This is a genomic window from Lysobacter sp. 05T417, from assembly GCF_056396405.1.
Window position 1 is genome coordinate 226,509 of sequence record NZ_JBFTLK010000005.1, and the last position, 56,985, is coordinate 283,493.

The following is a 56,985-nucleotide window of genomic DNA, read 5'->3' on the forward strand; positions in this document are numbered from 1 at the left end:
GCCACGCAACTGGCGCAGTGGCCGCGGCTGCGCCTGGCGATGGGTCTGGATGACGCGGTCAAGGTCGTCTGCTTCGCGACCTGGGCGCTGTGCGCGCTGTGGGCTGCGCTGCGACCACCCGTGCGGGCGGCACAGGAGTTGCTGTGGGCCGCGGCGGTCACCACCGCACTGGTGCCGTTGGCGCATGGCGCGGTTACCGGATCCTGGTTGTGGGTGACGGCGCTGCAGGGGCAGTGGCCACTGTTCGCCATCGATGCCGGCGCGCTGGCGATGGCGTTCGGGTTCGGCTGGCTGGCACGCGCCACCGCGCGCCGCGCCCGTGACGGTGAACCCAACAGCGTCTGGGCGGACCCGCGCGGACGCGCTGCGCAGGCGGCCTCGGGACTGGTCACCGACTAGTTCGCTCGCCGCCGCTTCGCCTTGAGCGGACACCTCGCATACCATGGCGGGAAGCCGTGGCTCACGCGCGTTGGAAGGGGTTTTCATTTGATCACGGGACGCGCGGCGGGACAGGCGCTGCTGAAACTTGCGCTGGCACTCGCCGCCGTGGTGGGGTGCATGACGCTGTACCGGTCCGTGCTGCTGCCGGCGCAGGTGGCGCTGTTCCAACCTGCGGAGGCCACGACCGGCGTTCTTCGGCGTGCCGGCATCCTGCTGTCCGCCCTGCTGGGGTATTGGGCGTACGTCCGCTTCCACGAAAAGCGTGCCGCCAGCGAATTGCGTTTTGCGCCGGCCGGTATCGCGCTGGGTGCGGTGACGGGCGCGCTGCTGATCTCGGTCACCACGCTCTCGCTGTTCGCGCTGGGCAACTACGAAGTCGTCTCGGTCCGCGGGATGCAGGGCGTGCCTGCGATCGCCGGCGCGATCCTGGTGGCGGCAATGATCGAGGAGATCGTGTTCCGCGGCATCGTGTTCCGCACGCTGGAAGGGGCGGTCGGGACGGTCGCCGCGGTGCTGCTGCAATCTCTGATATTCGCGGCGATGCACTGGTTCAATGCAGGAGCCGGCCTGGCAATGGTGCTGGCACTCACCCTGATCGGCGCGTTCTGGACCTGCATCTACATCGCCTCGCGCAACCTGTGGGTGGTCGGCGTGCACCACGCCGCATGGAACCTCGCGATCTTCGCCACCGGCATCCCGTTGTCGGGCATGGAAGACTGGCGCGCCCGGGCGCCGCTGCAGAGCATCTATCGCGGGCCCGAGTGGCTGACGGGCGGCGAATTCGGTCCGGAAACCTCGATCATCACCGCGATCGTGGTCACGGCGAGCATCGCGTTGCTGGTGCGCTGGATCCGCAACAGGCCAGCCGTCGCCGCGCGCGCAGCACGCTAGGAGTACTTCAGGCGCAGCTCGGCCACTTTCGGTTGCAGGGCGTAGAACAGTTCCTGGAACTCTTCCTCGGTCAGTTCGTCCGGCGCATAGACGGCCACCGGTTCGAACTCGTGATCGGTCGCCACCGGTACCCGCGGGCCGGCCCGCAGCGAGAAGGGTCGGCCCTTGTAGTCGATGACGTCCGGCGCCTCCGGCCAGTGCTCGATGGCGTAGTCGTCGCTGCCCAGCAGCAGGATGATTTCGATCATGGCGCTCTCCGGACTCTCGAAGTCTGTTGTTGCGAAGTCTGTTCTGCGAAGCCTGTTGTTGCGAAGTCTGTACTTGTCAGCTGGCTTTCGGGCCGCGCAGCGAACGGAACACCTTTGCGATCGCCGCCGCGCTGCGGCCGGCGTCGTCTTCGGTCGTGGCCCAGTTCGAAACCGAGATGCGCATCGCCGCCTTGCCCTGCCAGTTGGTGCCGCCGAGCCAGCACGTGCCGTCCTGCTGCACGCCGCTGATGACCGCGCGGGTGACATCGTCATCGTCGTCGAAGCGGACCAGCACCTGGTTGAGCACGACATCGTTGAGGATGCTGACGCCTGGCTCGCTGGCGAGCAGCCCGGCCATCTGCCGGGCACGCGCGCAGTTGCGCTCGATGAGGTCGGCGACGCCGTCGCGCCCGAGCGCGCGCAACGTCGCATAGACCGGCACGCCGCGTGCGCGGCGCGAGAACTCGGGCACCCAGTCGACGGCGTCGCGTTCGGCGCCCTGGGTCTGGATCAGGTAGGCGGCCGCGGACGTCATCGCGGCACGATGATCCTGGGCATGGCGCACCATGGCCACGCCGCAGTCGTAAGGCACGTTCAGCCACTTGTGCGCATCGGTCGCCCACGAGTCGGCCAGTTCGATGCCGTCGGCCAGGCCGCGGTGCGCCTGGCTGGCGCGGGCCCACAGCCCGAACGCGCCATCGACGTGCAACCACGCACCGGCTTCGTTGGCGATGGCGCCGATCTCGCGCAACGGGTCGAAGGCGCCGGTGTTCACGTTGCCAGCCTGCGCGCAGATGATGGTCGGGCCCTGCAGCGAGGCCATCTTCTCGCGCAGCGCATCGACGCGCATGCGGCCCTGATCGTCGGTCTCGACCCGCTGCAACGCGCGCGTGCCCAGGCCGAGGTAGCGCATCGCCACATCGATGGTGATGTGCGACTCGGCCGAGGCGATGACATTGATGCGCGGCGCGCCGGCCAGGCCATCGGTCTCCACGTCCCAGCCCACGCGCCGCAGCACGCCGTGGCGGGCCGCGGCCAGGCAGGTGAAGTTGGCCATCTGGCAGCCGGTGACGAAGCCGACACCGGACTCGGGCGGCAGGCCGAACAGATCCAGCAACCACTGCGCGGCAACTTCCTCGACCACCGCCACCAGCGGCGAGATGGCGTAGATGCCGGCATTCTGGTCCCAGGTCGAGACCAGGCAGTCGGCGGCCAGCGCGACGGGGTAGGCGCCGCCAATCACGAATCCGAAGTAGCGCGGCGAGTTGCAGGCGACCGCGCCGCGGTCGACCTGCGACGCGAGCAGGTCGATCACTTCACCGCCTTCGTCGCCCTGCACGGGCAGCGGTATGCGCAGCACTTCCAGCAGTTCGTCACGGCTGGCGCGCGCACCGACGTGCCGGTCCGGGAGCGTGCGCAGGTAATCGGAGGCGTGCGCTACCGCCTTCTCCAGGTACTCGTCGAACACGGCGGACGCGAAGCGATCGGTGGCCATGGCGCTGGGATCCCGTGGGAACGGGCACAGCATACGGGAGGCCTCGTCACCAGGCGGAGAACGCAGTGTTCCCGCGCCGACGCGTTCACCTGAAGAGCAGGATCAAATGCGTCACTCGCCAGAACAGCACCACGTAGGCGACGATCAGCAATGCCCGTAGAGGCCCGATAGAGGTAATGAAGCCGCGCCTTCGCCAGCCGGTGCAGACCCTCGGCGCGCGGACGCCGTGGATTGCAGGTGATGGTGCGGGCGGTTCACCCCACGCGCGTGAAGTCGCTGATCCAGTTGCTCTCCCACGTCGCGCCGCCGTCGCCGGAGCTCGATTGCTCCCAGCGCGCCGAACGCGGCGTGATCCGCGACCATTGCACGCGCGTCTTCACCGCGCGTCCGGCAAGCGTGTCATCGCCCATGAACGTGCCGACGCCATCGGCGAAGCGGCCGCGCAACGGCGCGCCGATGGCGGCCGGGTCGCGACCGTCGAGCCACCAGCTCGACCACTGCCCGCTGGCCGGATCGAACGCGCGCAGGCCCACTCCGCGCACCGTGCCATCCGGGAATTCCATGACGTTGTCGCCGACGTTGCCCTTGCCGCCGAGCACGGGCCAGTTGACCAGCGTGCCGCCGAACTCGTCCCACTGGTCGCTGCCGACCAGCCGTTGCCGCAGGCGGCGATGGCTCACCTTCCAGCGACCGACCAGGAAATCCCAGTCTTTCGGTGCATCGGCGAGCTTCGGCAGCGCACCGGGCTGCGACGAAGTGCGCGTGAAGTAGTTGCGCCAGTTGACCTCCCAGCTCTTGCCATCGTCGGGCGAGAACGCCTGCTCCCACCACGGGCGCGCGCCGTGGACGTCGCTCCAGCGAAAGCGCATGACGATCGGGCGGTCCTTGAACGTGTCGCGGCCTGTGAACGTGCCGGTGTCGCCGTCGAAGCCGCCGCGCACCGGTGGCTCGATGCGGGTCGGGTCGCGACCGTCCAGCCACCAGATCGCCCAGGTGCCCGTGTGCGCATCGAATGCGCGGACGGTCAGGCCGCGGTAGCTGCCTGAAGGAATGTCGATGACGTTGTCGTCGATATTGCCCAGCCCGCCCATCGTCAGCCAGAACACGCTTTTGCCGGGAAACTCCTCCCAGTCGTCGCTGCCTGCCAGGCGATCCTTCAGGCGCCGGTGCCAGACGTCCCAATTGCCCAGCAGCCATTCCCAGTCGTGCGTGTGCGCGGCGGCGACGGCTGCGCCGGGCGTCGCGGCGAAGACTGGCAGGACCAGCGAGGCCGTAGCCGCGGCGGCGAGGCCGGCGATGAACTGGCGGCGGGCGTGACAGCAGGCCTGGGGGTCGAAGCCTGCGTGATCCAGACCCAAGTGATCCAGACCCAAGTGATTCAGAGACGGTCCTGGCATGGGGCGCTCCTTTCCGGCACGGAATTCGTGGCCCGATCATGGCCAGGCCGGCGCCACGTTGACCACCCGAAATGCGGCCCGCACACTCAGCCAGACTTATGGTCAGCGACCGCCGATTCCCTTCGCTTCCGGCTATCCGGGCCTTCGAGGCCGCCGCCCGGCTGGGCAGCTTCGCCCGGGCCGCTCAGGAGCTGGACACCACCGCGGCCTCGGTGAGCTACCACGTCCGCCGCCTGGAACAGCAGATCGGTGTCTGCCTGTTCGTGCGCCACCCCAACCACGTGATCCTGACCCGCTCCGGCGACATCGTTGCGCGCGAGGCCATCAATGCCTTCGCCGCACTGCGCGCGAGCTTCGTGCAGGCGGCCGAAGTCGACGAGACCCACCTGTCGCTGACCACGCTGCCGTCGCTGGGCACGAGCTGGCTGACACCAAAGCTGGGGCGCTTCCGCTCGCGCCATCCCGACATCGCCTTCGAGCTGGACCTGTCGGCGACCGCCGAAGACCTCAGCGGCGGCCGCTACGATGCGGCGATCCGCAACGGCCACGGAAACTGGCCGGGCCTGCGCACGGTCGAGCTGCTGCCGAGTGTGTTCATGCCGATGTGCGCGCCTTCGCTGCGCGAGTCGGTGGCCGACATTGGCGGCGATCCGAAGCGACCCTTGCCGGTTCCGCTGCTGGGCCGGCCGGACTGGTGGTCGCTGTGGTATCGCGCCCTCGGGTTCGACGGTGCGATCCCGCCGGGCCGGTTCGGCACGCAATTGTCCGCCGAGTACCTCGACATCGCCGCGGCCATCGCCGGGCAGGGCGTCGCGATCGGGTCGCCGATCCTGTTCCGCGGCGAGCTCGATGCAGGCCGGCTGGTGCCGGCGCACGACCTGGTCGTCAGCGACGGCCGCGCGTTCTGGTTCACCTATCCGGCGGCCCGGCATGACAGCCGCAAGATCGCCAGCTTCCGTGAATGGTTGTCGGCGGAGGCCGCGCGCGATCGCGATGCCGCCCGCGCGATGATCCGCAGCGCGGTGGTCGTCGAGCCTCGAGTGCAAGGATCACATTGATGACCGGGCGCAGGGTGGCTAAGCTCGGGCTTCTGGGACAAGGGGGAATCATGCGGACACTGACCGTACTTCTGGCGAGCGCGACGCTGGCCACATTCTTCGCCAACCCGGTCCACGCCGGCGACCATGGCCACGAACGGACCATTGACCAGGCATCCGATCTGGTTCCGTGGTGCCGCTCCGAGGCGGAGTCGCGCTACATCGCCAGGAACATCACCCCCTACCAGTGGGCGGCTTCGTACCACGACAGCAGCAACGTCCTGTACGTGGAAGGAAGGCTGCGCGTTCACGGTGACGACGTGGCGGTCCGTTGCCGCATCGCCCGGGGTGCGCGCGAGGACTACGCGATCATCGAGATCGACGACCCCAAGCCGTAGCGCGCCGGCCGCCGGCAAGTCCCGTTGCGCTCAACGCTGCCGGTGCTAATCTCGGGGCTGGGCCGGGGGGTCGGCCATCCGTCACTGACGCCTCGGGGGGAGCGGCATGCGGAAGCAGGCAGTGCTTTTCTTGCTACTGGCTTGGCTCGGCGGCACAGCCGCTGCGGCCGATCTGGACGTGCGCGTAACCGACACCGGCGGCCGCGCCGTCACCGACGCGGTGGTGACCCTGGTCGTGCGCGGCGCCGCCTCGGGTGATGCGCGCAGGACGCCCGCCCGTGGCCCGGCATCGGTGCGCGTGATCGACCAGAAGGCGCTTGCTTTCACCCCCTATGTCGAAGTATTCCGACCCGGCGACGAGGTCGTTTACCGCAACAGCGATCGCACCCGCCATCACGTCTATTCGTTCTCGCCGATCAAGGCATTCGAGTTCGTGCTCGCGCCCGGCGAACAATCGGCGCCGCTGAAGCTTGAACGTTCCGGGGTCATTGCCGTTGGCTGCAACATCCACGACGGCATGATCAATTACCTGTACGTCTCCGATGCGCCGTGGCTGGCGCACACCGATGCCGGCGGCATGGCGAGGTTCCAGGGCCTGCCCGCGGGCGAGTTCGATGTGCGCGTGTGGCACCCGCGGTTGCCGCCCAAGCGTCCTGACCTCATGCAGTCCGGCATCGCCCTGCGCCTGGACGAACATCGCAGCCTGGATTTCGCCGTGACGCTGCTTCCGGACTCGCGGCGACAGTTCGACCGCGAGCACACGCGGTACTAACGGCGAACGCGCCGGGAACATGGGCTTCCGCTTCCGACTGGCGTCGTTCTTCGTGGTCGCCCTGGTGGTCGTGCAGGGGCTCACCGGTCTGCTCGTCTACCAGGTCACGCGCAACGAACTGATCGGCGAGGGCAAGCGCCAGCTGCAGGTGGCCACGCAGTCGTTCGCGCACCAGTTCCAGGACATGTCCGACGGTACCGCCGCCAGCGTGGAGGTGCTCGCGCAGGATTTCGCGTTGCGCTCCGCCGTGGCGCAGGGCGACGAGGAAACGCTGCTGTCGGCGCTGGGTAACCACGGCCGTCGTGTCGGCGCCACGCAGATGCTGCTGGTGGGCGTGGACGGCCGCATCCAGGCCGACACCACCGGGCAGTCGCCCGTCGGCACGCCATTTCCCTATGCGGACCTGGTCGAGCACGCACTGCAGGAACCGGTCGCGGGAATCGTGGCGTTGAAACAGCGCGCCTGCTGGATGGTGGTCGTGCCGGTGTTCGCACCAGACCTGGTCGGCTACATCGGTGCCGCCGTCCCCGTGGACGACCGGGTCGTGCGGCGGCTGCAGCAGCAGTCGACGTTGCCCAAGAGCATCGAGTTGGCCGCCGCCGACGCCGCGGGCGGCTTCACCGTGCTGGCGCGGGGCAGCGATCCAAGCCGGCTCGCCGTGCCGCTGGCCGCGCGCGGTCGCCTGCCCACGTCGCCGATCGTGGTCAACGTGGGTGGCCGCGAATACGTATCGCAGGCCGTGTGGCTGCGAGGCTCGGGCCAGAGCCCGCGCGTGGCCGCGGTGCTCGGGTTCTCCGTCGACGATGCGCTCAAGCCCTACCGGTCGGTGGCCCTGGCATGGGCCGGCCTGCTGGCTTTCGGCCTGGTCGTGGGCCTGGTCTGTGCGTGGGTCATCGCCCGCAGCGTGTCGCGGCCGGTGGAGGCGCTGGCGGCCCTGGCCAGGCGCATCGCCTCGGGCGACTACAGCCCACCGGACACGCCGGCACGCCGCGATGAGCTGGGTCAACTCGCCGATGCGTTCGGCAACATGGCCGGCGCCATCAGCGAGCGCGAGGCGCGCATCCTCTACCAGGCCGGTCACGACCAGGTCACCGGGCTGCCAAACCGGGCCTTCACCGAAACCGCGATCCAGGACGCGCTGGCCGCGCGCCCCGATGCTCCTGCGGCGCTGCTGATGGTGGGGCTGGAACGCTTGCCGGAGATCATCAAGACACTCGGCCATGTGGTGTCGGACCGGCTGATGCGCGAAGCCGGCACGCGCGTGCAAGTGGCGGCCGGCGATGCGTTGGTGGCGCGCGCCACCGATACGCAGCTGTCGGTCTTCCTTCCGGGATCCGTACGCGGTGACGCGCGCACGCTCGCGCAGTCCATTGTCGATGCGCTGACCGAACCCTACCGGGAGGCGGATCTCACGCTCGACTTCGCACCCGCCGTCGGCATCGCGATGGCGCCTGAACATGGCGCCGATGCGGGCGTTCTGCTGCGCCGCGCGGAGGTGGCGATGATCCGCGCGCTGCGCGCGGTCGATCCGATCGCCATCTACGACCCGGTGACCGACCCGCACCGGCCCGAGCGTCTGTCGCTGATGGGCGACCTGCGCCACGCGCTCGAGTTCGGCGCCATCCAGCTGCATTACCAGGCCAAGCTCAACCTGCGCGAGGACCGCATCGACAGCGCCGAAGGCCTCGCGCGCTGGACGCACCCCGTCGTCGGTCCGGTGGCGCCGGATGCGTTCATCGCGCTTGCCGAGGAAACCGGCAACATCCACCGCGTCACGCGCTGGGCGCTGGACGCGGGCATCGCGCAGGCCAGTCGCTGGAAGGCCGAGGGCCGGCATATCCGGGTCGCGATCAACATTTCAGCGCGTGACCTGGAGGACGCCGATCTCCCACGCCGGATCGCTGGCCTGCTCCGCGCTCACGGCGTTGCGCCCACGCAGATCGTGCTGGAGATCACCGAGAGCGCCATCATGCGGACTCCGGATGCGGCCATCGCGGTGCTGCGCCGTCTCGCCGACCAGGGCATCGACCTGGCGATCGACGACTTCGGCGTCGGCCAGTCGTCATTTGCCTACCTGCGTCGGTTACCGGTGCGCGAGTTGAAGATCGACAAGACATTCATCACCAACCTGGCGCACTCGCGCGAAGACCGGATCATCGTCAGCTCGATCGTCGAGCTCGGCCACCAGCTTGGCTATCGACTGACGGCCGAGGGCGTGGACGACGCCAAGGCGCTGGCCTGGTTGCGCGACATCGGCTGCGACCACGCGCAGGGTTTCCTGATCTCCCCGGCGATGCCAGCCGACGAGCTCGGCCGGTTGGCCAACACCGAACGCTGGCGGCAGCCGGCGGGCATGGAGGGCTGATGCGAAGAGCAATCGCAGCGGTCGCCATGACCTGTCTGCTGGCGCAGCCAGCGCTGGCGCAGTCGGTGAGCGTCGAAGGCTACCTGGACCTGCGCCTGGCAGCCCCGGCCGACGAGACCAGCTGGCTCGACGGCGGCCTGGGCAAGACGCGCTTTGGCGGCAACGATGACGCGCTGTCGGGTGGGGCCGCATTGAATGTGGCGTTCCAGGCCACGCCATCGCTGCTGGCCAGCGCGACTGCGCAATACCAGCCCGAGCTGCCCAACTCGCTCGACCTGACCGAGGCCTGGCTGCGCTATCGCCCCGTATCGACCACGCCGTGGCGCTGGTCGATCCAGGCCGGCGCATTCTTCCCGCCGATCTCGCTCGAACACGACGGCGTTGCCTGGAGCACGACGCGGACGCTCACGCCTTCGGCGATCAACAGCTGGGTGGGCGAGGAGCTGCGGACGATCGGAGCGGAGTTGCATGTCGAGCACCGCGGACAGGGCGGCACCCTCGATGCGCGCGTGGCCATGTTCTTCAAGAACGATCCGGCCGGTGAACTGCTCGCTTCGCGCGGCTGGGGCATGGGCGACATCACCACTGGCATCGATGGCAGCCTGCGCCAGCCGGACGTATACGCGCCCGCCGCCTACGCTCCCGTGCCAATGGAGTATCGCCCGTTCGTGGAGATGGACGATCGCCCGGGCTTCTACGGCGCGCTCGGCTGGGAGCCGTCCTCGCAACGGCGCTTCACCGCGCTGTACTACGACAACCACGCCGACCTCTCGGAGTCCGTGCGCTACGCCGATCGCACGGTGTTTGCCTGGCGCACGCACTTCTGGAGCGCAGGGGCGGAGCAGCGGTTCGGCGAATGGGCGCTGATGAGCCAGCTCATGCACGGCGCCACGATCTTCGAGCCGGTTCCGGGCGTGCTGGTGCTCAACACGGAATTCAACGCCGGTTACCTGATGCTCGCGCGCGAGTACGGCACCTGGCAGCCGGCGGTGCGCATGGACATGTTCCAGACCCGGCAGCGGCCAGGCGAACCATCGTCGCCGCTGAGCGAGCACGGCAACGCCTTCACGTTGGCGATGAACTGGCGCCCGGACGAGCGCCTGCGTGTCACCGCGGAGGTGCTGCGCGTGGACAGCAGCCGCAACCAGCGGCGCGACGAAGGTCTTGATGCCACGCAGTCCGACGTGCAGGTGCAGGTCGCCGTGCGGGCGTTCTTCTGAAGCGGGAAGCGGGTGGGTCTTAGCTCCTGAGACCATGCAATGCTTCAGTTGAAAGCCCCCCGGACGATCCCCCATGACCCCATCTCCCGTCGATCCAGACCTCGTTTTCGCCTGGCAGGCTGCGCATTCGATCGCGCGTGGCGCGCCGGCTCCTGTCCATGACCGCGGAGGCTTCCGGGTCGATACCCACTCGGAAAAGGAAGTGAAGCGCTGGGTATTCCCGCGGTCATGCGATGGCTTGCGCGAAATCGCGCACGAGATCACGGCGCCGCGCCATTACCTGAAGTTGTGCGGCAGCGACGAGGAGTTGTGCAGCGCACTGCCGGCCCGGTGGGAGGTTCAGCCTGCGAACTATTTCATGATGGCGGCAGCGCAGACGTTCGCTGAAAAGCCGCTGCCGAGTGGATACAGGATGGAGGTTCAACAGGCAGGGCCTGTCACGCGGGCTTGCGTCATCGCGCCCGATGGCGGTCTGGCCGCGAGCGGAAGCGCGGCAGAAGCCGCGGAAGTCTTCATCTTCGACCGGATCGAAACCGCACTGGATCACCGGCGGAAAGGACTGGGTATTGCAGTGATGGCCGCACTTGGCGCTGCGAGGAAGGCCGTGGCGAGTCCGCAGCTTCTCGTCGCCACGGCAGACGGCCGCGGCCTGTATGAGAACCTCGGCTGGGCAGTGCTTGCGCCGTTTGCTGCTGCGACAATTCCGGAGTCATGAGGCCCGGGCCACGCTGCTGCCGAATCCCCAAGGCAATACGCGCATCACACCGCCAGTCCCGCATCGCCTTCCAGGATGGTCTGCCGCATCCGTGGCCGTTCGCCTGACCGCCACAGCGACACTTCGTGGCGGACGCGATACCGCAGGGGCCCGCCGTCCGCGCCGGCGCTGCGTTCGATGGGCCGCGGGATGCAGACGAAGTCGGTTGCCATCGTACTGGCATCGACACGCACGGTGGCGTAGCCGTGGCCGCCCATGTCGACGAAGGACAGGTGAGGGGCCACATCGGGATTGCTCACCGCGTGCGCCTTCTGCAGGTCGCCGCTGCTGGCGAACTCCAGCGCCGAACGCACGCCGTGGTGCAACAGCAGGTTGACCGTAGGCTGCGGTGATCCGCCACCCGGGTTGGCGACGTACAGCGGGCGCAACGGACTTTCCTCTTTCTGGTTGTGCTCGTTGGCTTCGGCCATGCCCGGGGCAGAGATCGAGCCGGTCACGAAGGTGACACCCACCGGTTCGAACGCCGCAGGCGGCAATGCCTTGGCTGCGTAACCCGCCCAGAAGCTGTGGCGATCGCCGGACACGATGGCGAAACCGGTGATGCCGGCATCGCGCACGGCGTCGAAGATCTCGGCGCGTTCGTGGTAGGTGCAACCCCAGTCGCCGGTGGCCAGGACGGCAAAGCCTGCGCCCTCGGGATATTTGCCCAGCGCGGTCGGGAGATTCTGCGGATCGACGCGCCAGTCGGGGGTTCCCAGCGAATTGCCCCAGATCTTCCAGGTGGCCGTCGCGCCGCGCAGGCGTTCGAGGAGCCAGGTTTTCTGCTTCGCCCCCAGCATGGTCTGTGCGGCGTCGCCGACGCGGTAGTTGGCAATGCTCCTGGCGCCGAAGGACAGCTTCGCCGGCGGATGCCCGTTGCCATAGTCGCGGCCGCCGTCGAGTTGCCGCATCAATTCCTCGGGTACGAATCCCAGCGTGTCGCCCTCGAACAGCGTGCTGATTTCGTCGTGATTGACGGGGTCGCGCGAGCGGAAGCTGCGCTGGTCGGTGATGATCAGGTCGATGTGCCGGCCCCAGCGCAAGGCGCGATACGCGATCAGGCTGTCGATCGCGGCGAGGTTGTTGGCTTCGGTTCCCAGTCCGTCGTCGTCGAAATCCTTGACCAGCGTGTCGACGACGTGCGGTGCATTGAAGGCGTCCAGCCTGGACCCCGGCGGCAAGACCCGCGCCGGCTGATACTCGAACCAGGCCTGGTTCGCCGCGACCTTGAGCGTCTGCGCGGGCACCCAGCCCTCGGTGCCAGGGAACTCCTGGATCGACTGCCAGCCCTGCCAGGAGAATTCGTGGTTGTCCCACATCGCCACGAACGGCCAGCGCGCACGCGCATCCTGGATGTCCGGGTCCTGCAGGTAGGCGTGGTAGAGGACGCGATAGTCCTCCAGCGAGTCCGGTGCCCAGAAGCGGTTCTTGGCGACCGTCTTGCCCTTCGGAAACTTGACCGGAAACCTGATGAGGCGGTCGTAGCGATGGCCGTCCTTGACCTGGTCCGGGTACTGCACGACTTCGTAGACGAAATCCCCCAGGTGCAACACGAAGCCGAGCCGTTCCTCGGGCGCGGCGCGCTCGTCTTCCCAGATCATTCGCCGATAGGCGTTCTGCGCACCCTCGCAAATGGTCTGGCAACTGACGAAAGCGAAGCGCGCCGGGCGCGAATCGCCGGGCGCAGGCGCCGTCAGCGTTCGACCGATCCTGCTGCCGTTGCCTTCCTCGTCGATGAAGCGGTACCAGTATTCGCCCGCCGGCGGCAGGTCGCCGACCAGCACGCGACAGGTCCAGTCGGCCTCGGCCAGGATCGGCGCCGCCGTGGTCGCGATCACGCGCGTGAAGGCCGGGTCTTGTGCCACTTCCACCAACACCGTGGCGCGCTCACGGCCATCGCCATAGGGGCGCCGCGTCCAGAGCATGACGCTGTGGGCATCGGGATCACCCGAGGCGACGCCTTGCGGAAACAGGTCACGACGCTCGCGCCAGCCACTGGCGGAAGGACGCACCGTCGCGCAGCTCCACGCCAGGGTCGCGCCCAACGCGGCGGCGAGCTTCAGAAACGTGCGACGGCTGAGTGTCGGCATGTCGGCCCACCATTTGCGGTGTCGAATCGCCGCAACGCTAGACCTGGAACATGAGCCGGTGAACGTGCCGAAAGTACCGCGGTGAAACCATTGGATCCATGGGCGGCATGCGACCGCCTCCGGATCAGCCGCGCCAGGCGCTGGCGCGAGCAACGTGGGCCTTGCGGCCCTTCATCTGGAGGCGTAGAAGATTGGTAGCGAGCAACAGACGTTGCCTCGCGGCCGGCTACAGCCGGTACCAGCAAAGGCAGTAGCCCTGGAATCACGCGGTCCCTCCCGGTCAATCCACGCCGTGGCGCTTACGGAGTAGGCGCACCTCGACGAACCCCAACCAATCGCTGTGGGCAGCCTGCCCCGGCTGATCGACGTTCGTGCTTTCTCGACACAAGGCAGTAACCCGTTCGCGAACGATCTCCCACATGGCAATCGCCGCGTGGCCGGGGGTTGCTGCGCCCGGATTCTGCTGTCGACTTCCAACGCTCTCTCGTCAGGACGTCTCATAAGGACACGATGATGGACAATCTGCTCAGAGCAGTTCTCGATGCTCACGGCGACCTCGAACAATGGGCCGCGCTCAAACAGATCACGGTTGAAATGTCCTTGGGAGGTCCCTTCTGGGCCGCCAGAGGATGGCCCGATGTCTACGCGGACCAGACCGTCACTCTCGATCCGCACAATCAGCACATCCGTTTCTTCCCTTTCGCGGGAGCTGACCGGACCTCGGTTCTGGATGTAGATCCCGAGCGTATCGCCCTGACCTCGAATGATGGCGGGGTCGTTGAAGAACGCCTGCATCCGCGCGGCTCGTTCCCGCTGCCGTTCGATCCCATGACTACTCCGTGGGATGCCATTCAAGTGGCCTACTTCACCAGCGCAGCGGTCTGGAACTACCTGACGGCCCCCTTCGTCTTCGCGCAGTCGGGCGTTGAGGCCAGGGAGATCGAGCCGTGGACCGAGGGCGACGAAACCTGGCGGCGGCTGGCCGTGACATTCCCAAGGTCCAATGCCAACCACAATGCCGAGCAGGTCTTCTATTTCGACGATGCGCTCATGCAAAGGCGCATGGATTACTCGCCCGACGTCACCGGAAGCCCTCCGGTAGCGCACTACAGCGACGATCACAGGACCTTCGACGGCTTCGTCTTCCCCACTCGTCGACGTGTCTACCTGCACGACGCCAATGGTGTTGCCGACCAGAGTTTCGCGCCCATCACGATGGACGTCAGGTCCGTCGTTCTCGAACGCGCCTAGACCACGGAGAACGGCATGAACGTTTTCACCAGGGTTCTCGCGGCAACTGCGGCGGGCTTCTGCTCGCGGCAGCCGGACGCTGACGTCAAGGATCAATCATGAATCGCAAGACCAAACTCCGGATTGCCACGGCTGCGGCTGCGCTTGTTGCCATTGCCGGTGCGGCTGTCGGCGCGCAGGACAAATACGCGCTCGTATCGCCCAGCGGAGTCGCGTTCGCCGACTTCAAGGGTTACGAAGACTGGTCGGTAGTTTCTTCTGCCAAGACCGATGTGCTGAAAGTGATCGTCGCAAACCCGATCATGATCAAGGCGTACAAGTCCGGCATTCCGGGCAACGGCCAGCCGTTCCCCGATGGCGCCAAGATCGCCAAACTTCAGTGGAAGCCGAAGAAGAGCACGGATGCGCCGTTCGATGTCGACGTGCCCGACGTCTTCACACAGGCCTTTCTGATGGAGAAGGACAGCAAGCGGTTCCCGAAGAGCGGAGGATGGGGGTATGCGCTCTTCAACTACACCGCAGCCACCGACTCAATGACGGTCGACCCAACGGGCGTCTCGGATTGCGGGCATGCGTGCCACGTGAAGGTCGCGGACAAGAACTACATATTCCACCCGTACCAGAAGCGATGACGCCTCCGCGGAGATCATGCGAGATCACGCAAGGGAGATCATGCGAGGTCGCCGACCGCGTGCCCGGAGGTCACTCCGGGCCATGCTGGATCGTCACGACCTTGACGTCGAACTGCTCGCAGCTGCGGCTGTTCTTCGTGCAGATGCCGTTGATCCATACCTGGCCCCTGCCGAACATGATCCCCTTGTAGTTCACGAACAGGTCGGCGTACTGCTGGTCCTTGACGACCTGGACGATGTCCGGGGTGAAGACCTTGTCGTACTGCGCGACGAACGCGGCCGGGTCCTTGATGACATGGTTCCTGCCGTCGATGGTGGCGCCGAACGGGTAGTGCACCATGGCGGCAACCGTGGCCTTGTCACTGTTGGCCACGGCCGTCTGGAAGGTGTGGATGAACGGTTCGTAGCGCGTGTGGTCGCCGAGGCTGCTGTCGATCGAATCGTTCACCTGCTTGATGCCGGCGACGGTAACTGCAGTGGCAGTCGCAGGGGCGGGTTCCGACGGCGCGGGCGAGGCTGGCGTGTCTGCAGCGGTCGCAGCCGGTGCCGTCGCAGCCGGCGCGGGAGCAGCGGGGGCCGTAGCAGCGGGAGCCGTAGCAGCCGCATCTGCGGCGGCGGCAGGCTTCGCCTGTTCGACAGCAGCAGGTTCTGCAGGCGCAGCAGGCTCGGCAGGACGACTGCACGCACTGAGCACTGCACCCGCCATCACGACAGCGCAAACAACAACCCTGGCCAGTCTCATGGGAGCTCCCGCGTGGGCATGGAGGTGATGGAACGCGCCTACTTCTTGCCGCCCTCGCGCAGCGTGCGATTGAACAGCAGCAGCGTCCGCGCCCAGGCCTCCTTCGCCGCGGCCTCGTCGTAGCGCGGCGTGGTGTCGTTGTTGAAGCCGTGCTGCGTTCCTGGCGGCTGGAACAGCGTGTAATGCACGTTCGCCGCTTTCAACGCGGTCTCGTAGGCCGGCCAGCCGGCATTGATGCGTTCGTCGTTGCCGGCGAGCACGACCAGCAGCTCCGCCTTGATCTTCGGCACGTCCTCCAGCACCGGCGGGGCGCCGTAGAACGGTGCGGCCGCGGCCAGGTTGGGCAGGCGTGTGGCGAGGAAGTTGGCGATGCCGCCGCCGTAGCAGAAGCCGACCGCACCCAGGCGGCCGTTGCCGCCTTCGATGCCCGCCAGCAGGCCCGCTGCCGCGACGAAGTCTTCGCGTGTCTTGGCCTGGTCGAGCTGGGCGAACAGCGTGCGCGCCGCGTCCTCGTCGCCGGGATAGCCGCCGAGCGGAAACAGGGCGTCGGGAGCGAAGGCGATGAAGTCCGCCAGCGCCAGGCGCCGGGCAATGTCTTCGATGTGCGGATTGAGGCCGCGGTTCTCGTGCGCCACCAGCACCAGCGGCAGCGGGCGATCAGCTTTTGCCGGCCGCGCCAGGTAGCCGCGGGCCTTGCCATAGCCGTGCGGTGAGTCGAACTCGACGTACTTCGCCGACAGCCGCTTGTCGTCGGGCTTGATCTGTTGCGCGGCCGCGAACTGCGGGCTCAGTGCCGCCAGCAGTCCCGCCGCACCGGCAGCACCGGCAGCGAAGCGCGCCGCACCAGCGAGGAAGCCCCTGCGGTCGATGGCGCCGTGCACGTACTGGTCGAACAGGCGCAGCACTTCCGGATCGAAGTCGTCCGCGGTGAGGCGACTGGTCCTGGAGCGGGGAGGATTCGACACGACGGTCTCCGCGGTTGTGGGCCATCAGCATCCACGACGCTGGCGCCCGGTTGGCCGAGCATACCTTCCTGGCGTTGCGGCAACGACGCCGGGTCCCCGCATTCGCGGGATGACGGACGCTTGCGGCTAGCCCGGGGGTTCCGGTGTCGACAGCACCGGCAGTTCCAGATACGACGCGGTGTTGCCGCCCACGTGCACCCGGTTCAGTGCCTGCGCCGGGACGGTCTCGTCGTAGTTGCGGCCGCCGGTGTTGAGATTGCGCTCCAGCCGCGGAAAGCTGCTGCTGGTGACGTCGAGGCGGATGCGGTGGCCGCGCGGCACCAGGTAGGCGATCGAGCGCATGTCGACCGTCAGTTCGTAGGTCTCGCCGGGCTTCATGCGCGTCGGGCAGAAGATGCCGTCGCGGTAGCGCGAGCGCAGGGCGCCTTCCTGGATGTTGGTGGCGCGACCGTCGGGCCAGACGTGGACCAGGCGCGCGACGAAATCCGTGTCCGGTGCCGACGACGACACCACCAGGTGCGCGCGCAGCGGGCCGACGATGCGCATCGGTGCTTCCAGCGGCTGCGAGGTGTAGACCAGCACGTCGTCGCGGATTTCGACATCGCGCTGGTCGACCGGGCCGGACACGGCATGCGGATCGGCGCTGCAGCACAGCGGGCCGCCGCGCGAGGGCACCGGGTCGAGCGGGTCGTAGAGGTAGCCGTCGACGTGTTCGTTCTCGTCCGGTTGCGGGCCGAGCGTGCCGTCGCCATCGCGGCCATTGGCCTTGCCGCCGCTGCGCAGGTACCAGCGCTGGTGGCGGGCCTGTGTCGGTGGCCAGGCGGTGGAAGTCAGCCAGCGCTGCTCGTTGAGCACGAAGAACAGGTACGGCGGCAGTTTGGCCAGGCCGTCGCCGCGGCCGCGCAGCCAGTAGTCGAACCACTGCAGGTACCACTCGCGATAGGGCTGCCCGGCGTTGCTCACCGGCAGCTCGCCGAAGCGGCCCATGTCGGCGATCTGTTCGTGTTCGCAATGGTTGCCCGGGGCGATGACGACATGCTGGTACATCGCCGCTTCGGGCGAATGCCGGCGCACGGCCTCGCTGATCGCCAGCGTGCCATCGATGGTCTGGTCGCCCCAGGTGTTGATCACCAGCGCCGGGGTGGTGATGCGGTCGGCATCGGTGACGTAGTCCAGATCGTTCCAGCCCGGGCCGCCGAGCGGCGTCAGCAGGAAGTCCTCGTAGGCGTTGGGGCCGGGACGCGCGCGCTGCACGAGGTCCAGCACCGGCAACTGCGGCAGCAGCGCGGCCATGCCCGGGACCGCGGGCGAGCCGGAGTGCGCCAGCTTGCCGCCATGCCGGGAGAACCAGCCCGTCGTCCCCGACAGCTGCATCACGCCGCCTTCGAAGGAGCCGAAGTAGTCGGCATTGCCGGCGAGTGCGCCGGCCGCGCCGCCGGCCGCGCTCGGGATCATCGCCGCGTGCGCGGGATGGTTGGCCCGGGCCAGGGCGTACTGCAGCTCGCCCAGCGCCGAACAGCCGATCGTGCCGACCTTGCCGTTCGACCAGGGTTGCCGGGTGATCCAGTCCAGCGTCGCGACACCGTCGCCGGTGCCATGGCGCCACGGCACGAAGCCGTCGCCTTCCGACTCGAACTTGCCGCGAACGTCCTGCACCAGCACGGCGTAACCGTGGCGCGCGAAGAACATCGCCTCACCCAGCGCCTCGCCGTAATGCCGGCGGTCGTAGGGCAGGCGGACGTAGACCGTCGCCAGCGGATCGCGCGCCGCGCGAGGCCGGTACAGCGTGCCGGCCAGGCGCACGCCATCGGGCATCGTTATCCAGACATCGTCGTCGATGCGCACGTTGAACAGCAGCGCCCGCGCCGGCACCTGCCAATGGGCGGGAATGCGATTGCGCAGGGCGTATAGCAGGCCCGCGGCGATGACCACGGTCAGCGTGGCGCCGATCAGCAGCATCCACCAGAAGGAAGCGGGTCGCACCGCGGACAAGTCCATCTCCAAGTTGGCGTCCCTTGCGGCGCACGCATCAGTCGAAACCGCCGCCGGCACGTGCCTGCGACGCTTCCACTAACGGCGTCAACGGCGCGTGTCGGCCAGCGTGGCGGCCATTCAGGGCTTGGCGCAGCTGCTCGCGGCGATGATTCCGCGCAGGCGGCTGGCCTCGGCCTGCGCATATGCGCGGTTGTCGCCACCGCCGACGGACTGCGATTCGACATCGTCCAGGCGCCGGCTCCAGCCTTCGCACAGCATCGTGTCCGGCACTGGCTGGCAGTCGTCATGGACCATCTGGCATGCCGAGGCGCCGCCGGTCGCAACGGTTCCATCCAGGCCGGAGACCGCCAGCGGTACGCAGCGCGGCGGTGGCGCGGCCTCGTCGCCGAGGTAGCGGTGGCCTTCCCAGGTGCGGCATTCGAACAGCGCTGGCGGGCCTGCGGGACCGGCCTGTGCGGGCGTGGCGGTGGCTTCCGCGGCGGGCACGGGTGCTGGCGCCGCCGTGGGTGCTGGCGCGACCGGCGCGGTCATGCCCGCAGGGGCTGCTTGCGCCGCAGGCGCGCTTGCGGGAGCCGGTGCGACAGCGCCACCGGCGATGAACTGCGCGCGTGATTGCTGCGGCGCCGGCTCGACCACGCGCTTCACTTCCTTGCTGCCCTTGGGGCAGGGCGTGCCGTTCTGCAGCGTCACTGCGCCGGTTGCATCAGTGCAGCGATAGATCACCACCTGCGCCTGCGCCGCCGGCACCAGGGCCAGCAACGACAGGGCAAGCAACATCAGCAACCACCACGCGCGTCGCAACGCGCTCCCGCGCCCCGCAGCCACCGGCATCAGGCGTCACCGCAATCATTGGCCAGGCGTGCATCGATGCCGCGCTGTTCCAGGTCGATCTGCTGGCGCTCGCTCTGCAGCGCGCTGTTGTAGGAACGACCCAGTTCCCAGCGACGATCGCGCAGGCGCGCGCAGACTTCCTGCTGCGGCAGCGCATTGCAGGTATCGCGGACCCAGGAGCCGGGCCCATACGGGTCATAGACGAACTGTCCGCCCATCGGCGGCCCGGGTTGCGTACCTGACGGACGGCCAGGCCGGCCGCCGACGTTGTCGCCCAGCGACGTGCGCGAGTCCACGACCGGATAGCCCAGCGCCCACAGCGGCATCCAGCGTGGATTGCCCTCGCTGGTATCGCTCAGGTAACTGGTGCCGTCGGGAGTGGTGCATTCGTACATGGGCTTGGGCGGGGTCATCACGATGTAGCGGGTGGTGGCGGGTGCCGAAACGGGAACCGCCGCCGTGGCGACGGTGCGGGTCGGTTTGCCCTTGCTTGCAGGCTTTGCCCTGGCTTGCCTCGGCGGATCCTTGGGCCGCTGCATTTCCTTGGCCTGCTGGGTCTCGCCCTTGTGGCACGGAGTATCGCGCAACGTGAGCTTGCCCTTGCCGTCGGTGCAGCGGTAGATGGTGATGTCGCCCGCGCTCGCAACGGCCGATGCCAGCACAAGCGGCAGGAAGGCAAGCAGCACCAGGCGAAGCGACGACATGCGTGGAGCATGCGCCGCCGGCGACGCCGGCGATAGCAGTGATTGCGTGGTCATGGCGGTGGCGTCCTCATTTCTGCCGCGTGTACTCGATCTGCATCGTCCTGGATTCCTTTCCGCCGCGCGTTTCGTACATCTCGAACACCTCGTGGTCGTTGTCGACCATGCGCACGACCTGGCGGACCGGGACCTTCGCGCCTTTGGCGCTCGGGTCGGCCATCTCGCCGACGAAGGTGTAGGTGCGGGTCGCCGCGTCGTAGTCGCCGTTGGAGACGAATACGCCGGTCGAACCGCTGTCCATCCAGGAGCTGTAGTACTTGCCGGTGACGTTGTCGTAGCCGGTGTAGCCCACGCCTTCGAACGGCTGGCCCATCCACGAGCTGCGGAAGTCCTGGCGGATGTGGCGGCCGCCCAGCACCAGGGTATTGGTGGCCGAGCCGGTCTCGGTCATGGGGGGCGTGTCGGGACCCATCCACATCGTCTGTTTGGTGGTCCACTTGCCGACCATCGCGGCCAGCTGCTTGTGCTGCTCACCGGGCTGCGAGGCCTTTTCCCAGGCCCGCATCATGGCCTGCTGGTCGGCGGTGAGCTGCGGCGCGCTGCCCGCCTTTTCCTTCGCCACCAGTGGCACGGCGCCCATCAAAGCCAGCGTCAGCAGCGACACCTGCGCGATCTTCATGGCGGCCTCCTGGTGGGCCCGGTCCGTGGCGTAGCCGATCAACGCCGGCGCCGGGACGCTACGACTTGTGCCGTTAAGCCGGTGTGCCGGGCCCGCGCTCAGGCGCGCAATTGCGCCCCGCTGAGGGCGTCACGGATGGTCGTGGGGGCGGCCAGGCCGCCGGTTTCGCCGTCGGTCACGCCGTCCAGCAGCGCAAGCAACCGCTCGTCGAGTCCATCGCGAAGGTGGGCTGGCGGCTCGCCGCTGAGGTTGGCGCTGGTCGACACCAGCGGCCCGCCAAAGGCGGCGCACAGGGCGATGACGGCGGGATGGTCGCTGACGCGCACGGCGACGCCGCGGTGCGCGCCGGTGATCCAGCGCGGCACGCGCGCGGTGGTCGGGACGATCCAGGTGTTCGGGCCTGGCCAGCTCGCCAGCACCGCGTCGCGGCGCGGGGGCGGCAGTGCCTGCCAGTCAAGCAGTCCGTCGAGCTGGTCCAGGGCGCCGGCGATCAGGATCAGGCCCTTGTCGACCGGGCGCTGCTTGATCGCCAGCAGGCGCATGACCGCCACTTCATCGAAGGGATCGCAGCCCAAGCCCCAGACGGCTTCGGTCGGGTAGGCGATGACACTGCCCTGGTGCAGGGCGGTGGCGGCGTCGGAGGCGGTGAGGGACCGGTGCATGCAGGAAGGATAGCGGGCAAAGCTGCCCTCATCCGCCCTGCGGGCAGCTTCTCCCGCGCGCGGGAGAAGGGAGCTGCGACTGGAGCCCCTCTCCCGCTTGCGGGAGAGAGGTCGGGGTGTGGGCAGGCCGACGCCTCAGGCCTTGGCCTTGACGGCCTTCTTCACCGCTTTCTTCGCAGGCGCCTTGGCGACGGCTTTCCTGGCCGCAGCCTTCTTCGCCGGCGCCTTTTTGGCCGCCGTCTTCTTCGCTGCCTTCTTGGCCGGTGCTTTCTTCGCCACGGCCTTCTTCACGGTCGCCTTCTTGGCAACCTTGACCGCCGGTTCCTTCTTCGCCGCCGCCTTCTTCTTGCCGAAGCGACCGCGCACCGGCTTGCCGGTATCGGCCAGCAGCTGGGTGACTTCTTCCAGCGTCAGCGAGGCTGGCTCACGATCCTTCGGGATCTTGCCGTTGAGCTTGCCGTCGCTGATGTACGGGCCGAAGCGTCCATTGAGCACCTGGATGTCGCTCTCGTCCCACTGCTTGATGATGCGGTTGCGGGCGATCTCTTCCTTCTCTTCGATCAGGAACACCGCGCGCGCCAGTTCGATGGTGTGCGGGTCGTCTTCCTTCGGCAGCGAGGCGTACGTGGTGCCGCGCTTGGCGAACGGACCGAAGCGGCCGATGCCGACACTGACCTCGTGGCCGTCGCTCTGGCCCAGCTTGCGCGGCAGCTTGAACAGCTCCAGCGCGTTGGCCAGTTCGATCGTGTGCATGCTCTGGCCGGGTCGCAGCGATGCGAACACCGGCTTCTCCTCGTCCTCGACCGTGCCGATCTGCGCGTACGGCCCATAACGGCCCAGGCGCACGCTGACCGGCTTGCCGCTCTTGGGGTCGGTGCCGAGCTCGCGCGCGCCGGTGGCTTCGCTGCGGTCGACCGACTCGGTCTTGTCGAGCACCAGTTCCTTGAACGGTCCCCAGAACTTCTCCATCAGCGGCACCCACTCCTCTTCGCCGCGCGACACCGCATCGAGCTCGTCCTCGAGCTTGGCGGTGAAGTCGTAGTCGACGTACCGGGTGAAGTGGCTGGAAAGGAACTTGCTGACCGCACGGCCGACGTCGGACGGGCGGAAGCTGCGGCCTTCCATCTCGACGTACTTGCGGAACAGTAGCGTCTGGATGATCGAGGCGTAAGTCGAGGGACGGCCGATGCCGTATTCCTCGAGCGCCTTCACCAGCGCCGCTTCGGTGAAGCGCGGCGGCGGCTGGGTGAAGTGCTGGTCGGCGTGGATGCGATCGAGCGGCACGCGGTCGCCGATCTTCATCGCCGGCAGCTTGCGGCCTTCGTCTTCGTCGTCACTGTTCTTGGTGTCCTTGCCTTCTTCGTAAACGGCGAGGAAGCCCGGGTCGACCACGGTCGTGCCCGACGCGCGGAAGCTGTGCTCGGCACCGGCGGCAAGATCCACCGACACGGTGTTGAGCGTGGCCGGCACCATCTGCGAAGCGACTGCGCGCTTCCAGATCAGCTCGTACAGGCGGCGCTCGTCGTCGCTGAGGAAGCGCGAGACCTGTGCCGGCGTACGCAGCGCGGAAGTCGGGCGGACCGCTTCGTGCGCTTCCTGCGCGTTCTTGGACTTGGTCTGGTAGGTGTTGGGCTTGTCCGGCAGCGCGCGCGTGCCGTAGTCGCGCGCGATCACGTCGCGGATCTCGCCCAGCGCTTCTTCCGACAGGCTGACCGAGTCGGTACGCATGTAGCTGATCAGGCCGACAGTGCCTTCCTCATCGCCCAGCGACACGCCTTCGTACAGCTTCTGCGCGACCTGCATGGTCTTGCGCGTGGTGAAGCCGAGCTTGCGCGAGCCTTCCTGCTGCAGCGTGGAAGTGGTGAACGGCGGCGACGGGCGACGCTTGCGCTCCTTGCTGGCCACGTCGGTGACATGCAGGGCGCCATTGGCGGCCTTGACGATGCGCTGGCGCGCGGCCTCGGCGGTGTCGCCGTCGGTGACGGTGAACTGTTCGAACTTCTTGCCGTCGAGCTTGTTGAGCTTGGCGGTGAACGTCTGGGTCGCGTGCGCGCACTCGGCCTCGATGCTCCAGTATTCGCGGGCGATGAAGGCTTCGATCTCTTCCTCGCGCTCGACGATCATGCGCAGCGCCGGCGATTGCACGCGGCCGGCGGACAGGCCGCGCTGCACCTTGCGCCACAACACCGGCGACAGGTTGAAGCCCACCAGGTAGTCGAGCGCGCGGCGTGCCTGCTGCGCATCGACCAGGTCGGTGGCGATCTGCCGCGGCTGGGTCATCGCTTCCTTGATGGCGCGCGGCGTGATCTCGGTGAAGACCACGCGCTGCAGCGTCTTGCCCTCGAGCAGGCCGCGCTCGCGCAGGATCTCGGCGATGTGCCAGCTGATCGCCTCGCCCTCGCGGTCCGGGTCGGTCGCCAGATACAGCGCATCGGCGCTCTTGGCGGCCTTGGCGATGGCCTCGACGTGCTTTTCGTTCTTCTCGATCAGGTCGTAGCGCATCGCGAAGCCACGGTCGGGGTCGACCGCACCTTCCTTGGGCACCAGATCGCGGACGTGGCCATAGGAGGCCAGGACGGTGAAGTCCTTGCCTAGGTACTTGTTGATCGTCTTGGCCTTGGCAGGCGACTCGACGATTAGGAGATTCTTGGCCATGGGGGCTCCGCAGGACCTGTTCCGGTGCTGCTGGCGGTTGTTACGGTTGAGGTCTGTGGAAGGCTGGGCCCGGCATCGTGGCGGGGCGCAGGGGGGCTTCCTTTTTTTATTGAGGGCACGCGCCGGCCACGGCTGTCAAGCGCGGCTGCGTGAAGTCGGGACCTGCAGCGCATGCGCCGCAGCGCTGTTCAGCTCGGCTGCGGTAAACGAAGGCAGGTCGAAATCGCGCGCGAACTGCGCAAGCGCCGGCAAGCGCAGATGGCGCCAGAACGGCCCCGGAGGCCCGGGACCGCGAAACGGGGGGCCCGCGACACGAGAGGTCGTGCCGGTCAGTGAACCGGCTCGGGCTCGTCCTCGAACATCTGGGTTTCCATCCAGGCGTAGGCCGCCTCGGAACCGGGCTGGTTGAACAGGACCATCAGCACGACCCATTTCAGGTCGTCCAGGTCGAGTTCGTCCTGGTCCAGGGCCATGGCGCGGTCGAGCACCAGCTCGCGCTGGCCGGCATCGAGGACGCCGTGCTGCTCAAGGAACATCAGGAATCCGCGGCACTCGACGTCGAGCCGGTCGAGCTCGGGGCCGAAGTAGATGCGGGTCGGGCCATCGGCGCGCGGCACGCTGGCGCTGGGCCTTTGCAGGGCCAGCGCATCGAGCCACTCGAAGGCCTTGTTGATCTCGGCGGGGCTGAACCCGGCTTTGCCGAGCTCGTCAAAGAGAGGACCGCTGCGGAGCGAATCGTGGTCGCGGACAAGGTCCGCGTCTTCAGTGAAGTAGTGCTCGAACAGGTACAGCAGGACGTCCAGAATGCTCTCTTTCATTTCCCTCGGCCTGCGCCGCATGCGGCGCGGTGGGCAGAAACTTGCGGGTGACCCGCGGGTCGTTGGGTGAAGGTGGTGGATGCCCTCATTCAGCGATTGCGGAAGTACCGGCCGTGTTGTGCCTGAACACGACCATCAAGCTCCATGAGCAGCAGCATGGAGGACACTGCTGCGGTCGTCAATCCAGAACGTGTGACGAGTTCATCCATAGTGGTGGGGTCATGACCCAGGGCCAGCCACAACCTCTGGTAGTCGGCGTCCTGCGTCGCTGAATCCCTGCCGGTCTGGATAACGACTTCCTCACCGGGGTGAATTGGGGCGTCCAGGCGCATCCGCAAGTCCTGCGCCAGGGCCTGTGCCTGCGGCGCCAGAGCAGCGATGACCTCGGCCGGATCCTCGACCAGGCCGGCGCCCTCGCGGATCAGGCGGTGGCAGCCGCGGGCGAGCGGGTTGCGGATCGAACCGGGCAGGGCGAACACATCGCGCCCGGTTTCCGCTGCCAGGCGCGCGGTGATCAGGGCCCCCGATTGCCAGGCCGCCTCGATCACCAGGGTCGCCAGCGACAGGCCGGCGATGATCCGGTTGCGGGCCGGGAAGTGCGTCTTCAGTGCACCAGTGCCGGGGAGATGCTCGCTGACCACCACGCCATGGCTGGCGACGCGCGCCAGCAGGCCGGCATTGCCGCGCGGGTAGGCAACATCGGGCCCGGTGCCCAGCACCGCCACGGTGATGCCGCCGGCCGCCAGCGTGGCCTCGTGGGCGGCAGTGTCGATGCCGGCGGCCAGCCCGCTGACCACGGCCAGGCCGGAGCGCACGAACGCTTGGGCGAAATCGCTGGCGTGGCCGGACCCCGCGGGCGTGGGCCCTCGGCTGCCGACGATGGCGACCGCGGGATGCCAGAGCAGGATCGGGTCGCCAGCCACGAACAGCGCCAGCGGCGGACTGGGCGCGCGGCGAAGTTGCGCCGGGTAGTCGGGGCTGTGCCAACCAATCAGATGGTGTCCGGGGCGCTTCAGCCAGGCCTCGGCCCTGGGCGATGGTTCGAAGTCGCGCGGGCACAGCCGCAGCACCTGCGCTGGCGTCAGCCCGCACTGGCGCCAGGCCGCCGGCCCGGCGGCAAGCGCCCGTGCGGGCGACCGGAATTGCTCCAGCAGGCAACGCCTGGGCTCGGTGGCCCCGCCGACAGCGATCAGCTTGAGCAGGGCACGCACGTCAGCGGCGTCGTCCTTGTCGGCGCGATCGTCGCGGTCTGGGCGGTCTGGGCAGTCTGGGTGGCGGCGGCTGGAAGGCGGGGATTGCGGCGGAGGGGCGAGTGGCATGGCCCGAGCATCGGGCGGAAACGACGACGGCGCCCTAGGGCGCCGTCGTTTTGAAGCGTAGGCCGATCCTGATGGGGATCGCTACCCGGGGCTCAGTTCGACGCGTCCGGGTGCTTGAGGCGGTAGCCCAGGCGGGTCGGACGGATGCTGTCCATGACCAGCGCGTAGCTGACCTTCTCGAAGGTGCGGAAGACCATGACGTGGCTGGCGAACTCGTCAGGCAGCTTGACCTCGCCACCACGCGTGGTGGCGTCGTAGCTGCGGTCGAGGCCGGCCTTGACCCGGTCGATCTCCAGGCTGCCCTGGCGCCAGGTCGAGAACACAGTGCCGTTGTCGACGCCGTCGGCGGTGCCGACCGACAGGGCCACCACGTCGCGGCTGCCGCCGCTGGTGAGCATGTCGGCGACAGCTATGACGCGCGCCTTCTCGACGGCAACTTCCTGGTTCGGGGCATGCGGCATGAACTGCAGGTCGTAGGGCTGCGCCTCGACCGGGATCAGGCGGTCGCCGACGCGTACTTCGCGGCCATTGCCGTCGATCAACAGCGTGGCGGCATTGGAGTCACCGGCAACGCCGCGGCTGATCGTGCCGACGGTCTGCTTGGTCAGCTCGTAACCCAGGAACTCGCCACCGCCAGCCGGCATCTGGTAGTTCCACAGCGATTCCAGGCCGATGTTGCGCTTGCCGCGGAAGTCGAGGTCGGCAGCGCGGCGGCCGGAGTTGTCGCAGCAGCGATCCGGATCCATCGTCTGGTAGCGGTTGGTCGGGCGGACCACGGCGTAGCGCTGGCCCGGCTGGGCGTCGGCCAGGCCCTTGATGTAGGCGACCTGGTCGAGGCTGCCGGCGAGGCGGTCTTCTTCCAGTCCGACCACGTACGGCAGGCTCTCGAAGTCGTCGACCACGCGCATGTCCTTGAGGAAGGCCTCGACATCGGACAGCGGAATGGCATTGATCGGCGCCTCCTGACGGGGGCCTTCCTGCACCGCGACGCGGTCAAGGTAGGCCAGCGAGAGCACGTCACCGGGGTAGATCAGGTGCGGATTCTTGACCTGCGGGTTGGCCTGCCAGATCTCCGGCCACAGCCAGGGCTTCTGCAGGAACTTGCCGGCGATGTCCCACAGGGTGTCGCCCTTCTTGACCACGTAGGTGTCAGGATGGTTGCCCGCGACCTCGGCGGCCACGCCGTAGGTGGCGACCGTCAGCAACGCAGCGGTCAGGACCGTGCGCAACGGTTTGAAAATGGTGACCATCGGTTTTCCCCTATGAGCCCATGTCGAGCAGTTTGGATCGACGGCCCCTTGCGTGCTGCCAGAGGCAGCTTCCCCGCACGCCCGTAAAGGCGGGGCCCCGCGGCAATATAGCCCAGAAGAACCGCATGGTTGCAAGCGTGGGAGCGACCCAACGGGGTTACAATCGCACTACTTGTTGTGGTTGTGACACACGCCCCCATTTGAATTGCCATCCAGAATCGCCATGGCCCTGCTCCCCATTCTCGAGTTTCCCGACCCCCGCCTGCGCACCGTCGCCGCGCCGGTCGATCCTGCGCGCGTCACCGGCGCCGAATTCCAGAAGCTGCTCGATGACATGTTCGAGACCATGTACGAGGCCCCGGGCATCGGCCTGGCCGCCAGCCAGGTCGACGTGCACCAGCGCTTCATGGTCATGGACATCAGCGAGGAGCACGACGAGCCCCGGGTGTTCATCAATCCGGAGATCACCGCCCGCGACGGCGAGCAGGTCTACCAGGAGGGCTGCCTGTCGGTCCCGGGCATCTTTGCCGACGTGACCCGCGCCGACCGCATCACCGTCAGCTTCCTCGACCGCGACGCCAAGCTGCAGCAGCTGGAAGCCGAGGGCCTGCTGGCGGTGTGCATCCAGCACGAGATGGACCACCTGGCCGGCAAGCTGTTCGTCGACTACCTCTCGCCGCTCAAGCGCGAGATGGTGCGCAAGAAGCTGGCCAAGCAGCGCCGCCAGGCCGCGGCCTGAGCGCCCGGCCCGGACCGCGCCCGGGATGACTCCGGGAAGGCCCGGATGATTTCGTTCGTCCTGTCCCACTTTCCCCTGGCGCATCCAATCCGATGAGAATCGTCTTTGCCGGCACTCCCGACTTCGCCGTGCCGTGCCTGCGCGCGGCTTCGCAGCGCAACGAGGTCGTTGCCGTCTACACCCAGCCCGATCGTCCGGCCGGACGCGGACGCGGCCTGACGCCTTCACCGGTCAAGCGCGAGGCGCTGCTGCGCGGCATCGACGTGTTCCAGCCGGAGAACTTCAAGTCGGCCGTGTCCAGGGACGCGTTGCGCGCGCTGCAACCCGACCTGATGGTGGTCGTGGCCTATGGCCTGATCCTGCCGCAGTCGGTGCTGGACATCCCCACCCATGGTTGCTGGAACGTGCACGCCTCGCTGCTGCCGCGCTGGCGCGGCGCCGCACCCATCCAGCGCGCGATCGAAGCCGGCGACAGCGAGTCGGGCGTGTGCCTGATGCAGATGGAGAAGGGCCTCGATACCGGCCCGGTGCTGTTGTCGCAGTCGCTGCAGATCGGCGAGCACGAGACGGGCGGGCAGTTGCACGATCGCCTGTCGACGCTGGGTGCGCAGGTGCTGGCCGACGGCCTGGGCCTGTTGCGCGCCGACATCCGACCGGTGCCGCAGCCACAGCCCGCGGAAGGCGTCACCTACGCGCACAAGCTCGACAAGGCCGAGGCCCGCCTCGACTGGACGCAGCCGGCGACGACGCTGGCCAACAAGGTGCGCGCCTTCAATCCCTGGCCGATGGCCGAAGCGGTGGTCGCCGGTGAGCGGCTGCGCCTGCATGGTGCGGTCGCGCTCGACGAACACCATGGCGCCGAGCCGGGATCGCTGCTGCGCGCCGGCCGCGACGGCCTGGATATCGCCTGTGGCGCCGGCGTACTGCGCATCCGCGTGCTGCAGCGCGAAGGCGGCAAGGCGATCACCGCGGCCGATTACCTCAACGGTCGTCCCGACCTGCGCTGACGGCCGGCCACGACAGCGACCCACGACGGCGACCCCCGATGCCACGCCCCGACCACTCCCCCAGCGCGACCTCCGGCGCCGCCTCGCGCGCAGCCGCTGCACGCGTGCTCGATGCGGTGCTGCATCACGGCCGTTCGTTGAAGGCCGAGCTCGCGGTGGCGCTGCCGCGCATCGCCGATCCGCGTGACCGCGCGCTGGTGGAGGCGATCTGTTTTGCGGTGCTGCGCCATCCGGCGCGCTTCGAGTCGGCCTTGCTGGCCTGGGTGCCGCGACCATTGCCCAAGCGCGACAGCGAGCTCAAGGCGCTGCTGTTCGTCGGCTTCGCCCAGCTCGATCCGCTGGGCCTGCCGGCCCACGCCGCCGTGGCCGCAACCGTGGAGGCCGTGCGCACGCTCGGCCGACGCCACCAGGCCGGTCTGGTGAATGCCCTGCTGCGTCGCGCCCAGCGTGAAGGCCTGCCGCCCGCAGAGCCGCACGCGCACTGGCCGAAATGGCTGCGCGACCAGATCGAACGCGACTGGCCCGAGGACGCCGAGGCCATTCTCGACGCCAGCGCCGCCGAACCGCCGATGTGGCTGCGGGTGAACCGTCGCCAGCAATCGCGCAACGACTATCGCGCCCGCATGCAGGAAGCCGGCATCGAGTCGCAGGTCGACGAGCGTCTGCCCGACGCGCTGCGACTGGACACGCCGGCCGCGGTTGCGACGTTGCCCGGCTTCGCCGAAGGCGCTGCGTCCGTGCAGGATGCTTCGGCGCAACTTGTCGTCGAGGCCCTTGCGGCGCCGCCGTCCGCGCGCGTGCTCGATGCCTGCGCCGCGCCCGGCGGCAAGACCGCGCACCTGCTCGAGCGCGATGCATCGCTGCAACTGGTCGCGCTCGACATCGATGCGCAACGCCTGGACCGGATGCGCTCGGGCTTCACCCGCCTGCGCCTGGGCGAGCGCGTGCAACTGCTTGCCGCCGATGCCGCCGACACGCAGGCATGGTGGGATGGAACGCCGTTCGACGCGGTGCTGCTGGACGCGCCGTGTTCGGCGACCGGCATCATCCGCCGCCAGCCCGACGTGCTGCAGCACCGCCGCGCATCGGACCTGACGGCACTGGTGGCGACGCAGTCGCGCCTGCTCGATGCGCTGTGGGCCACGCTCGCGCCTGGCGGCGTGCTGTTGTACGCGACCTGTTCGATCCTCAAGGCCGAGAACGAGGCACAGGTCGATGCGTTCCTGGCGCGCACGCCGGACGCGGTGGCCGAAGCGCTCGATGATCGTTTCGGTCGCGCCAGTGGCGCCGGTCGCCAGCGATTGCCGGGCGAGTTGGGCTACGACGGGTTCTTCTACGCGCGGCTGCGCAAGAACGCCTGACCGGCGGCGGACGGCCCGGCGTTCCGACATCGCGACGACGCCTGCCGGCTATCATCCGCGCCATGCTCAAGCCGATCGCCGCGCGCCCGACCTGGCGCAACGACACCACGCTGTTCTGGATCATCGCCGTGCTCGTGCTCGGTGCCGGCCTTGGCCTGCGCGACCCGTGGCCGGCCGACGAACCGCGCTTCGCGCTCGTCGCCAGGCACATGATCGAGAGCGGGGACTGGCTGTTCCCGCACCGCGGAAGCGAGCTGTACTCGGACAAGCCGCCGTTGTTCATGTGGTTGCAGGCGCTTGCCTACACGGTGTTCGGCAACTGGCGCGTCGCCTTCCTGCTGCCGTCGCTGCTGGCCGCGCTGGGCACGCTGTGGTGCGTGGTCGACCTGGGCCGCCGCTTGTGGACGCGCCGGGTCGGGCTGTATGCCGGATACGCGTTGCTGTTCGCACTGCAGTTCACCTGGCAGTCGAAGAAGGCGCAGATCGATCCGCTGGTGGTGTTCTGGATCACGCTGGCCAACTACGGGCTGCTGCGGCATGTGTTGCAGGTCGCGCGAAGCACGTCCGGTGGGAGCGTGGGCCCCAACTGGCCGATGTGGATGCTCGGCTGGGCGGCCGCGGCGCTGGGCACGATCAGCAAGGGCGTGGGCTTCATCGCGCTGCTGATGCTGATCCCCGCCGGCATCGCCTCGCTGCGCGGCTGGGACGTGAAGGTATATGCCGGCCGCGCGAAGTTCTGGCTCGGTCCGCTCGCCTTCGTGCTGGCCGCGTGCGTGTGGCTGGTGCCGATGCTGATCGCCGGGCTCGGAAACTCCGGGCCCGAATACCGTGCCTACATCGACGACATCCTGATCCGGCAGACGGCCAAGCGTTACGGCGCGTCGTGGGATCACGGCCAGCCGGTCTGGTACTTCCTCGAAGTGGTCCTGACCATGTGGCTGCCGACGGTGCTGGTGCTGCCGTGGGCGATCCCGGCGTGGTGGCGGCGCCTGCGCCGGCGCGATCCGCGCTATCTGCTGCCGCTGGCGTGGTGCCTGCTGGTGCTGGTGTTCTTTACCCTGCCCAGCGGCAAGCGCGACATGTACATCCTGCCGGCGCTGCCGATGATGGCGCTGGCGCTGGGGCCGTTGCTGCCGGGACTGATCCGGCGCAAGGGCGTGCGGCGTCTGGCTTACGGATTCACCGCGGTACTCGCCGGCGGCCTGTTGATTGGCGGACTGGCGATGCTGCTGGGCGATCCGGGTTTCGAGCGCCGCTTCGTCGCCGAGCGCTCCATCGAAGACGTGTCCACGGCGCTTGCGGCCAGCATCACGGCGGTCGGTTTCTTCGGTGTCGCCTGCCTGTTGTGGTTCGGACGCGCGCGCCCGATCGTGGCCATGCTGGCGACGCTGACCGGCCTGTGGGTGTGCTTCGGGCTGGCCATCGCGCCGCTGCTCAACGACTCCTCGTCGGCCCGCGGGCTGATGACCGACATCGGCCAGCGGATCGGGCCGCAGGCCGAGCTGGGCCTGGTGGCGTGGCGCGAGCAGAACCTGCTGATGGCCGACCGCAAGGTCGCCGAGTTCGGCTTCAAGGTCGACTTCGACGAGCAGATGCGGCGCGGACTGGCCTGGCAGCGGCAATCGCCGGCGACGCGCTGGTTGCTGGTGCAGGACGTGGCGCTGGCCAAGTGCATCGACAGCGGGAAGGCGCAGCACATGGGCAATGCCAACCGGCGCGGATGGACGCTGGTGCCGGGCTCGGCGGCGGCCAACTGCCAATAGGCGCATCAACCCAGGCGGCGCAGATCCGGGAGCGGATGCGCCGCGAACTCGGCGATATGGCGGTCCAGCCCCTGCACGCTGCGGATGCGGCCACTGGCGCGGGTTTCGGCCAGCAGGCCATCGTTCGGGCTCGCGCCCTCTTCGTGCCGCTCGGGGTGGTACAGGTGCGTGGCCAGGCCAGCGAAGCGCAGTGAACGACGCTCAAGCCCGGCATGGAACGCGCGCACGGCCAGGTCCTTGTCCTCGCGGCCCCAGCCCTCGTAGCGCTCGTCGAAACCGTTCAGCGTGACCAGATCGTCGCGCCACCAGCCCTGGTTGCAGGTCTTGATCGCGCTGCCGCTCTGGCCGCGCGTGCTGCGCAGCGACAGCGCGGCCAGCGCCGGGATGCGCAGCGTGTGCCGGCGGCGAGTGAGGCCGCGGTCGAAGAAACCCAGTTGCGCCACTTCGCGATTGAGCAGGCGGTCGCGGCCTTCCTCGTCGGTCAGCACGCGCATGCCCTGGACGAAGCTTCCGGGCTCGGCCGCCTGCAGGTGGTCGCCGACGAACATCGGGTGCGGCAGCATGTCGCCGTCGAGCAGCAGAACGTAGTCGCCCCCCGTTGCGGCGATGGCGCGGTTGCGGGCGAGGGAGACGCGGAAGCCACGGTCCTCGATCCAGCTGTGGCGCAGCGGCACCGGAAAGTCACGGGCCACGCGTTCGAGCATCGCGCGGGTGTCATCGCGCGAACCGTCATCGGCGACCACGACTTCGTGCGCGAGCGTGTCCTGGCGGGCGAGGGCCTCCAGCGCCAGCTCCAGCGCCTGGGGCCAGTTGTAGGTGGTGATGACGACGCTGGCGCGGGGTGGGGCAATGGCGTTCATCGGTCCGGTCCACTCACGGCCTGGCCGTTGTGCAGCATCCACAACATGATCGTCTTCTGCCGCACGTAGTTGGCGCGGACGTAGGCGTAGACCAGGCCGTGCCAACCATCACGGAAGCCCCCGCGCAGCAGGTAGCCGCGCCAGAAGCGCCATGCCGGCGACAGCACCAGGCCGGTCAGCGTGGCGCGCTTGCCGCGGGCGAAGTCGTGCTCGGCCATCATCCGGGCGTAGCGCTGGGTCTTGAGCAGTTGCTGCTCGAGCGAGCGGTAGGGGTAGTGGATCAGGTCGCCGGCGAGGGTCCGCACCGGGCCGTCGACGCTGGCGGCCTCGTGCACCTCGCGGGTGCCGCGCCAGCCGCCGCGGCGGCGGTCGAACAGGCGCAGGACGCGGTCCGGGTAGGCGTTGCCGTGGCGCAGGAACTTGCCGAAGTACTCGCTGAGGCGGGCAAAGCGGAAGCCGGCCGCATCGCCGAAGGCGCCGGCGCGTTCGGCCTCGATGGAGGTGCGCAGGGCATCGCTGACGCGCTCGTCGGCATCCAGGCACAGCACCCAGTCGTGCGCGGCCTGCCCGACGGCGAACTGCTTCTGGCTGCGGAAACCTTCGAAAGGGCGCTGGATGACGCGCGCGCCGAGGCTGCGGGCGATTTCGGCCGTGGCGTCGGCCGAAAACGAATCAACCACGACCACTTCGTCGCAGAACGCCAGCGAGGCAATGCAGTCGCCGATGCGGTCGGCCTCGTTGAACGCAATAATGCAGGCCGACAGCGGGCATGCTGAGCGCGCGCCACGCGTGTCGGGCGCGGTCTCCGGCGTGTCCTGCGTCGATGGCGTATTGGAGGAAGCGTTGATGGCCGATTACCTGTTGTTCGCGAGCGAACGCTATGCGCTGCCCATCCTGCAGCCGCTGGCGCAGGCGCTGCAAGCCGCCGGGCACGGCGTGCACGCCTGGTTCGTGGACGGCGCCGCCGGCGCCGAACTGCCGGCGCCGGTGCGAATGATAGGCCTGCACGAGGCGGTCGCGCTGAAACCGCGGGCGGTGTTCAGCGCCGCCAACTGGGTGCCTCCGTTCGTCTCCGGGGCGAAGGTGCAACTGTTCCATGGCTTCAACGTCGAGAAGCGCTCGGACGAGCGCGGCCATTTCCGCGTGCGCGGGCTGTTCGACCTCTATTGCACCCAGGGCCCGGCGACGACCGCGCCGTTCCAGGCGCTGGCGGTGCAGGCCGGTCACTTCGCCGTGGTCGAGACCGGCTGGCCCAAGCTCGATCCGCTGTTCCGCGATGACGACGGCGCCGCCGCCGCCCTGCGTGCGCCGGCCGGTTCGCGCCTGGTCGTCATGTTCGCCTCCACCTTCACCGAGCGCCTGAGCGCGGCGCCGCACCTGTTCGATGCGATCGCGGCAGAGGTGGCCAAGGGCGACCGCTACTGGCTGCTGACCCTGCACCCCAAGTGTCCGCCTGAACTCTTCGCGCGCTATCGCTCGCTGGCCGGCGCCAATGCGGCCTTCTTCGAGACCGAACAGCTGGTCGCCGCGCAGCGCGCCGCCGACGTGCTGCTGGCCGACACCACCTCGGTGGTCTCCGAGTTCGTCGTGCAGCGCAAGCCGGTGGTGACGTTCCGCAATCGCGCGCCAAAGCCGCACATGCTCGATTTCGACGATCCGTCGCGGCTGACGGAGATGCTCGATCGCGCGTTCGCGCCGGAGCCGGCGCTGCTCGCTGCGCTGTCGGTCTATGCCGATTCGATCCACCCGTACCGCGATGGGCGCTCGTCCGAGCGCGTGCTGGCCGCCACGCAGGCATTGCTCGACGGTGAGCTCGGCACGCTGCGGCGAAAGCCGCTGTCGTCGCTGTGGCGCGCGCTGCAGATCCGCCGCGAACTGGGCTACTGGCGTCCCTGAGCGGGCCGCGTCACCAGCGCAGCGGCCGCTGCGCCAGGGTCCGCCCGAGCCGGGCATACAGCGCCCGCGCCTCTGCCTCGGGCAGGAAGCGCACGCGCAACGGTGGCGCCATCGCGCCGGCGCCGCTGGTGTCCAGCCACAGTGTCGCGGTGCCGCAGCGGCGGTCGATCGGCGAATGGGTCAGCTGCAGCGCCTGCAACTTGTCCAGCTCGGCGAAGCGCCAGTGCCGGGTCCACCAGCCTTCGCGGATCGCTATCAGCTCATCGCCCACCGCGTAGGCGGCGCGCTGCGCGTGGCGCCGCGCCTTGAATGCCGACCACGGCAACCACAGCAGCGCGAGCAGGCCCCAGGCGCCGAACTTGATCGCCAATGCAATCGCTACCGCCAGCACGAACGGCACCGAAGGCAGGAACAGCCGCCACCAGCTCGACGCCGGCAGCGGCTGCCAGTCCAGATGTGACCACTTCGCGCGCGGCAGCAGGTGCTCGACCAGGGCATCGCACGCGGCCGGCGTGGCGATCGGGGCCAGCTCGCGCAGCGCGCGCTGCTGCCGTCCTTCCTCGGCCACGGCGGTGTCGACTTCCAGGCTGCGACGCTTGAGCAGGCGGTGCAGCACGCCTTCGTGCAGGGTCCAGGCCTGGATGCGGCGACGCGAGGCGCTGGTGCGCCAGCGCGCCAGCAGGCCGCGTTCGACGGTCAACCGGCGGCCCTGTTCGCTCAGGCGGAAACCGAAGTACTGCATCAGGGCCAGCGCCACCGACAGCAGCCGCAGCGCGCCCAGCAACAGGGCCAGCACCGCCAGACCCGCGGCCGCGTATTCGAGCGGACCGAAGCCATGCTCGCCGGCGTAGCCGAACAGGCGCATGCCGACGGCTTCGAACAGGTTCGGGATCAGCTTGGGGCTGAACTGCGCCGCCGCAGCGAAACCCGTGCCGACCAGGATCAGGCCACGGTTGGAAACCAGCCCCAGCCGCAGCACTTCCGCCACGGGCAGGGTCAACAGCGTGTCGACCGCGGGTTCTTCGACCGGCGCATCGGCCGCGGTGGCCTGGCCGCGACGCCGCACCAGCGATTCGAGCGCCAGCGCATCGTCGAGCCTGAGCACGCGCATCTGCGCCTCGGGCTTGGCGCCGCCGGCCGATTCCAGGCGCACTTCGGCCACGCCGAACAGCCGGTGCAGCAGCGTCTGCTGCAGCGCGACGTTATGGATGCGCGCGAACGGGATCACCCGCAGGCTGCGTTCAAGCAGCCCGCTGCGCACCACCAGGTGGTCGCCGGCGACGCCATAGCGGTAGGTGAAGTACTGCCACAGCGAAGTCACCACCAGCACCGCGACGCCGATCAGCGGCCACAACTCGTTGCGGTCGCCGCGCTTGAGGAACAGCAGGATCAGCAGCGGCACGATGAACTGCTTGAGCTGCTGCAGCAGCACGAACAGCCACGACATCGGATGCAGGCGGCGTTCGGGTTCCGAAGCGGTCACGGGTCCGTTCATCGGCGCCGGTTACAGGTCGTCATCGTGGTCGATCTGGCGCCCGAGCCGGTCGCGCAGGCGCTCGGCGTCGTCGCCGTCCAGGTGCGGCACCGCCACCGAGCTGTGGCGGGTGCCGGCGGTGTGCACGATCAGCGTCGCCAGGTTGCGCCTGCGTTGCAGCGGCCCGCGCTTGAGGTCCAGGTGCTGCACGCGCGTGGCCGGGACGCGCGTCTCGCGCTGCCACATGTTGCCGCGGCGAATCGCCAGGCCATCGTCGTCGAGACGCCAGAAGGTGTAGCGGTACTGCTTGAGGCCGATCCAGAACGCCAGCGCCACGCCCGGCACCAGCGCAAGCAGGCCGATGAAAACCGGCAGCTCCAGCACCCGCGCCAGGATGAAGCCGGCGACTGCGAACGGGATCGCCAGCGGCAGGGCACCCAGCAGGCACAGGGAGCGGGCACGGATGGGCAGTGGTTGCCAGTCGGCCACGGCAGCGGCAGCGGCGGCAGGGACGGGCGGGGTGTGCGTCGAATCGGGCGTGAGCATGGCCATCCAGTGAAAGTGTCACGGGTACGCCGGCGAAGCCTGTCTGGTCAGCGTTTCCAGTACGGATTCTCTTCCCCGGAGCCCGGCGGTCGCAGCGTATAGCGTTTGTAGGTCCACTGGTATTGCGCCGGATCGCGCCGGGCGATGTGCTCGACCGCCGCATTGAGCGCGGCCACGGCCACCTTCGGATCGGGATCGGCCATCGCCGCCGGCGCCGCTTCGATATGCAGGGCGAAACCCGGGTGGCCGGTGTGGGTGTCGACGCGCTCGCACCAGGCAAACAGCACCGTGGCGCCGGTGCGTGCCGCCAGGCGGCCGATCAACGTCATCGTCAGTGCCTGCACGCCGAAGAACGGTGCGAACTCGCCGTCGCCGGCCTTGGGCTGCTGGTCGGGCAGGATGCCGACCACGCCGCCGTCGTTGATGCGCTTGAACAACTGGCGGATCGCCGGCCCTTCAGCGCGGACCTGGGTGACGCGCTCGCCGTCGCCCCTGTCGTCATGACCGGCATCGGCACGGACCAGGTTGAGGAAGGCCTCGACCACCGCCGACTCCGGCGGCCGGTACAGGATCGCCAGCGGCGTGCGCCAGGCCAGCCACTGGTTGAGCAGCTCCCAGTTGCCGTGGTGGGGCGCGGCGATGATCACGCCGCGACCGGCGGCGATGGCGGCGTCCATCAGCCCGGTACCGTGCTGCTCGCGCAGCAGCTCGAGATTCTCGGCGTGCGGCCGGGTCCACAGGCGCACCGTTTCCAGTACCTGGCGCGCGGTGGTGCGCAGGATCGCCCGGTGCAGCTCGTTGCGCTGGGCCGGCAGCAGGTCGGGGTAGGCCAGCTCCAGGTTGATCCGCGCCACCCGGCTTTCGCGCACGTCGCGCCAGCTCCACCACGCCGCGAGGGCGTCGCCCAGGCGCAGCAGCCACGGCCACGGCAGGCGGCCGAGCAGGGCGGCGAAGGCGAACAACAGGCGGGCGGGCAGGCGGGCGGCAAGGCCGGTCATGGCGTCGTTCGGCGAGGAGGGGGGCGCTCCGGGCTTCCGCCCGGACCACGCCTTAGGCTACAACAGCCCCGCGAACCCTCTTCCACCACGGCGCATCCATCACTGCATGCTGGCTCTGATTCAACGCGTGACCGAAGCGGCCGTCCGGGTCGAAGGCGAGACCATTGGCGCGATCGGGCCGGGCCTGCTGGCCCTGGTCGGGGTCGAGCCGGGCGATGGCGAGGCGCAGGCGCAGCGGATGGCCGACCGGCTCCTTGGTTACCGTGTATTTGCGGACGGGGCCGGCCGAATGAACCTCGGCCTCGCGGACACCGGCGGCGGGTTGCTGCTGGTCAGCCAGTTCACCCTGGCGGCCGACACACGCAGCGGGATGCGTCCGGGCTTCAGTACTGCCGCGGCGCCGGAGCTGGCTGAACCTTTGTTCAGCAGGCTGGTCGAAATCTGCAGGGAAAAACACACAGGGGGGCTGGAAACGGGGCGCTTTGGTGCCCATATGGTGATCAGCCTGGTCAACGACGGCCCGGTCACCTTCCTTCTGCGTTCCTGAGTCCGGCCCCGACCGCTCCGGCCTGATATACTGGAACGTTCCCAACCCTCTCATAGCGCGGTGGCGCAGCACATGGCCAACGAACGTCAGCCCCCCTCCTCCGATATCAAGCAGTTGATCAGCAAGGGCCTGGAGCAGGGCTACCTGACCTATGCCGAGGTCAACGATCACCTGCCCGACGACCTCGTCGATGCCGAGCAGATCGAAGACATCATCGGCATGATCAACGGCATGGGTATCGAGGTCCACGAAGTGGCCCCCGATGCCGAAACCCTGCTGCTCGCAGACGGCGGCACGGGCAACCGTGAAGTCGACGATACCGCCGCCGAAGAAGCGGCCGCAGCGCTGACCGCGCTCGACGGCGAAGGCGGCCGCACCACCGACCCGGTGCGCATGTACATGCGCGAGATGGGTACGGTCGAACTGCTTACCCGCGAAGGCGAAATCGCCATCGCCAAGCGCATCGAGGAAGGCCTGGGCCAGGTCCAGGCATCGCTGGGTATTTTCCCGGCGACGATCGCCTCGATCCTCGAGGACTACGAGCAGCACAAGGCGGGCAAGAAGCGCCTGGCTGAAATCATCGTCGGCTTCAACGATCACCTCGACGACGTGCCGGAGCCGCCGGCGCCGGTGGTCGTGGCCGATCCCGACGCCGAAGTCGATGACGACGAGGAAGAAGCGCCGGTCGCCGAGGAGGCCGAAGAGGTTGTCAGCGGTCCGGATCCGGTCGAAGTCGCTTCGCGCATGGAAGCCCTGGCCGACCACTACAACAAGTTCCTCAAGTCGCACGCCAAGCACGGCGCCGGTCACAAGACCTCGCTGAAGCTGCGCGAGGACATGGCCGCGGTGTTCGTCACCTTCAAGCTGCCGCTGCCGCTGACCGATGTCCTCGTGCGCGGCTTGCGCGAGGTCGTCAACAAGATCAAGGATCACGAGCGCCGCATCCTCGACCTGTCCACGCGCGTGGCCAAGATGCCGCGCAAGGACTTCATCCGCGCCTGGGAAGGCAACCAGACCAATCTGGAGTGGGTGGACGAGCTGCTCAAGCGCAAGCAGAAGTGGTCGTCGGGCCTGCGTGACGTCAAGGACCAGATCATCTCCGAGCAGGAAGCCACGATCGCGGTGGAAACCGCTTCGTTGCTGACGCTGGCCGACATCAAGGACATCTCTCGCCAGATGGCCTATGGCGAAGCCAAGGCGCGCAAGGCCAAGAAGGAAATGGTCGAGGCCAACCTGCGCCTGGTGATCTCGATCGCCAAGAAGTACACCAACCGTGGCCTGCAGTTCCTCGATCTGATCCAGGAAGGCAACATCGGTTTGATGAAGGCCGTGGACAAGTTCGAGTTCCGCCGCGGCTTCAAGTTCTCGACCTATGCGACCTGGTGGATCCGCCAGGCGATCACGCGTTCGATCGCCGACCAGGCGCGCACCATCCGTATCCCGGTGCACATGATCGAGACGATCAACAAGCTCAACCGTATCAGCCGCCAGATGCTGCAGCAGTATGGCCGCGAGGCGACTCCGGAAGAGCTGGCGAAGGAAATGGACATGCCGGAGGACAAGATCCGGAAGGTCATGAAGATCGCCAAGGAACCGATCTCGATGGAAACCCCGATCGGCGACGACGAGGATTCGCATCTGGGCGATTTCATCGAGGACACGAACATCGAGTCCCCGGTCGAGGCCACCACCAACATCAACCTGACCGAGACGGTCCGCGACGTGCTCGCCGGCCTGACGCCGAGGGAAGCCAAGGTGCTGCGCATGCGCTTCGGCATCGACATGAATACCGACCACACCCTCGAGGAAGTCGGCAAGCAGTTCGATGTGACGCGTGAGCGCATCCGCCAGATCGAGGCGAAGGCGCTGCGCAAGCTGCGTCATCCGAGCCGGTCGGAACAGCTACGCAGCTTCCTCGATATCGATTGATTCCTGGTTGGATGTGTTGAAGGAGAAGCCCCGCGGAAGCGGGGCTTTTTCGTTGTGGGGGTGGTTGGGCGTTGGGGTGTTGGGGCGCTGGCGTGGCAGGTTTCGTTGGGGCGTCGGCCGGCGGGCTGGAGATTGCTCCGCCCCTTAATCGGACATCCTTGTCCGATGCGGGGCGCGGGACATCCATGTCCCGCTGGGGACCAATCTCCAGCCCGCCGGCCAACGCTTCGGCAATTCATCGTCCAGTCTTCGTCCAAACCCCGTCATTCCCCTTTCCCCGTCATTCCCCCCTCCCCGTCATTCCCGCGAAGGCGGGAACCCAGCGTCGTTTCGCTTTCGGGATCCGAGCAGTGTCCTTGGATACCCGCCTTCGCGGGTATGACGTGGCGGCGAGGGGGAGTGGTGCGAGTCGGAACACACCATCTTTCGTTGCGCATATAGCAGCCATCTGTCCCCCAGCCGCGTTCGCCGGTACGCTGAACGAATGAAAGCCAAGCCCAATGCGCAGCCCAACCAGAGCCTGATCGACGGGATCGCCACGCTGCAGGCGCTGGCGTCCTCGCCCGAGCCCGTGGGTTGCCGGGAGCTGGCGCGCCAGCTCGATGCCAATCCGACCCGGGTCAATCGGCTGCTCAAGACGCTGGCCTACCTGGGCATCGCGCGGCAGACGGCCAACCGCAAGTACACGGCTGGGCCGGGCATGCACGTGCTGGCGGCGCAGAGTCTGTTTGCGTCCGGGCTGATCCGGCGCGCGCTGCCGGTGCTGGAGGAGCTGCGCCGGTTCGGGCATACCGTCGCGCTGGGCGTGCTGTGGAATCACAGTGTCAGCTATCTGTTCCATGCGCCGCCGGGGATCGAGGCCGCGCGCGGACTGGGGCGCATCGGTCTGTTGCCGGCAACGACCAGCGGTATCGGCATCGTGCTGCTCGCGCAATTGTCCGACGAGGAGGTGCGCGAACTCTATGCCGGGCACGAGATCCCGATGTTCCCCGAGGGCATCGAGTCGCTGCTGGCCACGTTGCAGGTCACTCGCGCCAATGGCTTTGCGCGCATCCACGTCGCCGACGATCGCGACCACCACATCGTCGCCGTGCCCATGGGCGATCCGGTGCATGCGGGCATCGCGATGTCGGGCTGGATCCCGGAGTCGGCCACCGCCGACTTGGTCGCCGCGCTGCGCGAGGCCGTCAGGGAGATTGGCTGAGCGGCGCTGTCTGGTCGGCCACGATCTCCTCGGCATGATGCGGCGCAGATTGACGTGTTGCTAAATTAGCAATACCGTCCAGCGACACCTCGGGGAGCGGGCGGTACTTCAGTGAACTGGAAAGGATCGGCCCGCGTCCGCTGGGCACTGCTCGCCCTGCTGTTTGTCTCCACCGTCATCAACTACCTCGACCGCCAGGCGCTGTCGATCCTGGCCACGACCATCCAGCGCGATCTCGGCATGGACGACCCGGCCTATGCGCGCGTGGTCCAGATGTTCCTGTTCGCCTACACCGTGGCCTACCTGCTGGCCGGTCGCATCACCGACTGGCTCGGGTCGAAGGTGGCGCTGGCGCTGTTCGTGGGCTGGTGGTCCATCGCCAACCTGTTCACCGGTCTGGTGCGCACCGCTGGTGAACTCGGCGCGGCGCGCTTCGCGCTGGGCCTCGGCGAGCCGGGCAACTACACCGTCGGATCGAAGGTCGTCTCCGAACATTTCCCGCCGCAGGAACGCGGACTGGCGCTGGGCATCTACACCGCCGGTGCGATGGTCGGCGCCACGATCGCGCCGCCGTTGATCGGTGGCATCGCGGTGGTGTTCGGCTGGCGCTGGGCGTTCATCACCACCGGCGCGGTCGGGCTGCTGTGGATCATCGCGTGGTGGTGGATCTTTCCGTCGAAGCCGCGCGGTGAGACCGCCGCCGCCACACCCGCCAGCGCTGACGTCGCGCCGATCAAGGGCGAAGGCTCGCTGTGGCGCAACCTGCTGCGCGACCGCACGATGTGGCTGCTGGTGCTGTCGCGCGCCGTGGCCGACCCGGTCTGGTACTTCTACCTGTTCTGGTTCCCCAAGTACCTCAACGACCAGCGCGGCATGACCCTGGTCGCGGTCGCCTCACTGGCGTGGCTGGTGTACCTGGCGGCCGACGTCGGCAGCATCGGCGGCGGGGCGATATCGAGTGGATTGATCAAGCGCGGCATGACGCCGGTGCGCAGCCGCCTGGTCGCCATGACCGGTGCGGCAATACTGGCGCCGCTGGGGTTGATCGCGGCATTCCATCCGCCGCTTACGATCCTGTTCGCGATCGCCTCGCTGGTGGCATTCGCCCATCTGGTGTTCCAGATCAACATCAGCACGCTGGTGGTCGATCTGTACCCGAGTCGCTACATCGCCACCGTGTTCGGCTTCATCGGCGCCGGCAGTGGCCTGGGCGGCATGCTGTCTACGCAGGTGGTGGGCAAGCTTGTCGCCGGGCACCAGTTCGATCGCACCTTCGTGCTGATGGCCATGCTGCATCCGATCGCGATGGTGCTGGCATGGTTGGCGGTGCGTCAGGCGCGGCATTCGCGCCTGGTCCAGTCGCTCGACGGCAACGTCGTTCAGGCGACGCCGACGGCGTAGTCCCAGAAGCGGTCGCCCGGCGTCACGCCCAGGCCGGGGCCGGTCGGCAGGCGGTAGTGGCGATCGGCGTAGTCCATGTCGGTGTCGAGCAGTTCCAGCGAACGGGCGAACACCGAGTGCTGCCACTCGTGGCGCCACAGGCCACGAACGACCGACGAGGCGTGGAGGCTCGCGGCAAGGAAGATGCCGGTGCCGATCGTCGCGTGTGGCGCGATCGCCACGCCGTGGGTTTCCGCCAGTCGCGCGATGCGCAGGAACTGGGTGATCCCGGTGTGGCCCATTTCCGGCTGGATGTAACGCACCGCGTTCGCCTCCAGTCGCAGCTTCGCCTCGTACTCGGTGTGCCATTCCTCGCCGGCCGCGACCGGGATCGCACCTTCGCGCGCTACACGCGCCAGCCCGCTGACATCCTCGGGCTTCACCGGCGCCTCGACGAACTGCGGGCGGTACGGCGCGAGGTGATCGATCAGGGCGAGCGCCTGGTCGGCATCGAACTTCCAGTGCAGGTCGACCATCAGCTCGGCGTCGTCACCGAGCGCCTCGCGCAATGCCGCGGTTTCCTCGACGATCCCCTCGCTGCTGACCACGGCGTGGATCTTGAAGGCGTCGTGGCCCTGCTGCTGGAACGCCTTGGCCATCTGCACGCGACCGGCAACGGTCGCGGCCGGCAGGCCTGACAGGTAGCCGGGAATCAGCTCGCGCTGACGTTCGCCGAGCAGCTGCCACAGCGGCAGGTTCTGCGCGCGCGCACGCAGATCCCAAAGTGCGATGTCGAGTGCGGCAATCGCGTCGACGTAGAAGCCGCCGAAACTGCCGCGCACGCGCATCAGTCCGTACAGGTCGTCCCAGATCTGTTCGACGTCGTCTGGCTCGCGGCCAACCAGTTCCGGTGCGAGCAGGTCGTTGACGATCTCGCAGACCGCGCGCGGCGCGCAGATGCCGTAGGTCTCGCCCCAGCCGACCGCGCCGTCGTCGGTGGTGATGCGCACCACGACCGATCGGTCCACGGACGGATAGATCGTGCCGTTGCCCTTGCGCACGACATAGCCGCGCTCATTGACACGCTCGCCCGGGCCAAGCGGGCCCAGGTACGGCGTGTCGCGCGGCACGGTGACGATGAAGGTCTCTACGCTGCGCACGGCGCTCATGCGGCGGTCGCTCCCGGCACGCGATCGAGCGGCACCAGGTCAGCGATGCGTGCCAGCAGCGCATCGACTTCACTCTGGTCGAACGCATCCAGCGCAGGGCCGGGCGCGCGCACGTGATCGCTGGCGATGAGTCCGCGGCGCTTGAGCACCGCCTTGGTCAGCCGCCAGCGGAACACCGCCTGCACGCTCAGCAGCGGCAGGCTGCGTTCGAACAACGTGCGTGCGCCATCGATGTCGCCGCCGGCGAAACACTTGAGCATGGCCACGTGCACCTCGGTGACTTCGCAGGCAGGCATCGTACCCTTGGCACCGCGCACGAGCTCGTCGATCACGTAGCGCGCACCGGCGCCGCCGAACACCGCATCGAGGGCATCGCCCGCACGCTCGCTCAACTGCGTGATGCGCTGGCCGGATGGCTGGGTTTCTTCCTTTACGTAGCGAATGCCCGCCACCTGCTCGGCCAGCCAGGCGACTTCATCCACGGCAAGGCCCACGCCCATCGGCGCAGGCGCGTTCTGCAGCATCACCGGGATGCCGCTGGCTTCGTGGATCGCCGCGAAGTAGTCGGCCATCGCCTGGCGGTCCTTGGCGTGGCGGTGCGGCGTGAGCACCATCGACGCGACCGCGCCGGCCTTGGCGCCTGCGCGCGCGAACTGCATCGCCAGTTCGGGGTCGGCACTGCTGGCGCCGATCACCAGCGGCACGCGACCGGCGATCCACTCGCCCAGCTTCGCCGTCATCTGCAGGCGCTCGTCAGTGCTGAGCATGTCGTACTCGCTGGCCAGGCCAGGGAAGACGATGCCGTCGGCGCCCGCGGCGAGGATGTACTCGAGCACCGCGCGCGTACCCACGAAATCGATCGCGCCGCTGTCTTCAAAGATCGTGGGCAGGATCGGGAACACTCCCTTCAAGGACGCTCCCTTCAAGGACGCTCCCTTCAAGGACGCTCCCTTCAAGGACGCTCCCTTCAAGGACGCGCCTCCCAACTCAACCCCTGTCATTGCCTTCCCTGTGGATTCGCTCATTGCTCCCCCGTTGCGTACCGCCTGCGGAATGTGGCTGGACGTTGCTACCACGGTTACAGTCCAACCGATTGAAATCTGGCATTTATTGCGCTGCAGCAACGATTTATCTGCAAGAACCCTTGCTTTGCGCAGAACATATATTGCTATATTAGCCACACAACGCAAGCAGTTCGTATCGCAAACAAGACCCAGCAATGACTTCGGGGGGAGGCCCGGTTCATGCGCAAGCTTCGTCGAACGATTCTGTCCACACTGATTACACCCACGCTGTTGGCCTCCATGGCCGCGGCAGCGCAGACCACCCCCGCACCCGAAGCGGCGGCACCGGCACCACAGACCACCAGCGCAAGCGACGAACCGCGGACGCTGGACCAGGTCACGGTGGTCGGCATCCGCGGCAGCCTGGAAGCGGCCAAGGACATCAAGCGCGACTCGACCCAGATCGTCGACGCGATCGTCGCCGACGACATCGGCAAGTTGCCCGACACCAACGTCGCCGAATCGCTCGGCCGCGTGGCCGGCGTGCAGCTCGAGCGCGGCATGGGCGAGGGCAGCGACATCCTGGTGCGCGGCCTGCGCGAGAACGTGATCCTCTACAACGGCCGCCAGATCGTCGACGCGACCGGACGTGGCGGCAACGGCCTCGACCAGCTCAACACGTCGACCTACGGCCTGCTGACGCTGGTGCCGTCGGAACTCATCTCGCGCCTGTCGGTGACCAAGCTGGCCGGCTCGGACCAGATCGCCGGCGCGCTCGGCGGCATCATCGACATCGAGACGCGCAAGCCGCTTGCCGGCGATGCGGCGCAGAACGTCGTCACCGCGGAAGCCGGCTATGACGAACTCGGTGGCAATGGCGGCGGCGGCGTGTTCACGCTGCTGTCGGGTCGCAACAGCGACAAGACCTTCGGCGGCCTGATCTCGGCGACGTACAGCAAGTACGACGTCGTCCAGCAGGGCCTGGACACGTTCTCCGGCTACGCCCGCTTCAACGACACCACGGTGACGCCGGCACGCACGCGCTTCGGCAGCACCGACATGCGCGCGCAGGACATCAACGACGACCGCGAGAAGTACGGCATCAGCGGCGTGCTGCAGTGGCGTCCGACCGATGGCGTCGAGCTCACCGCCGACACCTTCTATTCCAAGCAGGATGCCGAGCGCGACCGTTACTGGATCGCCTTCAACCCCAGCGCGGCGCTGTCGAACGCGGTGTACTCGCCGCACGACATCCTGATCAAGGGCACGTCGGCCGGCCCGGTCCTGGTCAACACCGAGATAGCCGACATCGACGCCGAGGTCTGGTCAAGCGCGCTGCGCGCGACGTTCCGTGGCGAAGGCCATCTGGGCGGTTCGGCGGAGGTGTCCTATGGCAGCTCCAGCGCCGAGTACCACCAGAACTACATGCGCCTGCAGCCGGTCGTCGGCCTGACCTCGCTGGTCGATTTCGACCTGACCAATGGCGACTTCGGCAGCTTCAACGTCCGCGGCATCGATATCACCGATCCGAACCAGCTGCGCCTGTCGATCCTGTTCGACAACCGCTACCGCGCCGAGACCGACACCACCGCCGCACGCACCGACTGGACCTGGGACTTCGATGACTCGGCGATCCAGGCCCTGAACTTCGGCGCGCGCTACAGCTCGCTCGAGACGACCCAGAACCCGCTGCGCGCGGACATCCGCCCGGCCGGCGGCATTCCCGCCAACCAGCTCGGCGATTTCCTCGAAGTCCACAGCAACAACGACTTCATGAGCGGCGAGTTCGCCGGCCTGCCGCGTGCGTTCCTGGCCGCCACGCGCGATGCCTTCACCGGTTGCGCCGCGTTCACCGCGTTCCCGTCGATCTCGCAGAACCCGCAGTGCCTGGACGGTGCCAACAACACGCTGGCCTACGCCGGCACGTTCAACATCGCCGAGGACTTCACCGAGGCCTACGCCAAGCTCGACATCAACAGCGCCGTCGGCGGCATGCAGCTGGCGGGCAACGTCGGCCTGCGCTACGTCGGTCGCGACATGGATTCGACCGGCAACCTGATCAACCCCAACGGCTCGCCGCAGCCGACGGTGTTCAGCCGCAACGACGATTACTGGCTGCCGTCGGGCATCGTCAAGCTCGACATCAACGACAGCCTGGTCGTACGCGGCGGTGCCGCCCGCGTGGTCGCGTTCCCGAACACCGAAGACCTCAACAACGGCGTCTCGCTCAACAACAACGCGGTGTTCGACAACGGCGTGCAGATCACCCCGGGCACCGGCACCGGCGGCGCGCCGGGACTGGATCCATTCGAGGCTGACCAGTACGACCTGTCGCTGGAGTGGTACTACAGCGACGAGGGCATGCTCTCGGCGGGCCTGTTCTACAAGGACGTGTCGACCTTCATCGTCCAGCGCCAGAGCGCCGAGTCCTACGGCGGCGTCAACTTCCTGATCAACCGCAAGGTCAACGGCGACAGCGCCACCATCCAGGGCCTGGAACTGCTGGCGCAGGTGCCGATCGCCGGTGGCTTCGGCGTCGTCGCCACCTACACCTACATCGACTCCAAGACCCCGATCACCGACATCAACGGCAACGAGATGGCCTTCCCGGGCCTGTCGAAGAACAACGCCAACCTGATCGGCTACTACGAGCAGGGGCCGTTCAGTGCCCGCCTGGCCTACAACTGGCGCGACGAGTACCTGGTCGCACTGTCGGCCGCGGCGACCGGCATCTACAACGACACCTATTCGGACCTGTCGGCCACGGTAAGCTACGACTTCAACGACCGCCTCACCCTGCAGCTCGACGGCATCAACCTGCTCGACAGCCAGCAGAAGACCTTCGACGGGTATGACGAGGGCCTGCGTACCAACGTGGTGTTCGGTCGCGGTTACAAGGCGACGGTGACCTTCCGCTTCTGAGTCACCGCGGTACCTCGATCAGGCGGAGAGTCGCGGAATGAGCGAAGGCAGCATGACGGGAAAGGTGGCCCTGGTGACCGGGGCCGCCGGCGGGATCGGCGCAGCCGTCACCCGCCGGCTGCAGCAGGACGGCGCGCGCGTCGGGGCGCTGGACCTGCATCCGGCGCCTGCTGCCGATGCGTCGGCGATAGCGGATCTGCGTTCGTCCACGGCCATCGACGCCGCCGTGGCGAAACTTGAAGCCACGCTGGGCCCCGCCGACGTGCTGGTCCACTGTGCCGCAATCTGTCCGCCAGGAACGCTGATGGACTCGGCGGACGAACTGTTCGCCGACACCTACGCGGTCAACGTGATCGCCGCCGCGCGCCTCACGCGGCACTGCGCCGCCCACATGCGCGACCGCGGTGGCGGTTCCATCGTCCTGCTCACCTCGATCAACGCCCGCTTCGCGACGCCGACGCTTGCCGCCTATGCCAGTTCCAAGGCGGCGCTGGAGGAGCTGGCGCGCACCGCCGCGCTGGAACTGGCGCCGTGGCAGATCCGCGTCAATGCGATCGCGCCGGCATCGATCGACACCGCCATGCTGCAATCGTCCTTCGACCGCGAACCCGACCCGGTGCTCGCGCGGGAACGCAACATCCAGCGCCACCCGCTTGGACGCCTGGGAACGCCGCAGGACATCGCCGAACTCGCGTGGTTCCTGGCCAGCGAGCGCAGCGGCTGGATCACCGGTGGCGTGTTCCCGGTAGACGGCGGCGCAGGCGTCACCCGGCGCTGAGCTTCGCCACCCCCATCCCCACGTCAAGAAACAGATGAACCAGAAGCGCACGCAAGGCTGCATCGTCGGCATCAACTGGGGCAGCTCGAACTTCCGCGCCTACCTGATCGATGCCGAAGGCAAGGTTGTCGACGCGATGGAAGCCCCGGCGGGCATTGCCGGGATGGGCCGCGATGGCATGGTGAACCACATGGCGAGCGTGGCAATGCGCTGGCCGGGCGTCTCGCATGTCTATGCCTGCGGCATGATCGGTTCCAACATCGGCTGGATCGATGCCGGGTACGTCGAGTGTCCCGTCGCGCTCGGCGGACTGGCGCAGGGGCTGCGCGAAACGCATATCGGCGATGTCGAGGTCCGGATCGTCCCGGGCCTGGCCTGCCGCCGCATGCGCGACAACGCCTCCGACATCATGCGCGGCGAGGAGACCGAGCTGTTCGGCCTGCTCGTGTCCCGGCGCCTGCCGCAGTCCGGCATCGTCGCGTTGCCGGGCACGCACACCAAATGGGTGCGCATGGACGGCGGTCGCGTCCGCGAATTCTCGACGGCGATGTCGGGCGAGATCTTCGACCGGCTCACCGCGGCCGGCCTGCTGGCGTCGATCGTCGACGGTCCGGCGCATGTGAGTCCTGCGTTCTTCGACGGCGTACGCGCCGGCGTGCGTCGCGATACCGGCCTGGGCACGCTGCTGTTCGGAGCGCGTGCGGCGGTCATCCGCGACGACATCAAGCGCAGCGAGGGCGCCTCGTATCTGCGAGGCTTGCTGATCGGGTCGGAGGTCGCCGATGCGCGTGCCCTGTTCCCCGAGCTGGCGGAGGCCAGTATTCCGCTGGTCGGCACCGGCCCGGTGTGCGCGATGTATGCGGCCGCACTGAAGGAACTTGGCATTGACAGCCATGCGGTGGAATCGCGCGAGGCCATCGTCCAGGGCTTCGCGACGATGCATGCACTGCACACGGGTGCGCTGCCGGCATGAAGCCCGACCTTGCCACCTTCACCGCGGAGTTCGACGCGCGCCTGCACAAGGCGCCGATCATCGCGATCCTGCGCGGTATCACCACGGCGGAGTCGGTCGCGGTTGCGACCGCGCTGCTGGACGCCGGGGTGACGATCGCGGAAGTCCCACTGAACTCGCCCGACCCGTTCGCCACCGTCCGCCTGCTGCGCGAGCATTTCGGCGAGCGCATGGCCATCGGTGCCGGCACCGTGCTGACCGTCACCGATGTCGAGCGACTCGTCGATACCGGCTGCCAGTTCTGCGTGTCGCCAAACACGGATGCCGATGTGATCCGCGCCAGCCTGGCGCACGGCATGCTGCCGCTGCCGGGCTTTGCCACCGCGAGCGAGGCGTTCGCGGCGATCGCAGCGGGCGCGCGTCATCTCAAGGCGTTCCCTGCCAACGCCTCCACGCTTTCTGCGATCAAGGCGGTGATGCCTGCCGGGGTGCAGTTGATCGCGGTCGGTGGAGTCAGTCCAGACGCGGTGCCGTCACTGCTCGCTGCGGGTGCGATGGCGTTCGGCACCGGATCCGACATGTACAAGCCAGGCCGCAGTGCGGACGCAGTCGGTGCACGCGCGCGCGAGTGGGTCGCGGCGACGTCGCTCGCCCTGCCTTCGACGGTTGAACTCGTCTGCGACACCAGGGCGACGGTTGGCGAAGGGCCGGTAGTCCTGGGCGATCGCGTGCTGTGGGTCGATCCGATTGGAAAGCGGCTGCTCGCATTCACGCCATCGAGCGGTGACTGGACCGAAGCATCGATGCCAGAACCGGTCTGGTCGCTGGGGGTGATGCCCGACGGATCACTGGTGGGCAACGGCGAGGATGCGTTCGTGCGACTGGACGCAGCCGGTGGAGCGGTCCTCGCGCGCGGCCCTGTGATCGACACCGGTGCCGGATGTCGCCTCAACGACCTGGTCATCGACCGCCGCGGTGGTCTGTGGGGCAGCACCATGCACCGGGGCGTACTGACCGGACGCGGTGGCATCTTTCATGCCGCATTGCCGGATGCGCCGGCGCGCAAGGTTGCCGGAGGTCTCGGTGTCGCCAACGGGATGGCGTTCTCCGACGACGAGCGCACGCTGTTCGTGATCGACACGCTCGCGCGAACGCTACTCGCCTATCCGGCCGATGCGGCGTCTGGTGCCCTTGGTGAGCCCGTCATCGTCACCGACTTCCTTGGCCTGCCGGGCAAGCCAGACGGCATGGCGATCACGCCTGAGGGCAACTTCTGGGTGGCGATGTGGGGCGCAGGCGAACTGGTGCGGATCGCGCCCAATGGTGCGTGCGTCCAGCGCGTTCGCGTGCCGGCACCGCATGTCGGCAGTGTCTGCATCGGGCCCGATGGTGCCTTGTACGTCACCACGGCGCGTGCCCGCCTGAGCGATGAGGCGCTGGCTGCCTCATCCGGATCGGGCGGGCTCTTCAGGATCGACGGAAGACAGAAATAAGCCCCGCGAAAGCGGGGCCCTTTTTTCGAGCCATCCGGGCAGGCGCAACGCGCCCGGTCCAGGCGCATCAAGTCCCGGGCGCGTCGACGTCGTAGAAGAACTGTTCGTGGACGATCTTGCCGTTGCGCACCCGGTACACGCAGATCTCGCGCATGTCGATGCGGCCCATGCCCTTGAAGGTTGCATCCAGGCCAAGGGCCACGCTGAACCAGCCATCGGCGACGACGGCGTCGCTGCACGACACGCTGTGGAAGGTCTCCACGCTTTCGTTGAACTTGCGGCTCTTCTCCTGGATGGCCGCCAGTCCCTTGACGTTGCCCAGGGCGCCTGCCGGCAAGCCCTCCGGCTCGATGCTCACCGCATCGTCGGCGTAAAGCTCACGCTGCGCCTCGTCGAACTTGCCGGCCCTGCACAACTCGACCAGCCTTGCGGCTACCTGCTGCGTATTCATTGTTCGTCTCCGGGGGAAGGAGTCGAAAGACTACGCCCAGCCACTGTCAGCGTTGTGTCAGCAGCGTGAGGGCTACTTCCAGGTCTTGCGAAGCGGGTGCGCCTCGGTGTTGAGCACCACCTCGTTCGGATCCAGCGTCTTCGCCGGCGCGAACAGCAGGTAGAAGTACTTGAAGGTCTCGGCCATCACGAAGCTCTCCATGTCGTCCTCCTTCTCCTTCGTCACCACGCTCTTGAGCGAGGCGAAGCCCGAATCGGTGCGGGTGTAGCGGACGAAGTCCTCGAACATCTCCTGGCCCATCGCCTGGTATTGCCTGTCGCCGGTCAGGCGGTGCAGGTACCAGGCCGACTCGATGATCTCCGGCCGCAGCGGATACTGCGGGTACGTCACCACGCCCTTGCGGTAGTCGTACTCCTCCGGCTCGATGCCGTGCACGCGCCACATCGCGAACGACGACGCCTGCAGGCGGCGCGCGCGATCGACATCGCCCGAGTAGGCAAGCAGGCCCGGATAGAACGCGTCGAGTGCGCCGTACAGGCTGCCCACGCGCTTGCCGGTGTTCATGTCGACGTGGCCGACCCACAGCGCGCCGTCGACCTCTTCCGGGTAGTAGCGGTTGGCGGCGGCAATGCTGGTCTTCCACATCGCCAGGCAGTCGCGGTCGCCGAACAGCTTCCAGCACTTCCACAGGTACTCGTAGTAGGAGTCGATGCGCGCGCCGACGTGGCTGCGCGTCTGCGTCCACTTGCCGGTCTCGACGTCGAAGCGCTCGCCGACCAGGCCGATCTTGGAGCGACGTTCGTAGGTGGCGACGAGGGCGCGCTTGGCCTTGTCGTAATAGACCGGGTTGCCGGTGAGCTTGCTGAGCGTGCCGTACTCGAGCAGCAGGGTGCCGGCCTCGGCCGGATTGCTGTCGGTGCCGTGAGCCTTGCCGGTGCGCAGGTTGACGTAGACGTAGGGCAGGCCGGTCGGCGAGTCGAACGCGGGCAGCAGGCGTTTGCCCAGGTCCTCGGCCTGCCTGAGCAGGCGCTCGTCGCCGCTGAGCTGGTAGCCAGAGAGCAGGCCACCCAGCAGGCGGATCACGATTTCGAAATGCTTGACGTCGATGTCGCGGTCGAACGTCAGCTGCGTGGCGATCAGCTCGCGCGCATCGCGGGCTTCGTCGTCCAGGCCCATCAGGATCATCGTGTCGAGCGCGTCGACTGGCGTCATCAACAACGACTGGCCGTACCAGTCATGCGACCCGTTGCTCAGCGGCTTGAGTGCGTCATGGCCCCACGCATGCTCGCGGTAGCCGCGCCAGGCGTGCAGGAACTCGGCCTTGACCCGTTCGGCACTCTGCGTGGCCTGCTCCTGGGTGAGTATGGGCGGCGTCGCGGGTTTCTTCGGGGAGGCAGTAGCCGCGACGCCGACCGTGGGGAACAGCAGCACGCTGAGCAACAGGGGACGAAGGTTCATCAGGCAACGGTCTCCGGCGCGTGCGCGCGCAACAGGTGGAGCACGTCGTAGCACGCGCCCATGGTGTGGTAGTCGGTCTTTCCGGCAGGACTCTTCTCGTCGCTGTACTTGCGGTTGTTGCGATCGAGGATGCGGTACCAGGCGCCGTGGTCGTGGTCGATGAAGAAGCGCCACGCGTAGTCCCACAGGCGCTGGTACCAGTTCCAGTAGCGATCATCGCCGCTGGCCTGCGCAAGGCGCGCGGCGGCGGCGATCGATTCGGCCTGCACCCAGAAGTACTTGTCGTCGTCGCAGACCGGATAGCCGACATCGGGCGCGAAGCCGTAGAACAGACCGCCGTTGCGCGCATCCCATGACGCGGCAACCGAAACGTCGAACAGGTGCGCCGCACGCTCGCGCAGCCACTCGACCACGACACCGCGCTCGCGAAGGTGCCCGTCGAGCGTCGACAGCAGCTTGCTCCATTCGGTCTGGTGGCCGGGCTGGAAACCCCAGGGGCGGAACAGGTGCCTGGGATCGTCGCGGTGGTAGTTCCAGTCGATGTTCCAGTCGCAGTCGTAGTGCTCCCAGACCAGTCCGCCGGCGTGCGCGGCCTGGCGGCGCGTCATGTGGTCGGCCAGCATCAGCGCGCGCTCGAGGTAGTGCGGCTGCGCGCTGGCCTCGAACGCGGCGATCATCGCCTCGCACATGTGCATGTTGGCGTTCTGGCCGCGGTAGCCGGAGAAGTTCCAGTCGGCGTCGGCCTCGTCGCGATACAGCCCGTGCGCCGGCTCCCAGTAGCGGGCCTCCAACAGCCCCCAGGTCTCGTCCATCCACGGCACGACCCCGGTGATGCCGGCCTTGAGCGCGGTGGAATAGGCCAGCAGCACGAAGGCGACGCCGTAGCAGTGGTTGGTGCGGTCCTCGGCGATGCCATCGCGCACCGTCCAGGCGTAGCCGCCGCTGCGCGGGTCGCGATGGACCTCGCGCAGGTAGCGCAGGCCATGGCGTGCGGCGTCGAGGTATTCGGGATTGCCGAACTCGCGCGCTGCCATCGCGTAGTTGAAGACGAAGCGCGTGCTGCTCACCAGGTGCCGGTGCGCGCTGTCGTACACGCTGCCATCGTCGCGGAAGTAGTGGAAGAAGCCACCGGCTGGGTCGATAGCGCGCGGGTGATAGAACGCCATCGTCTCGGCGATGTGCGCGCGCAGGAATGCCTGGCTGCGGAAGTCCGGAGTGGCTGGGGGGATGCGGCTCATGAGTCGGTCGCAGTCTTGGGTCGAAGGAGTTGATCGAGGTCGTCGCGGCCGGGCATGGCGGCGAATGCGCCGTGGCGCGTGGTCGCCAGGGCGCCACCGGCAGCGGCGTGGCGCAATGCGTCGGCCAGTGCGACGCGGTCGTCGAGCAGCGTGCCCAGCTGCTCCATGCCGGCGCCGCGCTCGACCAGCCGGTGCAGCAGCGCGCCAACGAAGGCGTCGCCGGCGGCGGTGGTGTCGGTGGCGGTGACCGCGAATGTCGGCGCCACGCCCTCGGCGCCGCGCGTGAACCAGCGCACCGGCTGGGCGCCGTCGGTGACCAGCACGCATCGGGCGTGGCCCTGCCAGAGGCGGCGCAGCATGGCGCCCTCGTCGCCGGCGCGGCGGATCAGGAATTCGGCTTCGCTGCGGCACAGCTTGATCAGGTCGGCGGTGGCCAGCGCATCCCACAGCCGCGGCGCCGGATCGACGCCCTCCGGCCACAGTGACGGACGCAGGTTGAGGTCCATGCTGACCAGCGCGCCGGATTCGCGCGCAAGGCGCATGCCGGCCAGCGTGGTCGCTGCGATGTCGGCCTCGGTCAGGCTGTTGGAGCACACGTGCAGTACGGCCGCATCTTCGAAGCAGGCCGGGTCGAAATGCTCCTCGCGGAACAGCAGGTCGGCGGCGGGCGGGCGGTAGAAACTGAAGCTGCGCTCGCCATCGGCATCGAGCGACACGAACGCCAGCGCCGTGCGCGCCGCCGATGTGTGCGCGGTAAAGCGCGTGTCCACGCCCATCGCGCGCAGCTGCGACATCAGGAACTCGCCGAACATGTCGGCGCCGAGCATGCCGACGAAGCGCGCATTTCCGCCCAGCCGCGCGACCGCCGCGGCGACGTTGGCCGGGGCACCGCCGGCGTACTCGGCGAAATGGCGCGGCTGCCCGGCCACGGCCGGAACCGCGAGGAAGTCGATCAGCGCCTCGCCGAAGCAGACGACTGCGGTGCGTCCTGCGACGGTACTCATGGCTGCGCACCGCCAGTGGCGGTCGAGGACAGGTTGCGATGACTCATGCGTCGTCCTCCAGGGAAGTGGTCAGGCTGCTCGCGCGCAGCTTCAGCTGCACGGGGGCGATGGTGGCGGTGGCCGGCGTGGACGGGTCGCGCAGGCGTTGCAGGATGAGTTCCGCCGCCTGGCGACCGCGTGCGCGCGGATCGACGGCGATGGTGGTCAACGGCGGCGCGCTTACCGCGGCTTCGGGGATGTCGTCGAAACCGGTGACGGCGAAATCGTGTCCGGCGCGGCGGCCGCGCGTGGCCAGCCCGGCCATGAGGCCCAGTGCGACCGCGTCGTTGTAGCAGACGGCGGCGGTCGGCGCGGGGTCGCGCACGAACAAGGCGCCGGTCTGTCGTGCCGCTTCCAGTCGCGTCGGCGCGCATTCGACCAGCCATTGCGGCTCGGGCGTGATGCCCGCGGCGACGAGCGCTTCGCGATAGCCCTCGCGGCGCTGGTGGCACGAGCTGGAATCCTGATGGCCGCCGAAGAAGGCGATGCGGCGATGGCCCAGCGACAACAGGTGTTCGGTCGCCATGCGCGCACCGCGCACGTTGTCGAGCGAAAGGAAGTCCCATTCGACGCCGAGCTCGCGGTTGAACACCAGCGTCGGCGTGTGCACGCCGAGCAGTCCGCGCAGGCGAGCGCCGTCGCTGCCTTCGGCAGGCGAGAGGATGATGCCGGCCGGGTCGTGTTCAAGCAGCGAGGCGAGCACCGCCTGCTGGCGTTCGGCCGATTCGCCGGTGCTGCCGAGCAGGGTGACGTAGCCGGCCGCAGCCAGGGCCTCGTCAACGCCGGCGGCGAACTCGGCGAAGAACGGGTTGGACAGGTCGTTGATCACCAGCGCCACGGTCGAGGACACGTTGCGGCGCAGGTTGGCCGCGCCGCGGTGATAGACGTAGCGCTGGCGCTTGAGCTCGGCTTCCACCCGTGCCCGCGTCTCGGCGTTGACCAGCGGGCTACCGCGCAGCACCAGCGAAATCGTCGCCCGCGACAGGTCGCAGGCGTCGGCGATGTCGGCCAGGGTCACCCGGGCACGGGTGCGGGCGGGGGCGGTCATCGCGGGTGTCCGGAGGGCATGGGCAGCGGATTTGGATCGTTCTAAATTCTGCGCATCCTGCGCCCCCGGGGCAGGCGGCGCATTCTGCACCGCAGCATGAACTGGCGGCGATCGCGT

Annotated in this window: 50 protein-coding genes and 1 pseudogene (1 of these 51 cut by a window edge); 23 read left to right on the forward strand and 28 right to left on the reverse strand. The window is 68.1% G+C overall.

Going from position 1 to position 56,985, the window contains the following annotated elements; translation table 11 throughout:
* Positions 1-399: the 3' end of a PepSY-associated TM helix domain-containing protein gene (locus AC1DER_RS10640; protein ID WP_477247329.1), read on the forward strand. It extends 1,215 nt beyond the left edge of the window; only the last 399 of its 1,614 coding nucleotides appear in the window; its start codon lies off the left edge, out of view; the stop codon is at positions 397-399.
* Between the two features lie 87 nt (positions 400-486).
* Positions 487-1,332 (forward strand): CPBP family intramembrane glutamic endopeptidase, encoded by an 846-nt coding sequence (locus AC1DER_RS10645; protein WP_441815413.1) that lies wholly within the window; start codon positions 487-489, stop codon positions 1,330-1,332.
* On the opposite strand, the gene AC1DER_RS10650 is transcribed toward AC1DER_RS10645, so the two are convergent.
* The 3 genes from AC1DER_RS10650 to AC1DER_RS10660 form a co-directional block, all read right to left on the reverse strand.
* Positions 1,329-1,580: a hypothetical protein gene (locus tag AC1DER_RS10650; RefSeq protein ID WP_477247331.1), complete on the reverse strand. Its 252-nt coding sequence runs from the start codon at positions 1,578-1,580 to the stop codon at positions 1,329-1,331. The genes AC1DER_RS10645 and AC1DER_RS10650 overlap by 4 nt on opposite strands.
* 76 nt (positions 1,581-1,656) lie before the next feature.
* A complete protein-coding gene (locus AC1DER_RS10655; protein WP_477247333.1) occupies positions 1,657-3,075 on the reverse strand; it encodes a pyridoxal phosphate-dependent decarboxylase family protein in 1,419 nt (472 codons plus the stop codon).
* A gap of 254 nt (positions 3,076-3,329) precedes the next feature.
* Entirely contained in the window at positions 3,330-4,472 is a 1,143-nt protein-coding gene (locus AC1DER_RS10660) for a hypothetical protein (protein ID WP_477247335.1), read from the reverse strand.
* A 98-nt stretch (positions 4,473-4,570) separates the two neighbouring features.
* Here AC1DER_RS10660 and AC1DER_RS10665 point away from each other — a divergent pair, with 98 nt between their 5' ends.
* The 6 genes from AC1DER_RS10665 (at position 4,571) to AC1DER_RS10690 (ending at position 10,979) form a co-directional block, all read left to right on the forward strand.
* Positions 4,571-5,530 carry a LysR substrate-binding domain-containing protein gene (locus tag AC1DER_RS10665; protein ID WP_477247337.1) on the forward strand — a complete coding sequence of 320 codons (960 nt, stop codon included), beginning with the start codon at positions 4,571-4,573 and terminating at the stop codon, positions 5,528-5,530.
* A 50-nt stretch (positions 5,531-5,580) separates the two neighbouring features.
* Complete coding sequence (locus AC1DER_RS10670) at positions 5,581-5,907, forward strand: hypothetical protein (protein ID WP_477247339.1); 327 nt, start codon at positions 5,581-5,583, stop codon at positions 5,905-5,907.
* A gap of 121 nt (positions 5,908-6,028) precedes the next feature.
* Complete coding sequence (locus AC1DER_RS10675; RefSeq protein ID WP_477247341.1) at positions 6,029-6,679, forward strand: cupredoxin domain-containing protein; 651 nt, start codon at positions 6,029-6,031, stop codon at positions 6,677-6,679.
* 19 nt (positions 6,680-6,698) lie between these two features.
* Positions 6,699-9,044: a putative bifunctional diguanylate cyclase/phosphodiesterase gene (locus AC1DER_RS10680; RefSeq protein ID WP_477247343.1), complete on the forward strand. Its 2,346-nt coding sequence runs from the start codon at positions 6,699-6,701 to the stop codon at positions 9,042-9,044.
* The gene (locus AC1DER_RS10685; protein ID WP_477247345.1) at positions 9,044-10,264 is read left to right on the forward strand and encodes a porin; all 1,221 of its coding nucleotides are present in this window, start codon (positions 9,044-9,046) and stop codon (positions 10,262-10,264) included. Before AC1DER_RS10680 ends, AC1DER_RS10685 begins: the two co-directional genes overlap by 1 nt.
* Positions 10,265-10,337: 73 nt before the next feature.
* On the forward strand, positions 10,338-10,979 hold the full coding sequence (locus tag AC1DER_RS10690) for a hypothetical protein (protein WP_477247347.1): 642 nt from the start codon (positions 10,338-10,340) through the stop codon (positions 10,977-10,979).
* 44 nt (positions 10,980-11,023) lie between these two features.
* On the opposite strand, the gene AC1DER_RS10695 is transcribed toward AC1DER_RS10690, so the two are convergent.
* Positions 11,024-13,108, reverse strand: coding sequence for an alkaline phosphatase D family protein (locus AC1DER_RS10695; protein ID WP_477247350.1), 2,085 nt, complete (start codon positions 13,106-13,108; stop codon positions 11,024-11,026).
* A 513-nt stretch (positions 13,109-13,621) separates the two neighbouring features.
* Between AC1DER_RS10695 and AC1DER_RS10700 the strand changes: the two genes are divergently transcribed.
* Together AC1DER_RS10700 and AC1DER_RS10705 are read left to right on the forward strand one after the other, a co-directional pair.
* The gene (locus AC1DER_RS10700; protein ID WP_477247352.1) at positions 13,622-14,359 is read left to right on the forward strand and encodes a hypothetical protein; all 738 of its coding nucleotides are present in this window, start codon (positions 13,622-13,624) and stop codon (positions 14,357-14,359) included.
* A 98-nt stretch (positions 14,360-14,457) separates the two neighbouring features.
* Positions 14,458-14,991: a cytochrome P460 family protein gene (locus tag AC1DER_RS10705; protein ID WP_477247354.1), complete on the forward strand. Its 534-nt coding sequence runs from the start codon at positions 14,458-14,460 to the stop codon at positions 14,989-14,991.
* A 70-nt stretch (positions 14,992-15,061) separates the two neighbouring features.
* Here AC1DER_RS10705 and AC1DER_RS10710 read toward each other — a convergent pair whose 3' ends face one another.
* From AC1DER_RS10710 to AC1DER_RS10760, 11 genes are all read right to left on the reverse strand, one after another.
* Positions 15,062-15,439 (reverse strand): hypothetical protein, encoded by a 378-nt coding sequence (locus AC1DER_RS10710; RefSeq protein WP_477247356.1) that lies wholly within the window; start codon positions 15,437-15,439, stop codon positions 15,062-15,064.
* A gap of 332 nt (positions 15,440-15,771) precedes the next feature.
* Positions 15,772-16,698, reverse strand: coding sequence for a dienelactone hydrolase family protein (locus AC1DER_RS10715; protein WP_477247358.1), 927 nt, complete (start codon positions 16,696-16,698; stop codon positions 15,772-15,774).
* Positions 16,699-16,824: 126 nt separating this feature from the next.
* Complete coding sequence (locus AC1DER_RS10720) at positions 16,825-18,681, reverse strand: CocE/NonD family hydrolase (RefSeq protein ID WP_477247372.1); 1,857 nt, start codon at positions 18,679-18,681, stop codon at positions 16,825-16,827.
* A gap of 129 nt (positions 18,682-18,810) precedes the next feature.
* Positions 18,811-19,470: a DUF4124 domain-containing protein gene (locus tag AC1DER_RS10725; RefSeq protein ID WP_477247360.1), complete on the reverse strand. Its 660-nt coding sequence runs from the start codon at positions 19,468-19,470 to the stop codon at positions 18,811-18,813.
* 53 nt (positions 19,471-19,523) lie between these two features.
* Complete coding sequence (locus tag AC1DER_RS10730) at positions 19,524-20,228, reverse strand: DUF4124 domain-containing protein (RefSeq protein WP_477357944.1); 705 nt, start codon at positions 20,226-20,228, stop codon at positions 19,524-19,526.
* A 67-nt stretch (positions 20,229-20,295) separates the two neighbouring features.
* The gene (locus tag AC1DER_RS10735) at positions 20,296-20,904 is read right to left on the reverse strand and encodes a DUF1579 domain-containing protein (protein ID WP_477247364.1); all 609 of its coding nucleotides are present in this window, start codon (positions 20,902-20,904) and stop codon (positions 20,296-20,298) included.
* Positions 20,905-21,002: 98 nt separating this feature from the next.
* Positions 21,003-21,566: an L-threonylcarbamoyladenylate synthase type 1 TsaC gene (tsaC, locus tag AC1DER_RS10740; RefSeq protein WP_477247366.1), complete on the reverse strand. Its 564-nt coding sequence runs from the start codon at positions 21,564-21,566 to the stop codon at positions 21,003-21,005.
* A 135-nt stretch (positions 21,567-21,701) separates the two neighbouring features.
* Entirely contained in the window at positions 21,702-24,221 is a 2,520-nt protein-coding gene (locus AC1DER_RS10745) for a DNA topoisomerase I (protein ID WP_477247368.1), read from the reverse strand.
* A 329-nt stretch (positions 24,222-24,550) separates the two neighbouring features.
* Positions 24,551-25,039: a DUF494 family protein gene (locus tag AC1DER_RS10750; protein WP_441815395.1), complete on the reverse strand. Its 489-nt coding sequence runs from the start codon at positions 25,037-25,039 to the stop codon at positions 24,551-24,553.
* Between the two features lie 89 nt (positions 25,040-25,128).
* The gene (gene dprA, locus AC1DER_RS10755) at positions 25,129-26,250 is read right to left on the reverse strand and encodes a DNA-processing protein DprA (RefSeq protein WP_477357947.1); all 1,122 of its coding nucleotides are present in this window, start codon (positions 26,248-26,250) and stop codon (positions 25,129-25,131) included.
* A 200-nt stretch (positions 26,251-26,450) separates the two neighbouring features.
* The gene (locus tag AC1DER_RS10760; RefSeq protein WP_477245790.1) at positions 26,451-27,599 is read right to left on the reverse strand and encodes a LysM peptidoglycan-binding domain-containing protein; all 1,149 of its coding nucleotides are present in this window, start codon (positions 27,597-27,599) and stop codon (positions 26,451-26,453) included.
* Between the two features lie 232 nt (positions 27,600-27,831).
* Here AC1DER_RS10760 and def point away from each other — a divergent pair, with 232 nt between their 5' ends.
* The 4 genes from def to AC1DER_RS10780 all read left to right on the forward strand — a co-directional run bounded on the left by def (position 27,832) and on the right by AC1DER_RS10780 (position 32,478).
* Complete coding sequence (def, locus tag AC1DER_RS10765; protein ID WP_477245677.1) at positions 27,832-28,347, forward strand: peptide deformylase; 516 nt, start codon at positions 27,832-27,834, stop codon at positions 28,345-28,347.
* Positions 28,348-28,439: 92 nt separating this feature from the next.
* Positions 28,440-29,354, forward strand: coding sequence for a methionyl-tRNA formyltransferase (gene fmt, locus AC1DER_RS10770; RefSeq protein WP_477245679.1), 915 nt, complete (start codon positions 28,440-28,442; stop codon positions 29,352-29,354).
* Between the two features lie 38 nt (positions 29,355-29,392).
* A complete protein-coding gene (rsmB, locus tag AC1DER_RS10775) occupies positions 29,393-30,715 on the forward strand; it encodes a 16S rRNA (cytosine(967)-C(5))-methyltransferase RsmB (protein WP_477245681.1) in 1,323 nt (440 codons plus the stop codon).
* Positions 30,716-30,777: 62 nt separating this feature from the next.
* Positions 30,778-32,478 (forward strand): ArnT family glycosyltransferase, encoded by a 1,701-nt coding sequence (locus AC1DER_RS10780; RefSeq protein WP_477245683.1) that lies wholly within the window; start codon positions 30,778-30,780, stop codon positions 32,476-32,478.
* A gap of 5 nt (positions 32,479-32,483) precedes the next feature.
* On the opposite strand, the gene AC1DER_RS10785 is transcribed toward AC1DER_RS10780, so the two are convergent.
* Together AC1DER_RS10785 and AC1DER_RS10790 are read right to left on the reverse strand one after the other, a co-directional pair.
* Positions 32,484-33,338, reverse strand: a complete 855-nt coding sequence (locus AC1DER_RS10785; protein ID WP_477245685.1) for a glycosyltransferase — start codon at positions 33,336-33,338, stop codon at positions 32,484-32,486.
* Positions 33,335-34,102, reverse strand: coding sequence for a glycosyltransferase family 2 protein (locus tag AC1DER_RS10790; RefSeq protein WP_477245792.1), 768 nt, complete (start codon positions 34,100-34,102; stop codon positions 33,335-33,337). Before AC1DER_RS10790 ends, AC1DER_RS10785 begins: the two co-directional genes overlap by 4 nt.
* A 79-nt stretch (positions 34,103-34,181) precedes the next feature.
* Between AC1DER_RS10790 and AC1DER_RS10795 the strand changes: the two genes are divergently transcribed.
* Positions 34,182-35,234: a CDP-glycerol glycerophosphotransferase family protein gene (locus tag AC1DER_RS10795; protein ID WP_477245794.1), complete on the forward strand. Its 1,053-nt coding sequence runs from the start codon at positions 34,182-34,184 to the stop codon at positions 35,232-35,234.
* A gap of 10 nt (positions 35,235-35,244) precedes the next feature.
* On the opposite strand, the gene AC1DER_RS10800 is transcribed toward AC1DER_RS10795, so the two are convergent.
* From AC1DER_RS10800 to AC1DER_RS10810, 3 genes are read right to left on the reverse strand one after another with little or no spacing between them, the layout of a single operon-like run.
* Entirely contained in the window at positions 35,245-36,729 is a 1,485-nt protein-coding gene (locus AC1DER_RS10800; protein ID WP_441815387.1) for a PH domain-containing protein, read from the reverse strand.
* 9 nt (positions 36,730-36,738) lie between these two features.
* A complete protein-coding gene (locus AC1DER_RS10805; RefSeq protein ID WP_477245688.1) occupies positions 36,739-37,260 on the reverse strand; it encodes a PH domain-containing protein in 522 nt (173 codons plus the stop codon).
* Between the two features lie 41 nt (positions 37,261-37,301).
* On the reverse strand, positions 37,302-38,252 hold the full coding sequence (locus tag AC1DER_RS10810) for a lauroyl acyltransferase (RefSeq protein WP_477245690.1): 951 nt from the start codon (positions 38,250-38,252) through the stop codon (positions 37,302-37,304).
* 106 nt (positions 38,253-38,358) lie between these two features.
* Between AC1DER_RS10810 and dtd the strand changes: the two genes are divergently transcribed.
* From dtd to AC1DER_RS10830, 4 genes are all read left to right on the forward strand, one after another.
* Positions 38,359-38,799 (forward strand): D-aminoacyl-tRNA deacylase, encoded by a 441-nt coding sequence (gene dtd / locus AC1DER_RS10815; protein WP_441815384.1) that lies wholly within the window; start codon positions 38,359-38,361, stop codon positions 38,797-38,799.
* A 60-nt stretch (positions 38,800-38,859) separates the two neighbouring features.
* Positions 38,860-40,728 carry an RNA polymerase sigma factor RpoD gene (gene rpoD, locus AC1DER_RS10820; RefSeq protein ID WP_477245692.1) on the forward strand — a complete coding sequence of 623 codons (1,869 nt, stop codon included), beginning with the start codon at positions 38,860-38,862 and terminating at the stop codon, positions 40,726-40,728.
* A 484-nt stretch (positions 40,729-41,212) separates the two neighbouring features.
* Positions 41,213-41,932, forward strand: a complete 720-nt coding sequence (locus tag AC1DER_RS10825; protein ID WP_477245694.1) for an IclR family transcriptional regulator — start codon at positions 41,213-41,215, stop codon at positions 41,930-41,932.
* A gap of 111 nt (positions 41,933-42,043) precedes the next feature.
* On the forward strand, positions 42,044-43,333 hold the full coding sequence (locus tag AC1DER_RS10830) for an MFS transporter (protein ID WP_477245696.1): 1,290 nt from the start codon (positions 42,044-42,046) through the stop codon (positions 43,331-43,333).
* Here AC1DER_RS10830 and AC1DER_RS10835 read toward each other — a convergent pair.
* The 3 genes and pseudogenes from AC1DER_RS10835 to AC1DER_RS10845 form a co-directional block, all read right to left on the reverse strand.
* On the reverse strand, positions 43,312-44,481 hold the full coding sequence (locus AC1DER_RS10835) for a mandelate racemase/muconate lactonizing enzyme family protein (protein ID WP_477245698.1): 1,170 nt from the start codon (positions 44,479-44,481) through the stop codon (positions 43,312-43,314). The two genes, AC1DER_RS10830 and AC1DER_RS10835, sit on opposite strands and share 22 nt — an antisense overlap.
* The gene (locus AC1DER_RS10840; protein WP_477245796.1) at positions 44,478-45,383 is read right to left on the reverse strand and encodes a dihydrodipicolinate synthase family protein; all 906 of its coding nucleotides are present in this window, start codon (positions 45,381-45,383) and stop codon (positions 44,478-44,480) included. The genes AC1DER_RS10835 and AC1DER_RS10840 overlap by 4 nt, the downstream gene beginning before the upstream one ends.
* Before the next feature lie 12 nt (positions 45,384-45,395).
* A pseudogene (locus AC1DER_RS10845) lies at positions 45,396-45,506 on the reverse strand (pentapeptide repeat-containing protein); the annotation flags it as partial.
* A 219-nt stretch (positions 45,507-45,725) separates the two neighbouring features.
* Between AC1DER_RS10845 and AC1DER_RS10850 the strand changes: the two are divergent.
* From AC1DER_RS10850 to AC1DER_RS10865, 4 genes are read left to right on the forward strand one after another with little or no spacing between them, the layout of a single operon-like run.
* The gene (locus AC1DER_RS10850) at positions 45,726-48,407 is read left to right on the forward strand and encodes a TonB-dependent receptor (RefSeq protein WP_477245700.1); all 2,682 of its coding nucleotides are present in this window, start codon (positions 45,726-45,728) and stop codon (positions 48,405-48,407) included.
* A gap of 37 nt (positions 48,408-48,444) precedes the next feature.
* Positions 48,445-49,185, forward strand: a complete 741-nt coding sequence (locus AC1DER_RS10855; RefSeq protein WP_477245702.1) for an SDR family NAD(P)-dependent oxidoreductase — start codon at positions 48,445-48,447, stop codon at positions 49,183-49,185.
* A 34-nt stretch (positions 49,186-49,219) separates the two neighbouring features.
* Entirely contained in the window at positions 49,220-50,158 is a 939-nt protein-coding gene (locus AC1DER_RS10860) for a 2-dehydro-3-deoxygalactonokinase (protein WP_477245704.1), read from the forward strand.
* Complete coding sequence (locus AC1DER_RS10865) at positions 50,155-51,630, forward strand: 2-dehydro-3-deoxy-6-phosphogalactonate aldolase (RefSeq protein ID WP_477245706.1); 1,476 nt, start codon at positions 50,155-50,157, stop codon at positions 51,628-51,630. Before AC1DER_RS10860 ends, AC1DER_RS10865 begins: the two co-directional genes overlap by 4 nt.
* Positions 51,631-51,697: 67 nt before the next feature.
* On the opposite strand, the gene AC1DER_RS10870 is transcribed toward AC1DER_RS10865, so the two are convergent.
* From AC1DER_RS10870 to AC1DER_RS10890, 5 genes are all read right to left on the reverse strand, one after another.
* Entirely contained in the window at positions 51,698-52,081 is a 384-nt protein-coding gene (locus AC1DER_RS10870) for a SnoaL-like domain-containing protein (RefSeq protein WP_477245708.1), read from the reverse strand.
* 72 nt (positions 52,082-52,153) lie between these two features.
* Positions 52,154-53,539 carry a glycoside hydrolase family 47 protein gene (locus AC1DER_RS10875; RefSeq protein ID WP_477245710.1) on the reverse strand — a complete coding sequence of 462 codons (1,386 nt, stop codon included), beginning with the start codon at positions 53,537-53,539 and terminating at the stop codon, positions 52,154-52,156.
* Positions 53,539-54,777, reverse strand: coding sequence for an AGE family epimerase/isomerase (locus AC1DER_RS10880; RefSeq protein ID WP_477245712.1), 1,239 nt, complete (start codon positions 54,775-54,777; stop codon positions 53,539-53,541). Before AC1DER_RS10880 ends, AC1DER_RS10875 begins: the two co-directional genes overlap by 1 nt.
* Positions 54,774-55,781, reverse strand: a complete 1,008-nt coding sequence (locus AC1DER_RS10885) for a carbohydrate kinase family protein (protein ID WP_477245714.1) — start codon at positions 55,779-55,781, stop codon at positions 54,774-54,776. Before AC1DER_RS10885 ends, AC1DER_RS10880 begins: the two co-directional genes overlap by 4 nt.
* 43 nt (positions 55,782-55,824) lie before the next feature.
* Positions 55,825-56,868: a LacI family DNA-binding transcriptional regulator gene (locus tag AC1DER_RS10890; RefSeq protein ID WP_441815371.1), complete on the reverse strand. Its 1,044-nt coding sequence runs from the start codon at positions 56,866-56,868 to the stop codon at positions 55,825-55,827.
* Positions 56,869-56,985: the final 117 nt, after the last annotated feature.

Coding starts and splice junctions, on each gene's coding strand:
- AC1DER_RS10650 (WP_477247331.1), bottom strand. CDS start 1,580: ATGATCGAAATCATCCTGCTGCTGGGCAGCGACGACTACGCCATCGAG.
- AC1DER_RS10655 (WP_477247333.1), bottom strand. CDS start 3,075: ATGGCCACCGATCGCTTCGCGTCCGCCGTGTTCGACGAGTACCTGGAG.
- AC1DER_RS10660 (WP_477247335.1), bottom strand. CDS start 4,472: ATGCCAGGACCGTCTCTGAATCACTTGGGTCTGGATCACTTGGGTCTG.
- AC1DER_RS10665 (WP_477247337.1), top strand. CDS start 4,571: ATGGTCAGCGACCGCCGATTCCCTTCGCTTCCGGCTATCCGGGCCTTC.
- AC1DER_RS10670 (WP_477247339.1), top strand. CDS start 5,581: ATGCGGACACTGACCGTACTTCTGGCGAGCGCGACGCTGGCCACATTC.
- AC1DER_RS10680 (WP_477247343.1), top strand. CDS start 6,699: ATGGGCTTCCGCTTCCGACTGGCGTCGTTCTTCGTGGTCGCCCTGGTG.
- AC1DER_RS10685 (WP_477247345.1), top strand. CDS start 9,044: ATGCGAAGAGCAATCGCAGCGGTCGCCATGACCTGTCTGCTGGCGCAG.
- AC1DER_RS10690 (WP_477247347.1), top strand. CDS start 10,338: ATGACCCCATCTCCCGTCGATCCAGACCTCGTTTTCGCCTGGCAGGCT.
- AC1DER_RS10695 (WP_477247350.1), bottom strand. CDS start 13,108: ATGCCGACACTCAGCCGTCGCACGTTTCTGAAGCTCGCCGCCGCGTTG.
- AC1DER_RS10700 (WP_477247352.1), top strand. CDS start 13,622: ATGGACAATCTGCTCAGAGCAGTTCTCGATGCTCACGGCGACCTCGAA.
- AC1DER_RS10705 (WP_477247354.1), top strand. CDS start 14,458: ATGAATCGCAAGACCAAACTCCGGATTGCCACGGCTGCGGCTGCGCTT.
- AC1DER_RS10725 (WP_477247360.1), bottom strand. CDS start 19,470: ATGTTGCTTGCCCTGTCGTTGCTGGCCCTGGTGCCGGCGGCGCAGGCG.
- AC1DER_RS10730 (WP_477357944.1), bottom strand. CDS start 20,228: ATGTCGTCGCTTCGCCTGGTGCTGCTTGCCTTCCTGCCGCTTGTGCTG.
- AC1DER_RS10735 (WP_477247364.1), bottom strand. CDS start 20,904: ATGAAGATCGCGCAGGTGTCGCTGCTGACGCTGGCTTTGATGGGCGCC.
- tsaC (WP_477247366.1), bottom strand. CDS start 21,566: ATGCACCGGTCCCTCACCGCCTCCGACGCCGCCACCGCCCTGCACCAG.
- AC1DER_RS10745 (WP_477247368.1), bottom strand. CDS start 24,221: ATGGCCAAGAATCTCCTAATCGTCGAGTCGCCTGCCAAGGCCAAGACG.
- AC1DER_RS10750 (WP_441815395.1), bottom strand. CDS start 25,039: ATGAAAGAGAGCATTCTGGACGTCCTGCTGTACCTGTTCGAGCACTAC.
- def (WP_477245677.1), top strand. CDS start 27,832: ATGGCCCTGCTCCCCATTCTCGAGTTTCCCGACCCCCGCCTGCGCACC.
- fmt (WP_477245679.1), top strand. CDS start 28,440: ATGAGAATCGTCTTTGCCGGCACTCCCGACTTCGCCGTGCCGTGCCTG.
- rsmB (WP_477245681.1), top strand. CDS start 29,393: ATGCCACGCCCCGACCACTCCCCCAGCGCGACCTCCGGCGCCGCCTCG.
- AC1DER_RS10780 (WP_477245683.1), top strand. CDS start 30,778: ATGCTCAAGCCGATCGCCGCGCGCCCGACCTGGCGCAACGACACCACG.
- AC1DER_RS10785 (WP_477245685.1), bottom strand. CDS start 33,338: ATGAACGCCATTGCCCCACCCCGCGCCAGCGTCGTCATCACCACCTAC.
- AC1DER_RS10800 (WP_441815387.1), bottom strand. CDS start 36,729: ATGAACGGACCCGTGACCGCTTCGGAACCCGAACGCCGCCTGCATCCG.
- AC1DER_RS10805 (WP_477245688.1), bottom strand. CDS start 37,260: ATGGCCATGCTCACGCCCGATTCGACGCACACCCCGCCCGTCCCTGCC.
- AC1DER_RS10810 (WP_477245690.1), bottom strand. CDS start 38,252: ATGACCGGCCTTGCCGCCCGCCTGCCCGCCCGCCTGTTGTTCGCCTTC.
- dtd (WP_441815384.1), top strand. CDS start 38,359: ATGCTGGCTCTGATTCAACGCGTGACCGAAGCGGCCGTCCGGGTCGAA.
- AC1DER_RS10825 (WP_477245694.1), top strand. CDS start 41,213: ATGAAAGCCAAGCCCAATGCGCAGCCCAACCAGAGCCTGATCGACGGG.
- AC1DER_RS10835 (WP_477245698.1), bottom strand. CDS start 44,481: ATGAGCGCCGTGCGCAGCGTAGAGACCTTCATCGTCACCGTGCCGCGC.
- AC1DER_RS10850 (WP_477245700.1), top strand. CDS start 45,726: ATGCGCAAGCTTCGTCGAACGATTCTGTCCACACTGATTACACCCACG.
- AC1DER_RS10855 (WP_477245702.1), top strand. CDS start 48,445: ATGAGCGAAGGCAGCATGACGGGAAAGGTGGCCCTGGTGACCGGGGCC.
- AC1DER_RS10860 (WP_477245704.1), top strand. CDS start 49,220: ATGAACCAGAAGCGCACGCAAGGCTGCATCGTCGGCATCAACTGGGGC.
- AC1DER_RS10865 (WP_477245706.1), top strand. CDS start 50,155: ATGAAGCCCGACCTTGCCACCTTCACCGCGGAGTTCGACGCGCGCCTG.
- AC1DER_RS10870 (WP_477245708.1), bottom strand. CDS start 52,081: ATGAATACGCAGCAGGTAGCCGCAAGGCTGGTCGAGTTGTGCAGGGCC.
- AC1DER_RS10875 (WP_477245710.1), bottom strand. CDS start 53,539: ATGAACCTTCGTCCCCTGTTGCTCAGCGTGCTGCTGTTCCCCACGGTC.
- AC1DER_RS10880 (WP_477245712.1), bottom strand. CDS start 54,777: ATGAGCCGCATCCCCCCAGCCACTCCGGACTTCCGCAGCCAGGCATTC.
- AC1DER_RS10885 (WP_477245714.1), bottom strand. CDS start 55,781: ATGAGTACCGTCGCAGGACGCACCGCAGTCGTCTGCTTCGGCGAGGCG.
- AC1DER_RS10890 (WP_441815371.1), bottom strand. CDS start 56,868: ATGACCGCCCCCGCCCGCACCCGTGCCCGGGTGACCCTGGCCGACATC.